The organism is Porphyrobacter sp. ULC335 (assembly GCF_025917005.1).
Taxonomy (GTDB): Bacteria; Pseudomonadota; Alphaproteobacteria; order Sphingomonadales; family Sphingomonadaceae; genus Erythrobacter.
The window spans coordinates 728,067-784,631 of sequence record NZ_CP078091.1 but is presented as its reverse complement, the minus strand read 5'-3'; the positions used below and the strand labels follow the sequence as shown (position 1 = coordinate 784,631).

Genomic DNA, 56,565 nt, shown 5'->3' with positions numbered 1-56,565 from the left:
AGCACGAAGCGAACCTCTTATTGACAATGATATGCCGTATCGGCGGGCCCGAACGGCCCCGGTCGCGCTGGCGCTTCTGGCACAGCATCCGGGGCAGGGGAAGGGGCACGGGCCAGCCTAGGCGGTAATGGGACAGGCAATTCGGGACGGGTCGCACCCGGCCAGAGGGCCGCAACAACTAGAGAGAGGAAATCACCGCATGCCCACCCAGCTGGACAATGCGCTCGAAGCGATCATCACCGGCCTAACCGCCGAGGGTATGCCCTTCGCCACCGTGCCCTTTACCCGTGACGGCGTGACAATGCCCGCCTTTGCCGGCGCGCCGCCGACGCTCGCGCATTATTTCGCCCATTTCGCCAACCAGAACAAGGACATCCCGTTCCTCGTCGATGGCGATATCCGGCTGACCTTCGGCGAGGCTTACGCCGCCGCCACCTGCGTTGCCGAGGGGCTGGTGCAGACCCACGGCATCCAGAAGGGCGACCGTATCGGTCTGGCCGCGCGCAATTCGGCCAACTGGATGATCGCCTATATGGGCATCCTGATGGCGGGCGGCTGCGCCACGCTGCTCAACGGATTCTCCTCCGGCGATGAATTGGCCTACGGGCTTGATCTTGCCGAAGCCAAGCTGCTGCTGGCCGATGATGGCCGCGCCGCGCGGCTGGATGGCCATGCCCACCCGGCCAAGATCGTGCTGTTCAGCCACGGCAATGCGCCGTCCGAAGGCCTCGCCAACACCTGGGCGCTGCCGCAGGGCACCAGCGCGGCGATGGCGATGCTGGGCCAGCTGGGCCCGGACGATATCGCCACCATCCTCTACACCTCGGGTTCGACCGGCAAATCGAAGGGCGCGTGGTCCGATCATCGCGGCGTCGTCAACGCCGTGATGAATTATGTCGCCCAAAGCGCGATGGCCAAGGTGCATATCGAAAGCCAGGAAGGCCCGATGACCACGCAGCCCTGCGCGCTGGTCGCCGTGCCGCTGTTCCACGTGACGGGCGAAGTGCCGCTGTTCCTGCAAAGCTTCGCCATCGCGCGCAAGCTGGTGTTGATGCCCAAGTGGGACGCGGGCCTCGCGATCCGGCTGATGGCGGAGGAGCAGGTCTCCTATTTCGTCGGCGTGCCGCTGATGAGCTACGAAATCGCCAACCACCCTGACCGCGAGAAGTACGACCTGTCGGCCTGCAAGAGCTTCGCCGCAGGCGGCGCGCCGCGTCCGGTGGAGCACGTCACCCGCATCAAGGAGGCCTTCCCCGGCAGCTTCCCGCTGTTGGGCTACGGCCTGACCGAGACCAACGCGGTCGGTTGCGGCAATTTCAACGAGAATTACCTCGCCAAGCCCGGCTCCACCGGCCGTGCGAGCAAGCCGATAGTCGATCTCGCCATTCTCGACGATCTCGGCAACGCGCTGCCGCAGGGTCAGGTGGGCGAGGTCTGCATCCGCAGCGTCGCCAATTTCCGTGGCTACTGGAAGAACGAGGAAGCGACCAAGGCCGCCTTCACCGACAATGGCTTCTTCCGCACCGGTGACCTCGGCTATCTGGACGCGGACGAGTATCTGTTCATCGTCGACCGCAAGAAGGACATCATCATCCGCGGCGGCGAGAACATCTCCTGCATCGAGGTCGAGGACGCGATCTATGCCCATGACGAAGTGGGCGAATGTTCGGTCTTCGGCCTGCCTGACGAGCGGTTTGGCGAAGTGCCGGCAGCGGTCTACCGCATGAAGGAAGGCCACGCCGTCATCACACCGGCCGAACTGCGTGCCTTTCTGCTGGAGCGGATCGCGCCCTTCAAGGTGCCGCTCGAACACCAGATCTGGCTGGTCGAGGACGCTCTGCCGCGGCTCGGTACGCAGAAGATCGACAAGCGCGCGGTCAAGGCACACTACCTCGCGGAAACTGTCGCCGCGTGAGCGGAACGTGAGCCCTCGCCGCGTCCCCGGGCAGCGCGCGATCATCGACCGGCGCGCGCTGGCCGAAGAAATCGCCGCGCTGCACGAGGCGGGCGGAGCCAAGGCCCGCCCTGCCATCGTCGCTGCGCTGCGCATGGCCTTCGACGAGGGGCGCAAGGAACTCGCCCGCCGTCTGGAAGAAACCCCCTCGGCCGGACACGAGGTCACCGCCGGCTTCAGCTTCCTGATGGACCAGCTGCTGCGGGTGATCCACGATCACGTCACCACGCATCTTTACCCCGCCGCCAATCGCACGCAGGCCGAACGGCTCGCGATCCTTGCCGTGGGCGGTTACGGACGCGCCGAGATGGCGCCCCATTCGGACGTCGACGTCGCCTTCATCACCCCGAACAAGCGCGCACCGTGGTGCGAGCAGGTGATCGAGACGATGCTCTACCTGCTGTGGGATCTGGGCCTCAAGGTCGGCCATTCCAGCCGCACCGTGTCCGACACGATCCGCATGGCGAAGGAAGACCTGACGATCCGCACCGCCTTGCTGGAAAGCCGGTTGGTGTGGGGCGAACAGGCGCTTTACGAAGAGCTGCGCGCACGCTTCTGGAGCGATGTCGTCAAGGGCAGCGAACGGCAGTTCCTCACCCTCAAGCTCGCCGAACGCGATGCGCGGCACAAGCGCATGGGCGACAGCCGCTACGTGGTCGAACCCAACATCAAGGAGGGCAAGGGCGGCCTGCGCGATCTCCAGACGCTGTACTGGATCGGCAAGTATGTCCACCGCGTCGATAGCGGCGCGCAGCTGGTCGATGTGGGGCTGCTGACCGCGTCGGAATATCGCAGCTTCCGCCGCGCCGAGGGCTTTCTGCTGGCGGCGCGCTGCCACATGCATCTCATCACCGACCGTGCCGAGGACCGGCTGACCTTCGATCTCCAGCGGCAGGTGGCCGAACGCATGATGTTCGCCGACCGCCCCGGCAAGAGCGCGGTCGAACGGTTCATGCAATACTACTTCCTGCAGGTGAAGCGGGTGGGCAGCCTGACCGGCGTGTTCCTTTCGCACCTTGACGAGGAAATGGCCAAGAAGCGCCCGCGCACCGGCTTCTTCGCCGGTTGGACCCAGCGTCCCCGGATGTTCAAGGGCTATTCGGTCGAGGCCGGACGGCTGCGCGCACCGGGAGACGACTGGTTCCGGCAAGACCCGGTTCGCCTGATCGAAGTGTTCCAGCTGGCCGAGGCCGAGGGGCTGGAAGTTCACCCCGAAACCATGCGGCAGGTGGGCCGTGATGCCAAACTGATCGATGGCAAGCTGCGCCGCGACAAGCGCGCCAATGCGATGTTCCTTGATCTGCTATCGGGACGCAAAGACCCCGAAACCGCGCTGCGCTGGATGAACGAGGCGGGCGTGTTCGGCCGCTTCGTGCCGGACTTTGGCCGGGTCAACGCGCAGATGCAGTTCGACATGTACCACCATTACACGGTGGACGAACACACCATCCGCGCCATCGGCCTGCTGAGCCAGATCGAGCGCGGGTTGCTGTCCGCCGATCACCCGCGCGCCACCCGTGAATTTCCCAAGCTGGCCTCGCGCCGCGCGCTCTATGTCGCGGTGCTGCTTCACGATATCGCCAAGGGGCGCGGCGGCGACCACTCCGAACTGGGCGCCGTTGTCGCGCACCAGCTATGCCCGCGCTTCGGGCTGGACGAGAAGGAGACCGATCTGGTCGCCTGGCTGGTGCTGCAACACCTGCTGATGAGCCGCACCGCGCAGAAGCGCGATCTGACCGATCCCAAGACAATCGAGGATTTCGTGGTCGAGGTGCAGAGCCTGGAACGCCTGCGCAACCTCGCGATCCTCACCGCAGTCGATATCCGCGCAGTCGGGCCGGGCACGTGGAACAGCTGGAAGGCGCAGCTGCTCGGCGAGCTGTTCGACGCCGCGCAGGAACGCCTGCGGCTGGGGCACAAGGGCAATGGACGCAAGGCGCGGGTCACGGCCAAGAAGGACGCGGTACAGCGGTTGCTGGGCGATCAGGATCACCTCGTCGACAGTATCGGCGCGCTGCTGGGCGATGCCTATTGGATTGCCGAGCCTGAAGACATCATCGCCGGAAACCTCGCCCAGTATGACGCCGCGCAAGCCGCTGGCGAGCCGCTCTCGATCGCCTGCGAAGTCGACGAGACGCGCGGCGCGACGCGGGTTAGCGTGATCGCCGCCGACCACCCCGGCCTGTTCTATCGCATGGCGGGCGGCATCCACCTTGCGGGTGCGAACATCATCGACGCGCGCATCCACACCGCGCGCAGCGGCTATGCGGTCGACAACTTCCTGGTGCAGGACCACAACGCCCAGCCGTTCCGCGAGGCGGCGCAGATGGCGCGCATCGAGAAAGGCATCCGCGACGCGCTGCTCGCGAAGGTCGAACTGGTGCCCAAGCTCGCCGCGCGCCCGCTGGCGCATTCGCGTGCCAAGGCCTTCGACGTCGCGCCCCGCGTCGGCTTCGACAATGACGCATCGAACCACTTCACCGTGATCGAAGTGACCGCGCGTGATCGGCCCGCGCTGCTCAACCGGCTGGCGCACGCGCTCTACAAGGCCAACCTGATCGTCCATTCGGCGCATATCACCGCCTATGGCGAGGCGGCTGCGGACACATTTTACGTGACCGATCTGACCTCCGCGAAGATCAAGACGCCCGAGCGTCTCGCCGAAATCGAGGCCGCGCTGCTGGCCGCCGCGAGCGACCAGCGCCAGCAGCAGCTCGAGAAGGCCTGACCGCAAATCCCTGAAGATAGGGGCTAACGAAGGTATCGCCGGGGCGTCCGAGATAGGTTGCAATCTTGAAACGTATTGGTAATGGAGCGGCCCTCAACTCAGGGAGAGTTACATCATGACATCCACCCATTCGCTGTCGGGCCGCGTGCGGCTCGGCAAGCTGGCGCTGCTCCTCTCGACCGCAGCGCTCACCCCGGTAGCCGCCCATGCGCAGGACGCCGAAGCCCCCGCGCAGGACGAAGAGACCAGCGCGCTCGACGGCATCAACGAGATCCTCGTCACCGGCACCAAGACCAAGGACGCCGAGAACGTGCAGGACGTGCCGCTGGCCGTGACCGCGTTCAACGCCGGCACGCTGGAAGCCTACAAGATCCGCGACATCTCGGGCCTGTCCTTCCAGGCACCGACCGTCAGCCTCGACCAGGTCGGCACCAGCCGCGGCACCGCCAACTTCACCGTGCGCGGCCTCGGCATCAACTCGTCGATCCCCTCGATCGATCCGACCGTGGGCGTGTTCGTCGACGGCGTGTACCTCGGCATCAATGGCGGCGTGGTGTTCGACCTGTTCGACCTCGACTCCGTCGAAATCCTGCGCGGCCCGCAGGGCGTGCTGTTCGGTCGTAACGTGACCGGCGGCGCGGTGGTGATCAACACCGGCAACCCCACCGAAGACTTCCGCGGCAAGTTCCGCGCGGCAGTCGACGGCCCGGTCGATGGCGGCCGCGGCGGCGCCAACTACACCGTCAGCGGTGTGCTGTCGGGTCCGATCGTCGAAGACGTGCTGCTGTTCAAGGTCGGCGCCTATTACAACAAGGACGAAGGCTATTTCCGCAACCTCGCCCCGACGCAGGTTCCAGCGCTGGCGAACCTGCCGCGCAATCAGGGCGCGGCGGAAACCAAGATCTTCCGCGGCGCGCTCGAAGCGCGTCTCGGCGGGCTGACCCTGCTCGGCAAGCTCGACTACTTCGAGAGCGATGGTGACGGTCCGGCGGCCCAGAACCGCGGCTTCTTCGACCGTGAAAGCTTCGACCTGTCGATCGACGAGCCGGGCTTCTACGCCAACGAAATCTGGACCGGGTCGCTTACTGCGACGCTCGACATTGGTGCCGGTACGCTGACCAACGTGTTCGGCTATCGCGATTATCAGGCCGCCACCCGCGGCGATATCGACGCGACCCCGCGCTTCCTGTTCCACTCGAACACCCTGACCGAACAGGACCAGATCTCGAACGAACTGCGTTACGCGATCTCGACCGGCGGTCTCGACCTCACCTTCGGCGGTTTCTACTTCAAGCAGAACCTTGCCTATGACGAGAGCCGCGAACTGCGCCGCGACCTGCCCGTCAACCTGCGCCCCCCCCGTGTTCTACGGCGGCGGTCGTCAGGAGCACGAAGTGATCGGCGTGTTCGCCAATGCCCAGTACGAAATCTTCGACGGCTTCTCGCTGATCGGCGGTATCCGCTGGAATCAGGAAACCAAGGACGCGGCAGTCACCTACATCGTCGGTCGTCCGGCCTGTTCGGTTGTTGCAGGCACCTGCCCGACCGGCACCCAGCCGTTCAATCCGGCCACCGAAACCAACGGCTTCACCGATGACGTGCGGTTCCGCAACGTTTCGCCCAAGGTCGGTGCACAGTATGAATGGGGCAACAGTCAGGTCTATGGCCACTGGAGCCGCGGCTTCCGTTCGGGCGGTTACAACTTCCGCATCACCAACATCCCGGTCTTCAACCGGGCGTTCAACGCCACGCGATCGCTGGGCTTTGATGAAGAGCAGGTCGACAATTACGAGATCGGCGGCAAGTTCCAGACCGTTGACCAGTCGCTCACGCTCAACGTCGCGGCTTATGTCACCAAGGTCGGCAACATGCAGCGCGAAGTGAACCTCGCCGATCCGGGCGCGGGCGTGGTGCAGAACATCCTCAACACCGCCGATGCCACGATCAAGGGCTTCGAAGCCGAAGCGCGCATGCGCGTGTCGGAATCGCTGGCCTTCACCGCCAACATCGGCATCACCGATGCCGGGTATGACCGGGTGCTGTTCGACATCTCGGGCGATGGCTTCATCACCGATGCCGACCTCGATCTGAGCCTGCCGCGCGTTCCCCCCGTCACCGTGGGCGTGGGCTTCATCCACGATTGGGATCTCGGCAACAGCGGCGCGATCCTGACCCGCGTGAACTACCAGTACCGCGACCGTGCAGCCTACACCGACGACAACTTCGGCTGGCTGAACGATCTCAGCAACATGGAAGCCAACATCACCTGGACCACCCCGGTCGATGGGCTGTCGCTGTCGCTCTATGGCCGCAACCTGTTCGATCAGGTGCAGGAAGGCGGCGACACGCAGGTTCCGTTCGGCGGCCCGCGTTCGGACGGGGTGCAGCAGCCCTTCCAGCAGCGTCCGGGTGCAGGCACCTTCTCGCCGCTGATGCGCGGCCGCAACATCGGCGTCGAAGCTCTGTTCGAGTTCTGATGCTTTTGATGGCGATCGCCCCTCCGGGCGATCGTCCTCGCTAGGCGCGCAGCAAAGCTGCGCCCGCTGCGGGCGGCCGGTCGGCCGGTCGGCCTTGCGGTCGCTTTGCGACCGGGACTCGCGAACAAAAAGAAGGGGCGCCCAAGCAATGGGCGCCCTTTTTTGTACTGGACTAGCCCCGAGCGCCGAACAGCGCAGAGCCGACCCGCACGTGGGTCGCGCCGAGCATCACTGCGGTTTCGTAATCGCTGCTCATCCCCATGCTGAGCCCCGTCAGCCCATGATCCGCGGCCAGCTTCGCCAGCATCGCGAAGAACGGCGCGGCTTCGGTGTCGGCGGGGGGGATGCACATCAGCCCGGCGAGCGGGATCGCAGCCGCGCGCACCTGTTCCAGAAACGCCGGAAGCTCGGCCAGCGGACAGCCGCCCTTCTGCGCCTCGTCGCCGATATTGACCTGCACGAAGCACGGCACCTGCCGCCCCGCCTTGTCCATCGCCTTGGCCAGCGCGGTCAGCAGGCTCAGCCGGTCGAGCGAGTGGATCACGTCAAACGCCGCCACCGCTTCCTCGGCCTTGTTCGATTGCAGTTGGCCGATGAGGTGGAGTTCGATATCGGGATAGGCCTCGCGCAAGGCGGGCCACTTGGCCTGCGCTTCCTGCACGCGGTTCTCGCCGAACACGCGCTGGCCGGCATCGATGAGCGGCTGGATCGCCTCGGCCGGATGGGTCTTGCTGACCGCTATCAGTGTAATGTCTTCGGGCGAACGCCGGGCTTGCTTGCAAGCGCGGGCGATGTTGGCGTTCACTTCGGCGAGGCGGGCTGCGGCTGTATTATCCATGGCCGCGCTCTATAGCGGGTGGGTGACGCGCGCAAAGACTCTCCCTGCCATCTGGCTGATCAGCGATGCCCGCAATGATGCGGGGCTGGAGCGCACGCTTGCCCGCCTGCCGCGCGGGTCCGGCTTCATCTACCGCCATTATCACCTGTCCGATGCGGAGCGCCATGCGCGGTTCCGCGCGCTGAGGCGGGTGGCGAAAGCGCGGGGCCATATGACGATCCTCGCCGATTCGGCGCTGACCGCACGCGAATGGGGCGCAGACGGCATCTATGGAGCGCCGCGCAGCCTCACCCCGCGCCGCGCGGGGCTGATCCACCTCGCCACAGCGCACAGCCTCGGCGAACTGGGGCTTGCCGCGCGGATCGGAGCGGATGCGGCGCTGCTCTCGCCGGTTTTCCCGACCCGCTCGCATCCGGGGGGAGGGACGCTGGGAGCGGTGCGGTTCCGGCTGCTGGCAGGGCGATCACCACTGCCGGTGATCGCGCTCGGCGGCATGAACCGCCACCGCGCCGGTGCCCTTCGCTGGCCCCGCTGGGCCGCCATCGACGGTTTGAGCCAATGAACGACCGCGACGATGACGAGCTCTACCGGCGCGCCTGCGAGTATATCGCGCGCGGCGGCCAACCACGCACCTCGCATCTGATGATCCGCTTCCAGGTCGGGTTCAATCAGGCCTCGCGCTGGATCGATCGGATGATGGCAAACGGCATCCTCACGCCGCCAAGGGACAGCTTCCATTAGCGGATCGGACCGGAAAAGGTTTGACCCGCCAGCCGGTAGGATTCATGATGTGTTCCGCTCAGGAGACACCCCCCATGGCCAGCCGCGCGGTCACACCCGTTAAACCCGGTCGCCAGACCCCCCATCGTCAGACTGATGCCGAATGGCGCGCAGGTCTGCGCCGCAGCATGCGCCGCATCGCCCAGATGACCGGTGCCGGACTGCTGCTGGGCGCATGCATTTTCCTCGCGCTGGCGCTCGCCAGCTACACCCAGACCGACCCCAGCCCCTCGACCGCTGCCGACCCCGGCGAAGTCGCTAACTGGATGGGCGCGAGCGGGGCATGGCTGGCCGACCGGGTGCTGCTGATCTTCGGCCTGCCCGGCGCGCTGCTGCTGCCGCTGCTCTATGTCTCGGCGCGCAAGCTGTGGCGCGATGTCGAGAATGGCGACGCGCCCGAAACCACCGCCTGGTGGATGCCGACCGCGCTGCTGCTGATCGCCATGACGCTGATCGCGACGGTGCTCAGCCTCGGCTTTGAAGGGCCGGGCGGCACGCTTCCCGCACAGGCCGGAGGGCTGACCGGCCTGCTCGGCGCGAGTGCGGTGCAGGCGGTCGCAGCGCGTTTCGGCGAGCAGGCGGAAGGCTGGGTGATCCTCGGCCTCGCGCTCACCAGCCTTGCGGTGGGCGTGGCATTGCTGACCCGCATTTTCGCGATCGACTGGCGGGCGCTGATGAGCCTGCCCGATTTCCTCGGCGGCGGCTCGCTCGCCGGGCTGATGCGCCGCCTGCCGCTGCCGGGCCGCAAGAACGCGCCCGCATTGGCCTTCGCGGGTGATGGCGAAGAGGGTGACGATGCTGCGCCCGCCCCCCGCCCGCGCCGCGCCGCCAAGGGCGCAAGCCTCGCCGAGCCCGATTTTGACGACCGCCCGCGCCGCTCGCCCGAGATCAGCGATCCTTCGGCCCCGCCCAAACGCGCCGCCACCACCAAGACCGCGCAGCGCGATATGTTCGCGCCCTACAATCTGCCCAGCCTCGACCTGCTGGCCGAACCGCCGCAGGATAAGGCGCCCAAGCTCGACAAGCTGGCGCTGGAACGCAACGCCCGCCTGCTCGAAAACGTGCTCGACGATTTCAATGTGAAGGGCGAAATCACCGCGGTGCGCACTGGCCCGGTGGTGACCATGTACGAACTGGAGCCCGCCCCCGGGATCAAGGCGAGCCGCGTGATCGGCCTGGCCGAAGACATCGCCCGCAACATGAGCGCGATCTCTGCGCGCGTATCGCCGATCCCTGGACGCACTGTTATGGGCATCGAACTGCCCAATCAGGATCGCCAAGTGGTGATGCTGAAGGAACTGGCCGCCTGCGCCGATTTTGCCGATGCCAAGGGCAGCCTGCCGATCATTCTGGGCAAGGATATCGCGGGCGAGCCGATCATCGCCGATCTCGCCGCGATGCCGCACTTGCTGGTCGCGGGGACGACCGGTTCGGGCAAGTCCGTGGGCCTCAACGTCATCCTGCTGAGCCTGCTGTACCGCTTCACGCCCGCCGAATTGCGCCTGATCCTGATCGATCCCAAGGTGCTCGAACTCAAGACCTATGACGATATCCCCCACCTGCTTTCGCCGGTAGTGACCGAGCCTGCCAAGTCAGTGCGCGCGCTCAAATGGGCGGTCGAGGAAATGGAGCGCCGCTACCGGATGATGAGCGCGATCAGCTCGCGCAACATCCACTCCTTCAACGAGAAGGTCAGCGCCGCCATCGCCAAGGGCAAGCCGCTCGGGCGGCGGGTGCAGACCGGGTTCGACCCTGAAACCGGCGAGCAATTGTTCGAGGAAGAACAGCTCGATTACCAGCCGCTGCCGCAGATCGTGCTGATCGTCGACGAACTCGCCGACCTGATGGTCACCATCGGCAAGGAAATCGAAGTCCTGATCCAGCGCCTGTCGCAGAAATCGCGCGCGGCGGGCATCCACCTGATCATGGCGACCCAGCGCCCTTCGGTCGATGTCATCACCGGCGTCATCAAGGCGAACCTGCCGACCCGCATCAGCTTCAAGGTGACCAGCCGGATCGACAGCCGCACCATCCTTGGCGAACAGGGCGCCGAACAACTGCTGGGCAAGGGCGACATGCTCTACAAGCCCAACACCGGCGCGATGGTGCGCGTCCACGGGCCGTTCGTCTCTGACGAGGAAGTCGAGGCAGTGGCGGATTTCTGGCGCTCGCAAGGCGCGCCGACCTATGTCGATGCGGTCACCGAGGAACCGGAAGACGGCGGCTTCGGCTTCGAGGACGAACTCACCGCTTCCGACAATCCGGAAGAGCGCAAGTACCGGCAGGCCTGCCAGATCGTGATCGAGAACCAGAAGGCGAGCGGCAGCTGGCTCCAGCGCCAGATGGGCGTGGGCTACAACACCGCCGCCAAGTGGATCGAGCGGATGGAGGAAGACGGCCTCGTCGGCCCGTCCAACCATGTCGGCCGCCGCGAGATCTACCGCGATCGCGACGGCAATCCGCTTTAGTTTTTGATCGCGCTGACGCGCGATGCAGACCACCCGCCCCACCTCCCCACCCGGCCACCAATGATACCATCAGGCTATGGTGGCCGGGTGGGGAGGTGGGGCGGGTGGTCTGCGCCACCGCAAGTGGCCCGGAACAAAGATGCATTTGGGCAACGTCCCGAAACTGTAAATCCGCTGTAACGCGCGCTTCACCAAGCCGTCGCTGCGGCGTCACCATCGCCTGTCACCGGCAAGGCCTCTCCACCAACAGGGAAGTCTTGCCATGCTCCGCACCCCATTCACGCGCGTCTCGCTAATTGCGCTGACCGCCACCCTCGCCGCCGCCCCGCATGCGGCCTTCGCGCAGAGCGCCGATGCTGCCGCCGAGGACGACGACGTCTCGGGCAACCAGATCATCGTCACCGCGCAGAAGATCGAACAGCGCGCCGTCGACGTGCCAATCACCATCACCGCCACCACCGGCGATCGCATCCGCGACCTTGGCGTGACCGATCTCGACGAGCTTTCAAGCTATGTCCCCGGCCTTCTCATTCAGGAGCAGAGCGCCAACAACCCCGGCGTCGTGATCCGCGGCATCACTTCGGATAGCGGCTCGGCGCAGCAGGGCCCGCGCGTCACGCTCTATTACAACGGCGTCGACATCTCGCGTTCGCGCGGCAGCTATCAGGCGATCTACGATCTGGAGCGCGTCGAAGTGATCAAGGGCCCGCAGGCCACCCTGTTCGGCACCGCTAGCGCCGTGGGCGCGATCAGCCTGGTTTCGGCCCGTCCGCGTGAGGGCTTCTCGGGCGAGGTGCGCGGCGGATACGGCAACTTCAACCAGACGCTGCTGGGCGGCTTCCTCAACATCGGTAGCGACACGCTCGCGTTCCGCCTTGCGGGCGAATGGCGCACGCGTGACGGCTATGTCGAGAACCTCAATCCGAACCAGGAAGAGGAGCTTTACGCACAGGACCAGCTGGGCCTGCGCGCCTCGCTGCGCTGGACCCCGACCACTGACCTCACTGTCGACCTGATCGGCACCTATGACCAGCAGCGCAACGGCGGCACGCCATTCATTTCCGGCACCTTCCCGGGCTTCACGGGTGCACCGGGCAGGGCGGCCAATGCCTTCCGCAACGCCAACCTCTCCGGCAATCCTGCCGGCGCAGTCGCGCTGGGCGACGACCAGCTCGGCCTCAACCGCGAGGTCTATGATCTCAACCTGACGCTCGATTACCAGTTCGCCGACGGGTGGAGCTTCACCACAGTCAACGGCTACCGCAAATTCGACAGCGCCGAGGTGTTCGATGCCGACGGTAGCGCTGCGCCCTTCCTCGAATTCGCCGAAATCGCGAAGGGCTGGCAGATCAGCCACGAAGGCCGCTTCACCTATGCGGGCGACAGCCTGCGGGCGAGTGCGGGGTGGAACCTGTTCATCGAAGACAGCAGCCAGCGGGTGCCCTTCGCTACCGAGGAAGGCGTGTTCCTCACCTGCCTTGGCGGCCTTTTCGCCAACCCGCGCAACCTCTGCGTGGCTCCGAACGGCAGTGTCCCCTCGCTGGGGGTCACCAACATTCCCTACACCTCGGTCTTCGAAAATCAGGGTCGCAACGAAGCCTATTCGGTCTTCGCTGACGCCACCTGGACGCCGTTTGCGGCGCTCGAGCTGACGGCGGGGGTGCGGTTCCTTGACGAATATCGCCAGTCCGGCTTCTTCGCCCGCGTGCCCAACAGCGTGCTGACCGGTGCGCCGCTGGTCCCCGGCCAGCTCGACACCAGAGGGCAGACCTTCACCGCCGATGACGATTTCACCGCGGTGTTGCCGCGCTTCAACGCGCTCTACCGGGTGACGGATGATGTGAACGTGTTCGCCACGGTCTCCAAGGGGCGCCGCTCGCCGGTGGTGCAGCTCGGCGCGCGGCGTGACGGGGCCAACGTTATTGCCAACCGGCTCGACGTGCCCGAGGAAACCGTCTGGAACTACGAAGGCGGCATCAAGCTGGCGAGCGGTTCGGTGTCGGCTGCGCTCGGCGTCTATTATCAGGTTTACAACGACTTCCAGGTGACAGTGCTCCTGCCGGACGGCACCAGCCGCACCGAAAGCGCAGGCAAGGCGTCGAACCTCGGGATCGAAGGCGAGCTGGCGGTGGACGTGACCGAATGGCTCAATGTGTTCGGCAATTTCGGCTATATCGACGGCGGGATCGACGAGAATAGCAGCTTTGCGCCGCAGTTTTCCGGCGCGCGCTTCCGCTTGCAGCCGGAATGGCAGGCATCGGGCGGGTTCACGATCGACAAGGACTTTGGCGGCGTCCGCTTCTTCGCCACGCCGAGCGTGACACATCGCAGCCGCATCTTCTTCGAGGTGCCGAACAATCCGCTGATTTCGCAGGACAAGGTGACGCTGTTCAACGCGCGTGCAGGCCTGAGCTTCGCCGACGAGCGTTATGAAATCGCGGGCTTCATCCGCAATGCCTTCAACGAGGATTACCTGCTGGACGCGGGCAACACCGGCGGAGCTTTCGGCGTTCCGACGTTCATTCCGGCCGAACCGCAGTTCTACGGGGTGGAAGTGACCGCGAAGTTCTGATCCGCGCGCCGATCCGGCAGACTGGTGGCGGGGGCCCTGTGCCTCCGCCACTTTGCGTTTTCAAAGGGTTGGCCCAAGGCGCCGCGACACCCAAGAATGTTTATAATCAGGGTTAGGAATATCTAAACGATGCACCCCGTAATCCGGCGTGGTTAATGGGGGCTAATCATGTTTTTGACTACATTCCGGCTGAATTCGGGGCCGTACGTAAGACTGGGGCGGGCAGCGATGCTGGCTTTGGGTCTTGTCCTTGGCGCGCCGCTCGCAGCCGCGCCGGACACCGGCTGGCGGCTTGAACCTGATGCCCGCATCGAAGTGCAGACTGTCAGCGCCCAAACCACCACCCGTGACGAGGACCTCGTCATCGACGGCGAGGCCGTTTCGGTGCGCGGGCAGATCGGCCTCGGGATCGAGAGCAAGCGCACCCGCGTGCGGCTTGAGGCGGACCGGATCGAGGTGTTCCGCCTTGGCGACGGGCGCCGCGATGTCTCGCGCGACCGGCTCACCGCGAGCGTCGAGCATGACGTCACCGACCGCTTCGAAATCCAGGCGCAGGTGCGGCGGTTCGACGACCTTGTCACGGTCGAATCCGCCGACACCGATGCGTGGGAGGGATCGACGCGGCTGACCTTCGAGCCCGATCGGGACAACCGCTTCCGCCTGGCCGGCACATGGCGTGACCGGCAGTACGACAACGGCGCAGACCCGGCGACCACCGGCGAAGGTCCGCGCGTCGATGCGCAGTACCGCCGCCGGTTTGGCCCTCTTCACTATCTCGCCTTCGATCTGCGCGCGGAGAGCATCCGTTCAGACGATCCCGATCGCGGCTATGAACGTGAATCCGCGGGCGCCGCCTATACGCGGCCAATCGCTCCCGATCTTCGGGTGCGCCCCGCGATCGAGGTGATCCGCACCCGTTTCGATGACCGTATCGCCGATAACGGCGCCCTGCGGCGCGACCGGCAGGTGGTGCCCGAACTCGAGCTGCTATGGTGGCCCGGCAAGTGGCGCGTCGAGGCCGAGGCCAAGTACGTCTTCTTCAAGAGCAACGAAAGCGTACGCGAGCGCGAAGGCTATCGGCTGACGCTGTCGGTTGGGTACGTGTTCTGACGTGATCGCACGTCTCCGCCAGACTTGGGAACGCGCGACCCCGCAGGTCAAGCGGCCGTTCTATGTCGGCATCACCGTTGGCTTCGTGCTGGCGGTGCTGGTCGGGCTTGGCATTGCCAATACCGACAGTTACTTCGTGCTTCCCTCGTCGCTCGAAGGGGTGGCGACGTCGCAGGCGATCTGGGGGCTGAAGCCGTCCAACCTGCTGATGGTGCTGCCGCTGGGCGCGTTTCTGGTGGTGCTGGCGCGCAGCTTTGTGGGGTTGAAGGCGTTCGGCCTGTTCACCCCGATGCTGATCGCGGTCGCCTTCCTTCAGATCGGTCCGGTGATGGGGCCCGTGGTGCTGTGTTCATCGGTGCTGGTCGGCATGATCGTGACACCGAGCCTGCTCAAGCTGCGGATGACCCGCGTGGGCTTTCTCGGCGTATTGATCTCGCTGATCGTGCTGGTGCTGGTCGCCATGCAGATGATTTTCGACATCAAGCTGCAGGTCGATGCCTTTCCCGTGATCGTCTGCGCGCTGTGCGTTGAGCGGTGGTGGAAACAGTGGGGCAAGGACGGCGGCAAGCCGGCAGCGAAGATGGCGTTCAACACCTTTATGCTGGCGGTGGTGATCGAATTCGTGATGGTTTCGGACTTTGCACTCGCGCTGATCGAATGGTCGCCGCTGCTGATGCCTGCGACCACCGCCATCGCGATTGCGGTTCTGGGGCGGTATCGCGGCCTGCGCCTGTCCGAAATCCATCGCTTCGCGCCTATCTGGCTCGAACGGCGACGCAAAGCGCGCAGTATCACCAATCCCGATCAGTTCGAACTCGATCTGGAACCGCCAATCATGGCTGCGGCAAAAGAACGCGCGCCACCGCTTCAGGGAATGTGGGTGATCGAATCTCCTGCTGATTTCGCTCGTGGGCGGCGCAGGCGCGTTCCGCAGCCGATCATGCCGAACAAGGAGGCTCAGTTCGAGCCTCGTTTCGACGCGTCTGGCCGACCGCTGAAGCACAATGCCTGGATCATCGAATCGGTGGACGATGTTTGAGATGTTCAATCTGTTTCGCAAGCAACCGCCCAAATACGACGCGCTCAGCAAGCTGCGCCCGCCGCCGCTTGATCACATCGACGAGATCCTCGGGATCAACTTGCGCAATGCCCTGATCCAGAAATACAATCCGCGCCACGCCATCGAGCGCGCGCGCGACAAGGTGGCCGCCAAGGTTGCGCTGGAAGCGGCGGGGATCGCCTGCACCGGCACAGTCGCGGTGATCGACGATCACCAGAAGCTCAGCAGTTTCAAGCCGACCCGCGACATGCCCGATGCCTGGGCGATCAAACCCGCGCGCGGATCGCAGGGTGACGGAATTCTCCTCGCCGTCCGGCGCGAGGGCAACACCTGGTACAAGGGATCGGGCGCGCCTTTGACCGAGGACGCGGTGATGCACCACATCCAGAAGGTGGTCGATGGCGGCTTTTCGGGCGATTCCGCCGCAGAGGACGCCGCGCTGATCGAGCCGCTGATCATCGCCGATCCGGCTCTGGCCAAGATCGTGCCCGAAGGCCTCCCCGATCTGCGCGTCATCAGTCTCCATTACACCCCGCTGATGGCGATGGTGCGGCTGCCGACGATCGAAAGCGACGGCAAGGCCAATCTGCATCAGCGCGCCATCGGGGCCGGGATCGACATGGTCACCGGCAAGATCACCCGCGCGGTGGTGAAAGGCACGCCGATCACGCACCACCCCGATACCGGCGTGCCGCTGATCGGGTTCGAGATTCCGGGCTGGGAGCGGGTGCTGGAACTGGCGGCGAAGTGCGGGCCTGCCGTGGGGCTGGGCTATTGCGGGGCGGACATCGTGCTCGATGTCAACGAAGGTCCGCTGGTGATCGAGGTCAATGCCCACCCGGGCATCGAAATCCAGAACATCAATCAGGCCGGGCTCAAGGTCCGGATTGCGGCGACGGGCGAGGATTTCCGCTAGGGAGAGGACATGATCGCGGGCGGGTCGAAACGCTGCTCGGTTTCGGCGTCTTGCGCATCACGCTCGGCAACTTCCTCGGGCGTCAGCGGGCGGAAGCGGATGCTGATCGGCGTGAAACTGCCGTCTTCGCGCTGGCGGATGGTGACGATCCCGCGCTGGTCACGATTGCGCAGCTCCTTCTCCAGCTTTGCGGCGCGGTCTTGCCCGATATAGAGCCGCCCGCGCGTCAGAGCGTCCCACCGATACACGTGCTCGCCCTCGGCGCGCAGGGGATTGGCGCAGACGGTGCCTGCCTCCACATCCGCCACCCGCGTGATCCGGGGTGCCTGGCCTTCGAGGCATAGCGCCGCGAAATCATTGTCTCTTTGTTCGTCGATCCCCGGCCAGTCATAGCTGAACTCGACATAGTGCCCGCGCAGGTAATCGCGCGGGTCGTAGCCCTCGATCGGAACCTCCCATTCGGTGCCGGTGTGGTAGGTGCGGTCACTCTGCGCCCACAGCGCGGCGAGACCGACAAGCGGGAGGACGGCAGCGGCGAGACGGGCGGCGCGGATCATGCTTCAGCCTCTCCCGAGGGAGCAAAGCGCTTCGACACGCGCACCGCCACCCATGCCACGCCGAGGATCATCACCCCCGACAGGATCAGTCCGAAACCGCTGGTGAGCAGGTCGGCGGCAAGTTCGAAGCTGAGGATGATGAGCCGCAGCGCGATCACGCCGACGGCAAGCTGGAACACCCCGCGCCACTGGGCGACCAGCGCGGCGGCGGCAATCCCCGCCCACAGCGCCATGAATAGCAAGGCGGCGGGGGCAGGCAGTTCGTTGACTGTGGCAGCGAGCGGCAGGACCACGCCCGAACCGACGATGATTGCGCCCGCCATCCGCCCTGACAGGCTGCGGCGCGCAAACAGCACACCAAAGCCTGCGACCAGTGCGACGGCGCTGCATGCGGCGATGCCCCACCAAGCCGACACCAAAACCTCTTTGACGAAGCCGCCGCCGCTCGCGAAAGCGCATGCGAAGGAGGCGCCTGCAACGGCATAGGCGAGCGCCAGCTGTTCGAGCCGCCGCCAGAAATCGGCGCGCGCGCTCCGCTCCCTGCACAGCGCCGCGAGGGGGGCAAACATTACCGGCAGAGCAGTGATGAAGCCCAGCCGCATCATCAGGCTGTCGAAATCAGGCTCGGGCGTCACGTTGTAACCGGTGACGGCATCGACATATTCCCACGCGCACCACACCGCCCCGCCCAGCACCGCCAGCGCGGTGGGCCAGCTGCGCCCCATCAGCAGCAACAGCGGCGCGAACAGCGCAAGCCACACGGCGAGCGGCTGCCACAGCGGCGAAGATGTCTGATAGACCTGCCCGAGATGCCCGAAGAACGTCAGGCCCAACGCTGCGGTGACGAACACCAGCGCCTCGACCGACCACGGCGAATCCTCTGCCAGCCGCGCTTCGCGCCACCACAGCACACCCAGCATCCCGGCGATCAGCGCCAGGTGCACGGCAAGCCGCAGCAGGCCGGGAATGTCCTCCCAGTTGGCGGCAATGACGGAAACCAGCCCCAGCCCGATCGCCAGCGCGCCAATGCCCGATATCGCCCACAGCACCAGCGGGCGCGCGTGAGCGGTTTCATAGGCAAGCAGACGATCACGCGTGGCGGCGTCGATCAGGCCGGCATCATGCCATTGGGCGATTTTGCGGGCGCTCATAACCGGAACCTATAGCGCCAATCGGTCAGCGGCAACCGTACTAGTACATGTGGTCCGATCCGCGCAGATACAAAAACGCAGGGTGGACAGCGATGCCATCCACCCTGCGCTCTGTAATCCGATCAATATGTTACTTGGCTTCGAGTTCCGCCTTGGTCAGCACCGGCTGGCTCTGCACCTTGGCGGCGTTGGCCGTCATCGATTCGGGCGTCATGGCGACCATGCCGATCTTGGCGAGCGGGCCGCCCTTGCCCCAGCTTTTCACCCATTCGTTCATGTAGGCATCGAGACCGGGGATCGCGCGCATGTGCGCCTTCTTGATGTAGACATACAGCGGCCGCGCACCGGGGTAGGAGAAGCCGGCGATGTTCTCGTAGGTCGGCTGGACGCCGTTCATCGGCAGGCCCTGCACCTTGTCGAGGTTCTCTTCGAGGTAGGAATAGCCGAAGATGCCCACCACGCGCGGGTTGCCTTCTATCTTCTGGACGACGAGGTTGTCCTGCTCGCTCTGGTCGACATAGGCGCCGTCATCGCGCACTTCGGTGCAGATCTGCTTGTACTTGTCCTCGTCGCTGTCCTTGAGCGCCTTCATCGCCGGATCGGCCTTGCACCCGGCTTCGAGGATCAGTTCCTTGAGCGCATCGCGCGTGCCCGAGGTGCTGGGCGGGCCGTAAACGAGGATCGGATCGGCGGGGAGCGCCGGATCGACATCCTTCCAGGTCTTGGCGGTCTGCGGCTTGCCATAGGGCTGCGCGGCCAGCGCCTTGTAAACCGTCTCGGGCGAGAGGTTCAGCATGATTCCGCCCTTGGCCGAGGCGAACACGATCCCGTCGAGCCCGACCTGGAGTTCGATCACCTCGTCGACCTTGTTCGACACGCAGGTATCGAATTCCGACGCCTTCATGCGGCGCGAGGCGTTGACCATGTCCGGAGTGTTGGGGCCGACGCCCGAACAGAACAGCTGGATGCCGTTGCCCGTGCCGGTGGATTCGATCAGCGGCGAGCGCATGTCCGGGTTCGAGCGGGCGAAGTTTTCCGCGACCAGCTTGGCGAAGGGATAGACCGTCGACGAGCCGACAGCGTGGACGGACTGCGCGTCCGATCCGCCGCTGCTGTCGCAGGCAGCAAGAGTCGAAGCGGCAAGCGCCAGAGCGGCGCCGGTCTTGAGAGAAGCAGTGAAGCGGTATGCCATGAAAAACCCCGATAAGCGCAAGGAAGCGCGCCCCTATGCATGCCCGCTAGCCCCCTTTCATGACAGCAATATGACTTAACTCCGACAGCCGCAGCACGAGTGCCGTCGAGACTGAACCGGCAAAATCGCATTAGAGGCAAGAGCCTGAAAGACCGTCATTTTATCTCCATAACGGATGCTTCCAGCTTAACAGCATCGTAAGAGCTTTCATGGTAGTCCCCCCGACATGGCATTTATGCGCCTCTTCTACCGGCTTGGCATGGTCGCTGTGCTGCTGGCGTTATGCGTTGCCCGCCCGGCAATGGCTGACGACCATACAGTGCCCACCTTCGCACCTGCGTGCCATTCGGCGACCGGGTTGACTCCCGGCGTGCGCGCGATGCAGCCGCGCGCGCAATGGACCTGCGACAACAATGAATGGCGCTCCGATGTGCCTGCGGTGTGGCTGCGGTTCGAGGCCGAAAGCTGGCAGGGCGAGAAGCTCCCGCAGCATTTCTTCAGCCGCATTGCGCGGTTCACATCGATCACCTTCCACGCCATCGATGCCGACGGCGAGACCCGCACGCGCCGCCTGACCCAGGCCGATGGCGAAGCGTTCCCCTCTGGCCCGGTCTTCCGGATGCCGCTGCCCGAAATCACCGACAAGACCACAGTCGTGCTCGCCCGGATCGAGGCACCGCATTCGGTGCCGCTGCTGACCGAAGCGCGGATCACCCATGATCCGGGCAAGGCCGAATGGTCGCAGGTCGACATGATGCTGCTCGCCTTTGTCGCGGGGATGCTGATCCTGCCGCTGCTGTTCGACATCAGCTTCTTCGTGGTGCTGCGCGAACGCTTCGTGGTGCTGCACGCGGCGATGGTCACCGCAATGATGACCTATGTGCTGACGGCGGGCGGACTGGCATCGGCCTTCCTCAACATGCCGATCGCGCTGATGGCGGTGCTCGCGCCGCTTTCCTGGGCGCTGGGCGCGGGGATTTCCGCGCTGTTCCTGAACGCGTTCCTGGAACGCGGGGCGCAGTCGCGGTTGATGCGGCGGGTTACCGTGGCAACCGGTTGGTTCACCATGATCGTGCCCGGGTTCTTCGCCTTGCAGCTCGATCTGACGCAGCCGATCGACGATGTCGGTTACTTCCTTACCTTCCTGCCGTGCATCGCCGTGATGAGCGCGGCGGTGCTTGAAGCAGTGTTGCGCGGCAGCCGTTCGGCGCGGTTCATCGCGGTCGCGTGGTTGCCGATCATCATCACTTCGATCGAACGCCTGCTGCGCGGACTCGGCTGGCATGTCGGCCCCTCCAGCCTCGACCAGATGATGTATGTCGCCATCGGTATCGAGGTGGTGGTGATCAGCCTTGCGATTGCCGACCGCTTCCTGGCGCTGCGGCACGAGCGCGATGCGGCGCTGACCGAAGCGAAGATGCTGGAACAGATTTCGACCCGCGATTCGCTGACCGGCCTGATGAACCGCCGCGCGATCGAGGCGCGGTTTGACGAGCTGCTGGTGCAGGGCTTCCACACCTTCGCGCTTGTCGATCTCGACCGGTTCAAGGCGATCAATGACCTCCACGGCCACCAGGTCGGCGACGCCGCGCTGATCGCCTGCGCCAGCGCGATCCGCGCCGCCGGGGACCGGGATTCGATCGCTGTCCGGCTGGGCGGCGAGGAATTTGTGGTGCTGCTGCGCGGCCCGCGCCCGCTCGAACGGGCCGAGGCGATGCGGCAGGCGATCCCGATGCGGATTGCCAAGGAAGTGCCGGGGCTCGATCTGCCTGTCACCGCCAGCATGGGCGTGGTGGTCGTGAACGAGGCCAACCGCCACAAGATGGCCTTCGCCGAGTTCTATGCCCGCGCCGATGCGCTGATGTACGAAGCCAAGGCAAGCGGCCGCAACCGGCTCGCCTATGAACGCCTCACCGTGTTCACCGCCGCCCCCGAAGGCCGGCGCGACGGCGAGGACCGCGCGGCTTAGTTTGCGTGCGGGCGCAGACCAGCCGGTCCGAACCCTTACAAAAACCCCTCGAGAACTTCCGGCCGGACCCGCGCCAGCCGACCGGTGGCGCGATCAATCATCGCCCAGGTGGTCGCCGCGCTGACGAGCCGCTTGCCCGCGGCGTCCGCGAACTCGACCCGGCGGAGCGACTTGGCTCCTTGCGCCGGCCCTTCAATCCATGTCGTCGCGGTAACGCTTTCGCCCAGAGCGATATTGCCGCGATAATCGATCTCGTGCCGCACCACGACCCAGAAGAACGCCGCGCGATCCTGCGGGCGAGCGGCGCTGTCCCAGTGGGCTGTCGCCATGTCCTGAATCCACTGCACCCACACCGTATTGTTGACGTGGCCAAGCTCGTCGATGTGCTCGGGGAGCGCGGTGTAGGTGCGGGTGAAGGTGTTGGTCATGGAAAAACTATTCCGGCACCAAGGCACCGAGCAGTTCAAGCAGCAGCAAGAGCAAGAACGGCAACGACAATATCGCCAGCGCGATAATGGCGAGGCCGCGCCCGTAACTGGGTGCCCTCACTCGCCCTCGCTCTTCGGCGCCATCCCCATCTGCCACAGGATGAAGGCGAATTCCTCCGCGGTTTCCTTGAGGCTGTTCCAGCGGCCCGATTGCCCGCCGTGGCCTGCGCCCATGTTGGTTTTCATCAGCAGCAGGTTGTCGTCGGTCTTGAGCTCGCGCAGGCGTGCGACCCACTTCGCCGGCTCCCAATAGGTCACGCGCGGATCGTTGAGGCCCGCTGTCACCAGCATCGGCGGGTAATCCTTCGCCTCGACCTGATCATAGGGCGAGTAGGACAGCATATAGGCAAACGATGCCTTCGAGGTGATCGGGTTGCCCCATTCCTGCCACTCGCCCGGGGTGAGCGGCAGCTTCTCGTTGAGCATGGTGTTCAGCACATCGACGAACGGCACGTGGGCGACAATCGCGCCGTATTGCCCCGGATCCTGATTGACGATCGCGCCCATCAGCTCGCCGCCGGCCGAACCGCCGCTGGCGGTGACCATGCCCTCGGCGGTGTAGCCCTTGGCGATCAACCCGCGCCCGGCATCCACGAAGTCGTTGAAGGTGTTGGTCCGTTCGAACATCTTGCCCTGCAGATACCAGCGCCGCCCGAGATCATCCCCGCCGCGAATATGCGCGATGGCGTAGGCAAAGCCGCGATCCACCAACGACAGCCGCGTGGTCGAAAAGCCCGGCGGGATCGCATAGCCATAGGCACCGTAGGCATAGAGATGCAGCGGCCCCGGCCCTTCGATCCCGGCCTTCTTCAGGATTGCCGCGCGGTCCTTGCGCATCACGATGCTGACCGGAACCATCGTCCCGTCACGCGCCTGCACGCTCACCCGCTCGGTGACATAGAGGCTGGCGTCATAGCCGCTCGGGATTTCCTGCGTCTTGAGGGTCGTCAACCCGCCGGTCTTGACGTCATAGTCATAGACCGTGCTCGGCGTGACCATGCTCTGGTAGGAGAGCCGCAGCGTGCTGACGTCATATTCAGGGTTGTTGGAAAGGCCCGCCGTGTAGCTCGGTTCGGGGAAGCTGATCGGCGTCACCTTTGACGGCGCGGCGTATTGGCGCAGCTGGATCTGGTCGAGCCCGTTCAGCCGCCCTTCGGTGACGAAGAAGTCCTTGTAGAGATCGAAGCCGGTCAGATAGAATTCGTCCGACCCCGCGATCACCGTCTGCCAGTCACCCGGCGTCTTCAGGTCAGCCTTGGCGAGGCGGAAGTTGATGTGTTCGTCATTGGTCCACACCCACAGCTCGCCGTCGCGCACGTCGACGCTGTATTCGACGCCCTTCTTGCGCGGCTTCACCAGAATCGGCGTTGCGGTGGGGTTGGCGGCGGGGACGAGGCGCACTTCGCTTGTCTCGTTGTCGCCCGCGGCGATCACCAACCAGTCTTCCTGCGCGGTCAGGCCCGTGCCGACGCTGAAGCTCTGGTCCGCCTCCTTGTAGAGGGTGACGTCGCTTTCCGCCGGGGTGCCGATCACGTGCAGCTTGGCTTCCAGCGTGCGCCATTCCTCGGTCGAGGGGCCATAGACCAGCGCCGTATCATTCGCGACCCAGATGAGATCGCTGCGCAGATTGGTGATGATATCGGGCAGCAGCTCGCCGGTCTGCAGATCCTTGATCCGCGCGGTGTAGCGTTCGGACCCGTCGGTGTCGGTCGAATAGGCAAGGAACCGCCCGTTCTGGCTGACCGATGCCGCGCCAAGGCTGAAATATTCCTTCCCTTCGGCGAGCGCGTTCTCGTCGATCAGCAATTCCGCTTCACCGCCCGCAACGGGTTTGCGGTAATGCTTGCGATACTGCGCGCCTTCCTCGAACTCGCTCCAGTAGAGGTAGTCGCCGTCCTTCTGCGGCACGGTGGAATCGTCTTCCTTGATGCGCGCGCGCATCTCGGTGAACAGCGCTTCGGTAAGCGGAGCCTGCGCGGCCATCTTGGCTTCGAAATAGGCGTTCTCGGCCTTGACGTGGTTCAGCACATCCTCGTCATCCACCGTGGGATAGGACTTGTCGTACAGCCAGTCATAGGGGTCTTCGATGGTGATCCCGTGGTGCGTGTAGGTGTGCGGGCGCTTTTCGGCGACCGGCGGCTTGATGTCAGTGTTGGCAGCAGTGGAAGCGGCGGATGACGTGGTCACGCGGGACTGTTCCTCTCGGGTGGTGGTGTTCGCGGCGGCAGGCGCAGAAGTGGTGGCCGCCAGCCCAAAGGCAAGTGACGTGGCAAGGGCCAGGTGGCTGATCGGTCGGGTCATGGTCGGTCGTCCCTTATGGCAGATGGCAGTCGCGCATCCGGGTGGAAAGGCGCTGCCTTTGGGCCTATGTTGGCGGTTCTAGTGATACATTCCTGCGCGGCAAGTGCTCCGCGCGATAAGCCGAGGATCGACGAAATGCTGATGCAGACCCACGAAGCCCGCCTCGCCGCGCTGCGCGAGGAGTTGAAGCGGCGCGGCGTGGATGGCTTCGTCATCCCGATCAGCGATGAACACATGAGCGAATATGTCGGCGACTATGCCCAGCGCCTCGCGTGGCTGACCGGCTTTGGCGGATCGGCGGGCTTTGCGGCGGTGACGCTCGACCACGCGGCGATCTTCGTGGACGGGCGCTACACCGTGCAGGTGCGCGAACAGGTCGACGGGAACCTGTTCGATTACAAGAGCGTCCCCACCGACACGCTGTCAGGCTGGCTTGCCGAAGTGTGCGAAAGCGGCGCGACAATCGCCTATGATCCCTGGCTCCACACCTGGGCCTGGGTGGAGGCGCTGGAAAAGACAGTCGCGCCCAAGGGCATTACACTGGTGCCTGCGGCCAGCAATCCGCTCGACGCGGTATGGGCCGATCAGCCCGCGCCCTCGCCAGCGGTGGCGATTGCCCATGACGAGGCGATGGCAGGCCGTTCCTCGGCGGACAAGCGCGCTGCGGTGGCCGATTGGCTGATCAGGGAAGGTCATGATGCGGTGGTGATCCCCGCGCTCGATTCGGTCGCATGGCTGCTCAACATCCGCGGCGCGGACGTGGCGCATACGCCGGTCGCCCTGTCCTATGTGATCGCGCACAAGGACGGCAGCGCCGAACTGTTCATCGCGCCCGAGAAGGTGACGCCGGAACTCACCCGCCACCTCGGCAATGCGGTGACGATCCGCGACCGTACGGCGTTTGAAGGCGCGCTTGCCGGCTTTGCGGGCAAGAGCGTGGCGATCGATCCCGATTTCGCCGTGGTCGGCATCGCGCAAGCCTTGCGCGCGGGCGGGGCGCAGTTCGCCTTCAAGCAGGATCCGACGATCCTTGCCAAGGCGATCAAGAACCCCGCCGAACAACAAGGCCACCGCGACGCGCAGGCGCGCGACGGCGCGGCGGTGTCGAAGTTCCTGCGCTGGCTGGAGATCGAAGCGCCCAAGGGCGGGGTGGATGAACTTTCCGCCGCGGCGAAGCTTCAGGCCTTCCGCGAGGAAGATCCCGGCCTCAGCGATCTCAGCTTCGACACCATCTCCGCCGCTGCCGGCCACGCCGCACTGCCGCATTACAAGGTGGACGAGGACAGCAATATCCCGATCCCGCCGTCCTCGATCTACCTCGTGGATTCGGGCGGGCAATATCCGGGCGGCACCACCGACATCACCCGCACCGTGTGGGTGGGGCCGGGTGAGCCTTCTGCCGAGATGCGGGATCGCAATACCCGCGTGTTGAAAGGCCATATCCAGCTTGCCCGCGCGGTGTTCCCGCAAGGCACGGCGGGCGGCCAGCTCGATGTGCTGGCGCGGCAATATCTCTGGGAAGCGGGGGTCGATTACGCCCACGGCACCGGCCACGGGGTGGGCAGCGTGCTCGCCGTGCACGAAGGCCCGCAGCGCATTGCCAAGCCTGCGGGCGGGCAGGCCGGGACGGGGCAGGAGCTGTTCGCGGGCATGATCCTCTCCAACGAGCCGGGCTATTACAAGCAAGGCGCCTTCGGCATCCGGATCGAGAACCTCGTGCTGGTGGAAGAGCGCACAATCGCCGGGATGGAAGGCCGCTATCTCGGCTTCGAGACGCTGACCTTCGTGCCGCTGGATCGCAAGCTGATCGAAAAGGCGCTGCTGACCGCCGAGGAAGTGGCGTGGGTGGATGGCTATCACGCGCAAGTGCGCGCGCTGCTTTCGCCGAGGCTTGCGGGCGAGGATCTGGCATGGGTGGAGCGGGAAACGCAGCCACTCTAGTATCGTCGCCCCGTGCTTGATCCGGGACCCAGCTTTCTTGTTTGCGTGCCCGCCTCCGCGGACACGTCCTCGGCGAGTTTCCGTCGCTTCGCGCCGGATCGCCTGCGGCTCGCGCGCGTGCGCTCGCGGCCCGTCCGGTGGCGGGCCGATGTCGTGCGCCCATGACAACTTGTTAGCGCCCAAATGTTCCTGTAATGTTCTCTCACATGATTCGCTTCAAACGGGAGAAACACGATGATCGGTTACGTCACTCTGGGCACCAATGATCTGCCGCGCGCTGCGGCCTTCTATGACGCGCTGGCCGCGCAGTTCGGCGTGGGGCGGATGATGGATACCGAAGCCTTCATCGCCTGGGGCGAATGGGGCGGCGCGCCGGGAATCGCGGCGACTTTACCTTTCGATGGGGCACCCGCCACGGTCGGCAACGGGGTGATGGTTGCGCTGGAGGTGAAGACCCCCGATGCGGTCCACGCGGTCTACGACACGGCAATCGCCCACGGCGGCACCTGCGAAGGCGCGCCCGGCCCGCGCGGAAATGACGGCTTCTACGCGGGCTATTTCCGCGATCCCGATGGCAACAAGCTCAACGCCTATTGCATGGTCGCGCCAGCCGAAGCTTGAGCCGGTCCAGTGCGGGGTTTGGCAAGGTCAGACCCCGGCTAGACCCCGGCTAGATCCCCTCTAGCCCCCCCTTAGACCCCGCTAGCCCGGATGTTTCATGTGAAACATTCGGGCCCGCAGATCAGCGCATCAGGCCGCCGATCAGGTTGCGGACAAAGGCCGTCGCTCCGGTCTTGATCGGATCGGCACCCGATTTCTTGCCGAGCACCATCGCCACCGCCATCGAGGCCAGTGACCCGCCCGCCGCGGTCAGGGCGCTCTTGCCGGCCTTCTCCCATGCCGAGGGCGTCTTGCGTTCGCGCTTGGCGACTTCCTCGACGCCCTTTTCGGCCACTTCCTGCGCGGTGGCCGCGGCATCGGCGGCCTTAGTGGCGAGAACTTCGGCGGCGCTCTCGCGGTCGGCGCGGGTATCGTACTTGCCTTCGAGCGGGCTAATCGACTGAATAATAGCGCGTTCCTTGGGCGTCACCGGCCCAAGGCGCGACCGCGGCGGCTTGATCAAGGTGCGCTCCACCACGGTCGGCGCGCCGTCTTCATCCAGCGTCGAGACCAGCGCTTCGCCGACCTTCAGCTCGGTGATCGCGCTCTCGACATCAAGCTTGGGATTGACCCGGAAAGTCTCCGCCGCCGCCTTGATCGCGCGCTGGTCCCGCGGGGTGAAGGCGCGCAGCGCGTGCTGCACCCGGTTGCCCAGCTGGCCCGCGACTTCTTCAGGAATATCAATCGGATTCTGGGTGACGAAGAACACGCCCACGCCCTTGGAACGGATCAGGCGCACCACATTCTCGATCGTGTCCTGCAGCGCCTTGGGCGCATCGTCGAACAGCAGGTGCGCCTCGTCAAAGAAGAACACCAGCTTCGGCTTTTCGGGATCGCCGACTTCGGGAAGCGATTCAAACAGTTCCGCCAGCAGCCACAGCAGGAAGGTGGCATAAAGCTTCGGACTGCGCATCAGCTTGTCGGCAGCCAGCACATTCACATAGCCGCGCCCCTGATCGTCCACTTTCAGGAAATCGCCAATCTCCAGCGCCGGCTCGCCGAAGAAATGGTCTGCCCCCTGCGCCTCGAACGAAAGCAATTGCCGCTGGATCGATCCGACCGAAGGCTTGGTGACATTGCCGTATTTCCCTGACAATTCAGCCGAATTCTCGTTCGCCCAAGCCAGCAGTGCCGACAGATCGGCGAAGTCGAGCAGCAGCAGGCCGTTCTCGTCGGCGTAGCGGAAGATGATCTGGAGGACGCCTTCCTGCGTCTCGTTCAGATCGAGCAGACGAGACAGCAGCAGCGGTCCCATCTCCGACACCGTGGTGCGGATCGGGTGGCCCTGTTCGCCGTAAAGATCCCAGAAAATCACCGGATTATCCGCATAGGTATAATCGGTGATGCCGAGTTCCTTGGCGCGGCTCTCCAGCTTGTCGGCGTGCTTGAAAGTGGGCGAACCCGGCATGGCGATGCCCGAAAGGTCGCCCTTCACATCGGCGACGAACACCGGCACCCCGGCAGCGGAGAAGCTCTCGGCGATGCCCTGGAGGGTCACGGTCTTGCCGGTGCCGGTCGCCCCGGCGATCAGCCCGTGGCGATTCGATCGGCTGAGCGCCAACGCCTGCCGCGATCCATCCGCGCCCAGCCCAAGATAGATATCGCCCGCTTGCTCGCCCATTCGTGATCCCCGATTTTACAATACTTGACCCTGATGTGCAGGGGCCGCCCGCAGCGGTCAAGTTCTCGACTTGCGCGGCATTTGCGGTATGGCTGCACCGCATGGGTCAGCCTACGCCATTTGTCCTGCTCGACGATGCCCGCGCCGGAGAAGGCGGGGCCGATGCGCTGCTTTACGAAGCACCGCGCGCGCTGTTCGTCGCGCACCGGCCCGACGAAGTGGACGCCGTCCTCGCCGCAGCGGAAGCTGCGCGGGTGGCCGATGGCGGGTCGCTGGCGGGCTATATCGCATATGAGGCAGGGCTGGCGCTGGAACCGAAGCTGGCAGCACTGGCGGCGGCGCGCAGCGGGGCGGCAGGGCCGCTGGTGTGGCTCGGGCTGTTCGATACTCCCCGCAGGATCGCGGCGGCCGATGTCCCCGCCTGGCTGGCCGACCGTTCGGATGGCCCCGGCACGCTCGGCCCGATGGAGCCGCAGCTCTCCCCCGGTGGCTATGCCGCAGCCTTCGCCACCTTGCGCGAGGCGATCCACGCGGGCGACATCTATCAGGCGAACCTCACCTATCCGCTGGCCGGATCATTCCGCGGCGATCCGGTGGGGCTCTATGCCGCGCTGCGCGATGCGGCGGCGGCGGGATATGGCGGGCTGATCTTCGACGGATCGCACTGGCTGCTGAGCTTTTCGCCCGAGCTGTTCGTGGCGCTCAATGGGGCCGAGGCCAAGGTCAAGCCGATGAAGGGCACCCGCCCCCGCAGCCCGGAACCTGCGGCTGACGCGGCGCTGGCTGAAGACCTCGCCACCTCGGTGAAAGATCGGGCCGAGAACCTGATGATCGTCGACCTGATGCGCAACGACCTGTCGCGCGTGGCCGAAGCGGGGAGCGTCCATGTCGATGCGCCTTTCGCGGTCGAGAGCTATCCGACGGTGCACCAGATGGTCTCGACCGTCCGCGCGCGCCTCAGCCCCGGCAAGGGCGCGATGGATCTGGTGCGGGCGCTGTTCCCCTGCGGATCGATCACCGGCGCGCCCAAGATCCGCGCGATGGAACTGCTGGTCGATGTCGAACGTGATGCGCGCGGGCCTTACTGCGGCGCCATCGGCCGGATCGATGCTGACGGCAACGCCGCCTTCAATGTCGCGATCCGCACGCTGCGCCTCACCCCCATCGAAAACGGGCAGGGCAGCGCGCTGCTCGGCATCGGATCGGCGATTGTCGCCGATAGCGAGCCGCTGGCCGAACGGCGCGAATGCGAGGTCAAGGCAGGCTTCCTGCGCCGCGCCGCCCCCGGTCTCACCGCGCCGGTCTGCGACCTGATCGAGACCATGCGGTTCGAACCCGAAAGCGGGATCGCGCTGCTGGAACTGCACCTCGCGCGGATGAAGGCGAGCGCCGCCGCACTGGGCTTCACTTTCGATCGCCATGCCCTGCGCAACCAGATCCAGGCGCTGTGCTTTGAACTCGATGCCCCCGCCCGGGTGCGGCTGCTGGTGGCACGCAGCGGGGCGAGTGCGCTGGAAACCGCGCCGCTGCCCGCGCTGTTGCCCGAGCCGGCGAAGGTTGCCGCCCTGCCCCATCCGCTCGACCCGTCGGACTGGCGGCTGGCGCACAAGACATCGGACCGGGGCTTTTACGAGGATGCGCTGGCCGCCGCCCGCAGCTTCGGCGCGGACGAGGCGGTGCTGGTGCGCGGGGTTGGCCTCGTGACCGAGGGCAGCTGGACGAGCATCTTTGCCGACGGGCCGGACGGCGTGCTGCTGACACCGCCCCTTGCGCTCGGCCTCCTACCCGGCGTGCTGCGCGAACATCTGATCGCCGAGGGCAAGGCGCGCGAGGCGGAGCTGACGCTGGAGACGCTCGCGGGCGGCTTCTGGATCGGCAATGCCCTGCGCGGGATGATGCGGGCGCAGTTGGTCTGAAGCCCCCTTCGACAATCGCGCAGCAAGCCGCTATCGGGCCCCATGGCTGACATCAAAATCCTCTACGAAGACGGCGAAGCGCTGGTGATCGACAAGCCGTCCGGGATGGCGGTCGACCGGCCGCGCAAGGGCGGCATCTGCCTCGAAGACCACCTGGAGCGGCTGAAGCTCGGCTTTCAGCGGCCGCCCGTGGCGGTGCACCGGCTCGATACCGATACCTCGGGCTGCCTGCTGCTCGCCCGCAATCCCAAGGCGCTGGCGCGCTTCAACAAGGCGTTCGAAGACCGGCTGGTGGGCAAGACCTATCTTGCGATCCTCGCCGGTCGTCCGCCGGGCGAATCGGGAACGATCGAACTCTCCCTCACCAAGATCAGCTCGGCCGAAAAGGGCTGGCGGATGATCCCGGCGAAGAAGGGAAAGCCCGCGGTCTCGCATTGGGAACTGGTCGAGGAACTGGGGCCGAACAGCCTGATCCGCTTCCGCCCCGAAACCGGCCGCACCCATCAGCTGCGCATCCATGCGCTGGCGGGCCTTGGCGCTCCGCTGCTGGGCGATCCCGTCTATGGCGCGGGCAACGCGCCGGGGGCCAAGCGCACGATGCTGCATGCCGAGAGCCTCTCGGTCACCCGCCCCGGCAAGTCGCCGATCGAAGCGCGCGCAGCCCTGCCTGCCGATTTCCTCGCTCTAGGGGCGAAGGATGGCGGGGCGAAAGATGGATGAGGATGCCCCTGAACCGTTAAGCGCCCGCGCGATCCGGCTGGCGAGCGAAAGCTTCCTCGCCGGTTCCGGCCCGGGCGGGCAGAACGCCAACAAGGTCGCCACCGAGGTGGAGTTGCGCGTCAACATCTACGCGCTGCGCCTGTCGCCGCCCGTATTCGCGCGGCTGCGGACGCTGGCGGGCGCGAAGCTGGCGGGCAACGGCGATCTCATCATCAATTCCAAGGCGCACCGCACCCAGGAAGCCAACCGTACCGACGCGCGGGCCAAGCTGGCCGCTCTGCTGGAAGAGGCCCAGACCGAACCCAAGCGCCGCGCCAAAACCCGCCTCAACCGCGTCGGCAAGACAGAACGGCTCAAGGTCAAGAAGGTGCGCGGCACGGTGAAGGCCAATCGCGGCAAGCCCAGCAGTTCGGACTGGTAGCCCGCCCCCAACCTCGCCTTGACTTTTCCCCGTGAATCGGCGAATGGCGCGCCCGTGTGGCGGTGTGCCGGACCTTCCGGGTGCGCCGCTATTTGCTTTTTTAGCCCTGCGTGAAGCACCCGCCGGGCCGACCCATTTGACAGGATACCGCCATGGCGAAGCCCACCACCGTCAAGATCCGCCTCGTCTCGAGCGAGGGCACCGGCTTCTTCTACGTGACCAAGAAGAACCCGCGCAACATCACCGAGAAGATGAGCTTCCGGAAATATGATCCCGTCGCGCGCAAGCATGTCGAGTTCAAGGAAGCCAAGATCAAGTAAGATCGGCTTCCAGCGCCTGTCCCTGCGGGACGGGCGCGATAATTCATCGACAGTTCAAGCCGGCCGCCTTAACCGCCTCGGCATGAAAACACCCATCTCTCCTGTTCGCACGCTGCTGCTCGGCCTTGGGGCCGGTGCGCTGGCGCTTGGCCTTGCGCCCGGCAACCCTTTGCCGTTGACCCCGCCCGCTGCGGCGCAATCGGCTGGCGATCTCGACAAGGTGGTCGGCGCGCTGCGCGCCATCTCGACCATGAAGGCCGACTTCACCCAGACCGACCGGCAGGGCAACACCCTGCGCGGCGTGATGACCCTGAAGCGCCCCGGCAAGATCCGCTTCGATTACGGCAAGGACGCCGATTTCCTCGTCATCTCCAACGGCAAGTCGCTGTTCGTGGTCGATTACGAGGTCAGCCAGGTCGAACGCTGGCCGATCGGCAATTCGCCACTGGGCGCGCTGTTCGATCCCGAAAAGGACGTGAAACGCTACGGCAAGATGGTGGCGACCGGGAACAAGGACGTGTTCAGCGTCGAAGTGCGCGATCCCAAGAAGCCCGAATTCGGGATGATCACCATGATCTTCGTCAAGAATGCCTCGGCGCCGGGCGGCTTGCAGCTCACCCACTGGGTCGCTCTCGACGCGCAGAACAACCGCACCCGCGTGCAATTGTCCAACCAGCGCTACGGCGTGAGCGTTCCGGACAGCACATTCACGTTCAAGGATCCGCGCCGCTCGACTCGTCGTCCGGGGTGAACGGACGTCCGACGAACGGTTGTATAGAAACGACAAGATTTCACGCGTGTTCATGTGAATGAAAGGCGGAATCGGCTAATCATTCTCAACAAGGCGGTTCGAAGGGAGGTTTCCCCCCTGTTGCCCACCCTTCACCAAGGGCCTGCCTTGTACAAGCGTGACGAACGCTCCATGGAACCCTCGACCCATCGCCCCCGGGTCGGGGGTTTTTGGTTTTTTGGGTTTTGTGTTTCACAGCCCCTTCGCGATGCGAGATCCTCGCTCATGCGACCTGAAGGTCGCGTCGCTGCGGGCGGCCGGTCGGCCTTGCGGTCGCTGCGCGACCGATCCTGCACGACCCCAGATGCGCCACGCGCCAATTCGGCACCAAAGTCAAAGGTAGAAACTTGGCGGATGACGCCGTAAGTCCGCCTCCATGCTGTCTGTTGCCACCTGGAACATCAACTCCGCGCGCCTGCGCGTGGGCCTCATCGAAAAGCTGCTCTCCGAAGCCGCGCCTGACATCCTGTGCCTGCAGGAAATCAAGTGCGAGAGCCACCTGTTCCCGGCCGAGGCGCTGGCGAATCTCGGTTACACCTATCAGGCGGTGAGCGGGCAGAAGGGCTACCACGGCGTCGCCACCATCAGCCGCGTGCCGATCCGCGAGGTGACCCGCCACGACTGGCAGGACAATGGCGAAGCGCGGCACATCGGGGTCGAGGTGCTGGGCAAGGATCTTCTGGTCGAGAATGTCTATGTCCCCGCAGGCGGCGATGTGCCCGACCGCGAGGTGAACACAAAGTTCGGACAGAAGCTCGACTTTCTCGGGCGGATGACCAAGTGGGCGGACACGCTCGACCGGCCCACGCTGATCGTCGGCGATTTCAACATTGCCCCGCTGGAAAGCGACGTGTGGAGCCACAAGCAGCTGTTGAAGGTCGTCAGCCACACGCCGATCGAGGTCGAGACGCTGGGCAAGTTCCGCGACGCGCATGGCTGGGTCGATATCGGCCGCGAACACGTGCCGCATCCGGGCCGCTATTACAGCTGGTGGAGCTATCGCAATCCGGCTTGGCAGGAGAACGACAAGGGCCGCCGGCTTGACCACATGTGGGCCTCGCCCGAATTGGCCAAGCAGGCGACCGCGCACCGCGTGCTCGAAGATGCGCGCGCCTGGACGCAGCCCTCCGACCACGTACCACTGATCACGGAGTTCGACCTCTGAGCGAAACGCCTTCTCCGTCCCGCCGGGCCGCGCAGGCGGTGGATGCGCTGCGGCATGGCTGGCCGCTGGCATTCGAAGGGGGGCCGACCCTGCTGCCGGTCGAAACCGCCATCGCGCAAGGGGCAAGCGCGCCCCGGATGCTGATCTCCGCCGCGCGCGCCGCCACGCTGAAACTCGCCAACCAGCGCGAAGCTGCCGTTCCCCACGCCCCCGTGCTGATTGCGGGCGGGGAGGCCTTCACCCTGCGCGATGCCCTGCCGGTCGCCGACCCGGCGCTCGATCTGGGCAATCCGCTCAAGGGCCCGTTCAAGGCGGTGAGCCTCGACTGGGCCGAAACCGCCGCCGCCGCGCTCGAACTGGCCCGGATTGCCGGAATCCTCCCCGCCTTCCTCGTCGATCCGGACGATGCGGGCGAAGCGCAGCCGGTCGCCGTGTCCGACCTTGCCGCCTATGCCGATGCCGGTGCCTTGCGCATCGTCACCCGGGCGCGTCTGCCCGTCTCGGCTTGCGAGGATGCCGAGATTGTCGCCTTCCGCTCCGCCGCCGACCTGCGCGAGCATGTCGCGCTGATCATCGGCAAGCAGACGGGTGACCGCCAGCCGCTCGTCCGGCTCCATTCCGAGTGCCTCACCGGCGACATCCTCGGCAGCCTCAAATGCGACTGCGGCCCGCAACTGGATGCCGCGCTCCACGCGATGGCGCATGAAGCGCGCGATTCCGGCGGCTGGGGCGTACTGCTCTATATGCGGCAGGAGGGACGCGGGATCGGGCTCGTCAACAAGCTGCGCGCCTATCGTTTGCAGGATCAGGGCTTCGACACCGTGGAGGCCAACCAGCGGCTCGGCCTGCCTGACGAAGCGCGCGACTTCCCGGTGGCGGCGCGGATGCTGGAGCTGCTCGGCGCGCGGACGATCCGGCTGCTGACCAACAATCCGGCCAAGGTCGAGGCGCTATCCGCAGCCGGAATCACGGTCAGCGAACGCGTGCCGCACCAGCTCCCCGAAAACCCCCACAACGCCCGCTATCTGGCGACCAAGCGCGACCGGTCGGGGCATTTGCTGCTTTAGCGCTGCTCGTACGGCTTGATGCCGGCCGCAATCGTGTTGCCCTTCATCACGATCCGCGAGCCGGACCAGTCGGCAAGGAACACGCTGCTGCGCGACAGGCCGGGGACGAAGCGGGCTTCGTTGTTTTCGACCTGCAGCCCGTCCGAGGGGTGGAGCAGGTCTTCCGCGCCCAAGGCGATGAAGGCCGAATAGTTCTCCTTGTCGCGGCCCTGCACGAACCAGTTGTCCGCGATCCGGCCGACGCTGCCGGCGGGCAGGTCTATCATGTAATTTGTGCCCTTGCCGTTCGCATCGTCGAAGCTGTTGTTCTCGATGGTCACATTGGCCGCGCGCCCCTTGACGTAGTGACCGCCCATCCCGCGCTCGAACCGGCTTTCGCGCACGGTCAGCGAGCCATAGTTGCCGATGTAAATCGAATGCGCGCACCCGGCAGAGTTCTCGCAAGTGCCAAGCCCGGTGAAGGTCGAACGGGTGATGTAGATACGGCTGCCGGGATCATCGGCGGTCAGGATGCCCTGCTGACTGTTCTCGAAACGCGCATAAGCGACGTTGAGCGCGCCTTTCTCGAGCCGGATGCCCGCGCCGTTGCCGTCCGCGACGCGCAGGTTGCTGAAGGTGAGGCCGCGGATCTCCGCGCCCGTGCCGCGCAGCACCAGCGCCGCCTTGCCTTCGCAGGATCGGCCCGCAAGGGTGACCGTACCCGGCTCGGCAGCTTCATAGACAATCACGCCCTGTTCCTGCACCGCGCACTGGCGATAGGTGCCGGGCGCGATGCGGATCGTGGCGCGGGCGTTGCCGACGGCATTCACCGCCTGCTGCAAGTCGCCATAGCTGCGTCCCGTCTCGACCACGGTGAAGGCGCCGGGCACCGGCTGTGCGCTGGCGATCGTGACCGGGACGACGGCGGCGGCAATCAGCGCAATCATGCGGACGGGCGGGAGCGAGATGGTGTTGATCATGCGCGTGACAATATCACGCGCCGCCTGCGCCAACATCGCTTGTGCAGCGGGTGTGCCCATTTGGCACTTGGCGGCGGGGCCAAGCCTTCGCTACACCCTGCTGCGAACCGGGCGGCGCCGCGCGCCGTTTCCGGAGCCACTCGAGAGGAGAGACCCCCTACCATGCGCAAGCTGACCACCCTTGCCGCCCTGTCCGCCGCCTCGCTGGCGCTGGCCGCTTGCGGCAGCGCCGATGACGCCTCGACCGAAGCGAGCGCCGACACGGTCGAAATGCCCGCTGACAGCGCGCTTGCCCCGGTGACCGAAGCGCCAGTCGCCGATCCGTCCGCCACCGCCACCGATGCGCCCGAGGCCGCTGTGCCCGAGGCGTCCGCCACGGCAGCGGGCGATGCCGCGGCCGGTGTCGCGGCGGAAGCGGCTGCCGCCGCCGAAGAACCCGCCGAGTAAGCCGGCGCCTGCGATGCCGCGCCTGCCGCTCGCCGCCGCTTTGGCCTTGCCCCTCGCCCTCGCCGCCTGCGGGGATGAAGGGGCAAGCGCGCCCGGCGGGGTCAGTCCCGGCGAGGCCAAGGCGCTGGAGGACGCGGCTTCAATGCTCGACGAGCGTCAGCTGCCCCCCGAGGCTCTGCCGACTGACGCGGCCACCGCACCCGCACCGCAAGGCTCCGGTGCGCCCGCCGAAATGACAGGCGACGCAGCGCCCCGGCGCAATTAACCGGCCCTCGCCAAACTTCTTTCCCGTTCAAGGACGAAGCCGATCATGAATGCCCCCACCAGCCTCGCCGCCCCGCTCAATGCCGGCATGGACGAGGACACCTTCGAGCAGTTTGCCGAGCAGCTCACCCGCTATGTCCGCGAGCGTCTGATCCCGGCCGAACCGCAGGTGATCGCCGAAGACCGCATCCCCGAGGACATCCTCAAGGAAATGCGCGAGATGGGGTTGTTCGGCCTGTCCGTGCCGGAGGAATACGGCGGCGCAGGGCTCAACATGACGCAATATGCCCGCGTCGTGAACATCATGGCCTATGCCGCGCCCGCTTATCGGTCGATCTTCTCGATCAATGTCGGCATGTTCGCGAGCGCGCTGAAGAACGGCGCGACCGAAGCCCAGAAGGCCGAATGGTACCCGAGAATCGCGGAAGGGCGGATCGCCTGCTTCGGCTTGACCGAACCCGGCTCGGGGAGCGACAGCGCCGGTCTGCAGACCACCGCCGTCCCTGATCCGGACGGCAATGGCTGGATCCTCAACGGGACCAAGCGTTACATCACCAACGCCCCCCATGCCGATGTCGCGCTGATCATGGCGCGCACCAGCAAGGAGGCGCTGCCCAAGAACGCGCACGTTTCCGCCTTCATCGTGCCGATGAACAGCGCGGGCGTCTCGCGCGGTTCGCCCGACAAGAAGATGGGCCAGAGCGGCTCGCACATCTCGGACATCATGCTTGATGACGTGCGCGTGCCCGGTGACGCGCTGTTGGGCGGGGAGACCGGCAAGGGCTTCGTCTTCGCGATGAAGAGCCTCGACAACGGGCGCATCTCCGTAGGCGCAGCGGCGACCGGCTATGCCCGCCGCGCGCTCGATTCGGCGCTGCGCTACGCCAACGAACGCAAGGCCTTCGGAGAGCCGATCGCCAATTTCCAGCTGATCCAGGCGATGCTCGCCGACAGCGAGATCGAAATCTACGCCGCCGAAGCGATGATGGCCGATGTCACCGCCCGCGCCGACCGGGGGGAGAACATCCTGGTCAAGGCCGCCGCCTTCAAGGTCTTCGCGTCCGAGATGTGCGGCCGGGTGGTCGACCGCGTGGTGCAGATCTATGGCGGCGCGGGCTATCTCGCCGAATATGACGCCGAACGCTTCTTCCGCGATGCGCGCATCTACCGCATCTACGAAGGCACGACGCAGATCCTCCAGCTTCAGATCGCCAAGCACATGCTGCGCGAATGGGCGGCCAATGCATAACGTCTGTCATTCCCGCGAAAGCGGGAACCCAGAGCGGCAATATCCCGCGGGAGGCCATGGGTCCCCGCTTTCGCGGGGATGACATTTGTATAATCTATTGCACGACCTGAGCATCGTCGAAGTCTCCAGCTTCGTCGCTTCGCCCACTGCGGGGCTTTACTGCGCGCAGCTGGGCGCGGAGGTGATCCGCGTCGATCACAAGGCGGGCGGGCTCGATTACAACCGCTACATGCTAACCCGCGAGGGGCGCTCGCTGTCTTGGGAGAACCTCAACCGCGCCAAGAAATCGGTAGCGCTTGATCTGCAATCACCGGCGGGGCGCGAGCTGCTGGTCGAATTGGCGGCGAGCGTGGGCCAATGCATCACCAACCTGCCGGAGCAGAGCTTCCTCAGCCACGCGGCAATGGCGGCCAAGCGTGCCGACATGATCTCGCTTCGGGTGATGGGCTGGCACGATGGGCGCCAAGCGATGGACTTCACCGTCAACGCCGCCGCCGGATACCCGCTGATGACCGGACCAGAGGATTGGGATGCCGCCAGCGCGCCGCCGGTCAATCAGGTGCTGCCCGCGTGGGACTTCATCACCGGGGCCTATGGCGCCTTCGCGATGCTCGCCGCGCTGCGCCACCGTGACCGCACGGGCGAGGGCAATGAAGTGCGCCTGCCGCTCGGCGATGTCGCGATCGGGACGATGGCGAATGCCGGGCTGATGGCCGAGGTGCTGTACCGCGGCGGCGACCGCGAGCGGCTCGGCAATGCGATCTGGGGCGCATTCGGGCGCGACTTCCGCAGCAAGGACGGCGTGCGCTTCATGGTTGCTGCGCTCACGCCCAAGCAATGGGGCGGGCTGGTGAAAGCCTTCGGACTGGAGGCGGGGATCGCCGCGCTTGAGTCCGAAGCGAGCGTGCGCTTCGCCGATGGGGACACACCCCGCTTCCAGCACCGCGCCGCGCTGTTCGCGCTGTTCCAGAGCGCGGCGGACGGCATGGATTATGCCACCCTCGAATCGCGCATGGCGGCTGAGGCCTGCACCTTCGAACGCTACCGCACCGCTTACGAGGCGGCGAATGATCCGGTGCTGGTGGCGCAGAACCCGCTGTTCGGCCCTGCGCCAGCCAACCCCTCGGGCTTCGATTACCCCGCGACCCGCAGTTTCGCGAACCTGCCGGGCCGAGAAGCGGGCGATCCTGCGCCAGCACCCTACCTCGGGCAACATTCCGAGGAGGTGCTTGCCGATAAGCTCGGCCTCACCTCCGGTGCGATCGGCAAGCTGGTCGATGCGGGGACGGTGGCGCTTTCAGACAAGGACAGAATATGACCAGACGCGCCGCCATCTGCACGCCCCTGCGCACTCCGGTGGGCAAGTTCCTCGGCGGGCTTTCGAGCATGAACGCGGGCCAGTTGGGCGCGGTGATCCTCAAAGCCCTGATGGAGCGCTCCGGCATTGATCCCGCGCGCGTGGACGACGTGGTGTTCTCCCAAGGCTACGGCAATGGCGAGGCACCCGCGATCGGTCACTGGGCGTGGCTTGCGGCGGGCCTGCCCATCGAGGTGCCCGGCTTCCAGCTCGACCGGCGCTGCGGATCGGGCGCGCAGGCGGTGGCGACGGCGGCGATGATGGTCGAAACCGGGATGGCCGATGTGGTCGTGGCGGGCGGGGTGGAATCGATGTCGAATGTCGAGCACTACACCCTCGCTGCACGCGGGGGTGTGCGAATGGGCGACATGGTGCTGCACGATCGCCTCAGCCGCGGCCGCGTGATGAGCCAGCCGGTCGAGCGCTTCGGCGTCATCACCGGCATGATCGAGACCGCCGAGAACCTCGCCAAGGATTACGGCATTTCTCGCGAGGAAGCCGATGCTTTCGCCGTCCGCTCGCACCAGAATGCGGCGCGGGCATGGGCGGAGGGCAAGTTCGCCGAGCAGCTCGTCCCCGTCGCGATTCCGCAGCGGAAGGGCGACCCGGTGATCTTCGACCATGACGAGGGCTACCGCACGGACGCTTCGATGGAGACGCTCGGCAAGCTTGCCCCCATCGACGGGAAGCGTGACCCGCAAGCCATCGTCACCGCAGGTAATGCCAGCCAGCAGAACGACGCGGCCGCCGCCTGCCTGGTGGTGGCTGAGGACAAGCTCGAGGAACTCGGCCTTACCCCGATGCTGTGGTTCGGCGGCTGGGCGGCGGCGGGCTGCGATCCTTCGCGGATGGGCATCGGCCCGGTGCCCGCCGTGGAGCGGCTGTTCGAGCGGCGCGGGTATAGCTGGGACGATATCGGCCTTGTCGAGCTCAACGAGGCTTTCGCGCCGCAGGTGCTCGCCGTGCTCAAGGGCTGGGGATGGAGCGACGATGACAGCCGCCGCGATATCCTCAACGTCAATGGATCGGGCATCAGCCTCGGCCATCCCATCGGCGCCACCGGCGGGCGTATTCTGGCCGACATGGCGCATGAAATGCACCGGCGCGGGGCGCGCTACGGGCTTGAGACCATGTGCATCGGCGGCGGTCAGGGCATTGCAGCCGTGTTCGAGCGCGCGGTATGAATTTCGAGGCGTGGATCGGGCGCGAGACGCGGGCGAAGGACCGGCTCGATGAAGGGCTGGCCGACCGCTGGCTCGCCACCTTCGATCTCGCCCGCCCACACCCGGCGATCATGCCGCAGGGGATCCACTTCGCGCTGTGCGCGCCCGAGGCGCCCACCGCGAAGCTGGGCGAGGATGGTCACCCGGCGCGCGACGACAGCCCGGACAGCTTCCTCCCGCCCTTCCCCATGCCGCGCCGGATGTGGGCCTCCAGCAAGATCGCCTTTCACGCCCCCATCGCCATCGGCGCGGTGATCGAGCGGGTCAGCAAGGTTGCCTCGGTGAGCGAGAAGGCGGGCGGCTCGGGCCGCCTCGCCTTCGTCGATATCGAGCATGTGACGAAGGCCAACGGCACGCTGGCGGTGATCGAGAGCCAGACACTGGTCTATCGCGACGCCGCAAGCGCCGATGCGCCGCTGTCTCCGCCGCCCTTGGCCGAGGGCCGCTTCGACCCCGCCGGCTGGGACGCCCACCGCGCCCTCACCCCCGACGCGCGGCTGCTGTTCCGTTACTCGGCGCTGACCTTCAACACTCACCGCATCCACTATGACACGCCCTATGCCAGCGAGGTCGAGCGCTATCGCGGACTGGTGGTGCACGGCCCGCTGACCGCGAGCCTGCTGCTGCAACTGGCCGCCACTGAGCTTGGCGAGAACCGGCTGCGGTCATTCCAGTTTCGTGGGCTCTCTCCCGCCATCGCGGGCGAGCCGCTGCATCTGGTGATGCGCAAGAGCGAGGGCGGGTACGAGCTGGCGGCCTTTGCCGATGATGGCCGACAGGTGACGGCGGCGAGCGCAGCGGTCTAGCCGATCGGAAAATCCGCAATCGGCTTCAGCACGCCGTAGCTCTCCGCCACCGGCTCCCGCCCGAGATCGGGGAAGGTGATCGCTTCCGGCTCCTCATGCGTATCGGGAATACGCGACAGCAGATCGCGGACCAGCGTCAGCCGCCCGCGCCTTTGATCATTGAAATCGACGATGGTCCAAGGCGCGTGGTTTGTGTGGGTTGCCTCCAGCATCGTCTCGCGCGCCTTGGTGTAGTCGTCGTATTTCTCCCGCGCGGCGAGATCGATGGGCGAGAGCTTCCAGCGTTTCAGCGGGTCTTCCAGCCGTTCGCGCAGCCGCCCCTCCTGCTCGGACTGATCGGCGGCGAGCCAGTATTTGAACAATAGGATGCCGTCGTCGGTCAGCAGCTTTTCGAAAGCGGGGGCCGTTTCCAGAAACGCCGCGACCTGGGCCTCGGAAGCGTAGCCCATCACCTTCTCGACGCCCGCGCGGTTGTACCATGACCGGTCGAACAGCACGATCTCGCCCGCGGTGGGCAGGTGGGGGACATAGCGCTGGAAATACCACTGACCCATCTCGGCCTCGGTCGGCTTCGACAGCGCCACGGTGCGGCACTGGCGCGGGTTGAGCGCCTCGCGCACCGCGCCGATCGCGCCGCCCTTCCCCGCGGTGTCGCGCCCTTCAAACAGCACCACGATCCGCGCACCGCTCGCCTTGACCCAGCGCGCCATGCTGACCAGTTCGAGCGTCAGCGGCGCGAGCGCCTCATCATATTCCTTGCGCTTCATGCCCATGCCGCTCTCCTGCGTTTGTCCTCGCGCCACGAAGGTAGTATCATCTGCAACGATATGGCCACGCTTGCAGATTCTCCGCCCGATTTCGCCACCCTGCCAGACATGGCAGCCGATGTCTTTACCGCGCCGCTCGCCCGGCCTGCGCATGTCGGCGCGGACTGGCTGGAGCCGAAGCAGACCGATTACACGGCGGAAGATCACGGCGTGTGGGACGATCTGTTCGCCCGCCAGATGGAGGTCCTGCCGGGCCGGGCGTGCTCGGCATTCCTGCACGGTCTGGACAAGCTCGACCTGTCACGCGGCGGCATTCCGGAATTCGGCACGCTTTCCGAGGAACTGGGCGCGCTCACCGGATGGAGCGTCGTGCCGGTGCCGATGCTGATCCCCGATCACGTATTCTTCTGGCACCTCGCCAACCGCCGCTTCCCTGCGGGCAATTTCATCCGCACGCGCGAGACCTTCGACTACATCGAGGAGCCGGACGTCTTCCACGACGTGTTCGGCCACGTGCCGATGCTGACCGACCCCACCTATGCCGATTACATGCAGGAATATGGCCGCGCCGGGTGGAAGGCGATGCGGTATAACCGGCTCAAGGCGCTGGGTGCGCTCTATTGGTACACGGTCGAATTCGGGCTGATCGAGGAAGCGGGCGAGGTGCGCGCTTACGGCGCGGGCATCCTGTCAGGCCCGACCGAGGCGCGTTTTGCGGTCGAGGCGGAGAGCCCCAACCGCATCATGCTCAATGTCGACCGCGTGATGCGCACCGATTACGTGATCAGCGATCTGCAGCCGACCTATTTCGTGATCGAGAGTTTCGCCGATCTCTACCGTCAGACGGTGGAGCGCGATTTCGATCGGCTCTACCGCAGCCTGCCGGCCGGCTTCACCTATGCCAATTCGGCAGTGATCGATGTCGACAATGTGCTGCACCGGGGAACGCAGGAATATCACCTGCGCGGCGGACGGGGGAGCGGAGCGGTGCCTGTTTAGGAATCGATGCCGGAGGCATCGCAAGGCCGACTGGCCGCCGCGGCTTATGCCGCGAAAGCCAAGGCGGACGGATGTCCGCCGCCCGGCGCGTGAGGGCTAAACAAATTACGCTTTGACTCTGCGCCTCACGACGGCGTGATACAGCACCATCGCGACGGCCGTCGCAGCCAGCGCAATGCCGAGGCTGAGGAAGGACAGGCTGCCGATCATGGTGCCGTCATTGGCGATTTCGCCCGCGACCACCGATACCGCCACGCCGAGCATGACCTGACGCAGAATGTCGCCCGGCGCCTCGGTCCGCGCGAGGATCGAGGCCAGCCAGCCCAGAGTCGCCCCCAACACGATCAGCACCAGCAACGCCATTTTGTCCGTAGTCTCCGATAAGCAGCGGGCCTATCCGCCCGACTCCCAAACCAGCAGGGGCGCGGCTGGTTCCAGCACAGCTCCACTTATCGCAGCGAGAGCCACGCCAGACCGGCCAGACCAATCACGATCCGGTACCATGCAAAGGGGCCGAAACCGATTTTCGTCACCACCGCGACGAACAGTTTCACCACCACCAGCGCGACCAGAAAACCCGCGAGCGAGCCGATCCCGATCAGCTCGATATCGCGGGAGGTGAGGTCCGATCCATATTTCGCCAACTGGTAAACCGTCGCGCCGCTCAGGGTCGGCACGGCGAGGAAGAAGCTGAATTCCGCCGCTGTCTTGCGGTCGACCCCGAAGGCCATCGCGCCGAGGATCGTCGCGCCCGATCGGCTGACGCCGGGGATCATCGCAAGGCACTGCACCAGCCCGATCAGCACCGCGGTGCGCAGCGGCACGCCGGAAACGCCCGCCCCTTCGGCAGGCGGCTTGGCCCAGCGTTCGATGGCAAGGATCGCGACGCCGCCGATGATCAGCGTCCAGCATACCAGCACGGCATTGCCCAGCATGGTCTCGATCACGTCGCCAAAGGCCAGGCCGAGGATCACCGCCGGGAAGAACGCGACCAGCAGATTGCGCACAAAGTTCAGCGCGCCCTTCTCGAGCCCGAACAATCCCTTCGCCACATCCCAGAAGGTGCGCCAGTACAGCACGACAATCGCAAGGATCGCCGCAGGCTGGATGGCGATGTTGAACACCTCCCACTCACGCTGGTCGAAACCCAGCAGTTCGGTGGCGAGGATCAGGTGTCCGGTCGAGGACACGGGCAGGAACTCGGTCAGCCCTTCCAGGATGCCGAGGAGGATGGCGGCAAGCGTATCGGTCATGAGCGGAACGCTTCGACGAGCGGGCGCGGGGTGTCAAACCAAAAGGCCCGCCCGGGTGGGGGGCAGGCCAATGGGGCGCACGCAACTCGGCCCGCCATGGGGCGGGCCGCGAGCGCACGCGCGCGAGCCGCAGGCGCCCGGAGCGTAGCGGAGGAACAGCGCCGAGGACGTGCCCGCGGAGGCGGGCACGCAAACAAGAAAGCGGGGTCCCGGGTCAAGCCCGGGACGGGGGATCAGGATCTACCAGATCCGCACGCGCTCTTCCGGCGGCAGGTACATCGCGTCGCCGGGCTTGACGCCGAAGGCCTCGTACCATTCGTCCAGATTGCGGACGACGCCGTTGACCCGGTATTCCTCGGGGCTGTGGCTGTCGGTGCGCAGGCGGTTGCGGTAGTTCTCTTCGCGCTGGGTCGAACGCCACACCTGCGCCCAGGCGAGGAAGAAGCGCTGGTCGCCGGTCAGCCCGTCGATCACCGGCACGTCCTTGCCCTTGGTGGCGAGCTTGTAGGCGCGGTAGGCCATCGAAAGCCCGCCGACATCGCCGATGTTCTCGCCCAGCGTCAGGCGGCCATTGACGCAGGTCGCGCCGGCATCGAGCGGGCAGAAGGCGTTGTACTGCGCCACCAGCCGGTTGCCGAGCGTATCAAAGGCGGCGCGGTCGGAATCGGTCCACCAGTTGCGCAGCGCGCCGCTGGCGTCGGACTTGGAGCCCTGATCGTCGAAGCCGTGGCCGATTTCATGGCCGATCACCCCGCCGATGGCGCCATAATTGACCGCAATGTCATTGCTCAGCGCGAAGAACGGCTGCTGGAGAATGCCCGCGGGGAAGACGATCTCGTTCTTCACCGAGTTGTAATAGGCATTCACCGTTTGCGGCAGCATGCCCCATTCGGTGCGGTCGATGGGCTGGCCGAGCTTGGCGATATTGTCGGCCTGCTGCCACTTGGCCGCAGCCATGCGGTTGGCGATGGCATCGCCCGGCGTGATTGCGAGGCCGTCATAGGTCTCGAGATTGGGGCGGTAGCCGATCTTGGGATCGAAGCTGGCCAGCTTGGCGCGGGCCTGCGTCTTGGTCTCTTCACCCATCCAGGTGATCTCGTTGATCGATTCCCCCAGCGCGGTGCGCAGGTTGGCGACCAGCTCGTCCATCGCCACCTTGTTTTCGGGCGGGAAGTAGCGCGCGACATATTCCTTGCCGATCAGCTCGCCGATCAGGCCTTCCGCCTCGCCGATGGCACGCTTCCAGCGGGGGCGCTGTTCGGGCGTGCCGCGCAGGGTCTTGCCGTAGAATTCGAAGCTGGCGGCATCGAAGCGCGCGGGCAGGACGGCGGCATTGCCCGAGAGCATTTCCTTGACCATCCACGCCTTCAGCGTCTCGACCGAAGTCTCCGAAACCAGCGCGAACATGCCCGGCAGGCCGGTGCCGATCTTGGCAAGGGTCGCGTCATCAAGCTTGTACTGCGCGATTTCCTCGGGCGTGGGCGGCATCAGGCTGACGACGAAGCCGGGGCTGGCTGAAATCCCGATCTTGTCGATCATCGCCGAGACTGGCACTTCGCCGCCGATCGCGGACAGCTCGTCTGCGGTCAGCAGGTTATAGGTGAGGTCACGGTTGCGGCGCACCGCGCGGTCCCACTGGACCTTGCGCGCATTGGCGTCTTCGAAGGCATAGACCGCCTCGGCCATGGCTGCCGGGTCGGCATAACCTGCCTCGCCCAGCAGGAAGGCGAGATAGGCCTTGTACTTGGCCTGGATCGCCACGCCCTTTTCGGTTGTGTCGAGATAGTAATCGCGGTCGGGCAGGCCCAGCCCGCCAAAGCCGACTGTGGCGATGTGGCGGTCGGGCTGCTTGGCGTCGATGCTGACCCCGCCGCCGATCGGGCTGGCAAAGCCGGGCTCGGCCCACAGCATGGCGAGATCGGTCAGCGACTGCGCGCTCTTGATGCGGTCAAGGTATGGCTGCGCCGGGGCGAGGCCCGCCTGTTCGATCGCGTCGGTATCGAGGAAGCTGCGATAGGCATCGAGAATACGGCGTTCGTCACCCGAAAGGGAGGCCGCGTCCTTCGCCGCCAGATCATCCATCAGGGCCTTGACGTCATAGGTGCTCTTTTCGCCGAGCAGCACGAAGGCGCCGATCCTGCTGAATTCGGGCGGCAGCGGGTTGGCGTCGATCCAGCGCTTGTTGGCATAGGCGTTGAAGTCATCGCCCGGCTTCACATCGGCGGCGAGGTATTCCGGATCGAAGCCCCACTTGCCAAAGCTGATGGTCGGCAGGGCCGGCGCAGGAGCGGCAGTATCGGTGGCTTCGAGCAACAGCTCCACGCCATCCTCATGGTCATGGGCGGAGTCTTGGGCGAAGGCCGGCGCGGCGAGCGCGAGGAGGCTCGCGCCGAGCAGGGCTACGGATTTGTGGATCATGTGCGGTGTTGTCCCTGAGAAGCTGGGGCAGAGTTCTGCCGACTGTCACAGTAACGATGCACACGGCAAAGGGTTGCGCTTCGTCAGGCGCGTCCGGCGTTTCGTCGAAAAGCGGAAATCGGAGTTCAGGCCGCCGCGTCGGCGAATTGCAGCCGCGCGAGGCGTGCGTAGAGCCCGCCCGCCTTGCTCAGCGCATCATGCGTGCCCTGTTCGACGATCCGGCCTTCATCCAGCACCACGATCCGGTCCGCCGCGCGCACGGTGGCGAGGCGGTGGGCGATCACCAGCGTGGTGCGGTTCTGCATCAGCGCTTCCAGCGCCTGCTGGACCAGCTGTTCGCTTTCGGCATCCAGCGCGCTGGTGGCTTCATCCAGCAGCAGGATCGGCGTATCGCGCAGCAAGGCGCGGGCAATGGCGACGCGCTGTTGCTGCCCGCCCGAAAGCTGCGTTCCGCCCTCGCCGAGATAGGTGTCGAGACCCAGCGGCAGGGCGCGCAGGAAGCTTTCGGCATTGGCGGCGCGGGCCGCCTGCCAGATATCCTCGTCGGTGGCGTCCCACTTGCCATAGCGCAGGTTATCGCGGGCATTGGCGCTGAACAGCACGCCGTCCTGCGGGACGAGCGCGATGCGCGCGCGGATTTCGGCAGGGTCGGCACTGGTCAGCGGCACGCCATCCAGACGGATGGTGCCGACCTGCGGATCATAGAACCGCTCGACCAGCTGGAAGATCGTGGACTTGCCCGCCCCCGATGGGCCGACAATGGCGACAGTCTCGCCCGGCTCGATCTCCAGCGTGAAATCGTGGAGCGCCGCGGTTTCGGGCCGCGCCGGATAGCGGAAGGTGACATTGCGGAACGACAGGCTGCCGCGGGCAGGCTCGGGCAGGCGTTCGGGCCGCGCCGGTGCCGCGATTTCGGGCCGGGCTTCGAGAAGCTCGGCCAAACGGCTCGCCGCGCCCGCGCCGCGCAGCAGATCGCCATAGACTTCGGTCAAAGCGCCCAGCGCGCCCGCCACCAGCCCGCCGGTCAGGACGAAAGCGGCGATCGTGCCGCCGCTGATCTCGCCCGCCGCCACTGCCAGCGCGCCGCGCCACATCACCAGCACCACCCCGCCGAACACCAGCAGGATCACCACCGTTGTCATCGCCGCGCGCAGCATAATGCGCCGCCGCGCGGTGGCGAACGTGCCTTCGACGACGCTCGCAAACCGCTCGCTCTCGCGGCTTTCCTGACCGAAGCTCTGCACGATCTTCATCGCCGAGAGCACTTCGGTCACATAGGCGCCGACATCGGCGATCCGGTCCTGACTGGTGCGCGAAACCGCGCGGATCTTCCGCCCGAAATAGACAATCGGGATGATGACCAAGGGGATGCCGATCAGCAGGCCCATGGTCAGCTGCGGCGCGAGGAAGACCAGGAACCCGATCCCGCCAATCCCCGTCAAAGTGTTGCGCAGCGCCACCGAAACGGTCGTCCCCACCACGTTCTCGATGATCGCGGTATCGCTGGTCATCCGGCTGGAGATTTCCTTGGGGCTGTTGACCTCGTAGAAGCCGGGCGAGAGGCGCAGCAGGTTGGCCTGCACCTTCAGGCGGATATCGGCGACCACACGCTCCCCGATCCAGCTCACGAAATAGAAGCGCATTGCCGTGCCGAGGCCCAGCACCACAACAATCATCAGCAGGTACTGGAAGGCGTGGCCGATATCGTCGGTGTTGGCGGTGCCGGTGAAGGCCTCGTCGATAATCACCTTGAAGCGCCACGGAATCGCCAGCGTCGCGGCCGAGGTAATGACCAGCGCGACCAGCGCGAATGCGATCTCGCGCGGATATTGCAGGGCCGTGCCGAACACCATGCGCAAGGGCCCCAGCGAGCGCGATTTCGGCGCAGGTTCGGCCGTCTCGGGAAGCGCGGCGACGATGGCTTGGGCCATCCCCGGCGTTTCGTCCGTGGTTTCGTTATGGTCGCGCGTGTGGGGTTCGCCGTGCATGGTCGCTGCGCTCTAGCCGCACACGCAGCGAAATTCACGTGCAAAAAACAGTGCGGTCTCGCCCCGGCAAGTTTGCCACCTATGCAATTGTGCATTGCACAATAACCGGCAAAGGCGCATCTGACACGACAAGGTGCCGCAAAACAAGGCGCCAGACCGTTCGACGCCTGAGGTAAACCGATGCTTTATCATGCCTATGAACTCCAGCGCAGCTGGATGAACAGTGCCAGCGCGCTTGCTTCGATCAGCGCCGGAATGCTGTCGAACCCCGTCAATCCGTTTGGCTACATGGGCATGGGGCCGATGGTCGCCAACGCGCTGGACGTGTTCGCCCACGCCACCGCGCATTATGGCAAGCCCGCATTCGGCATCACCGAGGTCGAAATCGGCGGCAAGCCCCGCGCCGTGACCGAGACCATCGCGCTGAAGCGTCCCTTTGGCGATTTGCTCCACTTCACCGTCGACGGCACGCCTTCCGACCGCCCCCGCCTGCTGATCGTCGCGCCGATGAGCGGCCATTACGCCACACTGCTGCGCGGCACGGTGGAGCGGATGCTGGAAAGCGCCGATGTGTTCATCACCGATTGGGCCGATGCCAAGATGGTGCCGGCCAGCGCGGGGAACTTCGATCTCGATGAATATATCGACTACCTGATCGAATTCGCCGAGCATGTGCACGCCGATGCCAAGGGCCAGCGCATCCACATGATGGCGGTCTGCCAGCCCTCGGTCCCGGCCTTTGCCGCGACCGCGCTGATGAACCTGCACAAATCGCCCGCGACGCCTGCCACCCTCACCATGATGGGCGGCCCGATCGACACGCGCGAATGCCCCACCGTGGTCAACAACATGGCGATGCAGCGCCCGATCGAGTGGTTCCGCCAGAGCGTGATTGCCACCGTGCCGCACAAGTATCCGGGCGCGGGCCGCCGCGTCTATCCCGGCTTCATGCAGCTTTCGGCGTTCATGAGCATGAACCTTTCGAGCCACATGATGAGCCACTACGAGATGTTCAAACACCTCACCGTGGGCGATGATGCGAGCGCCAACGCGACCAAGGATTTCTACGACGAATATCGCTCGGTCTGCGACATGACGGCGGAATTCTATCTCCAGACCGTCGAAGAGGTGTTCCAGAAGCACTCGATCCCCAAGGGCGAGTTCCGCCACAAGGGCGAGCTGGTCGACATCACGCAGATCACCGACACAGCCCTCCTCGCCATCGAAGGCGAGCGCGACGATATTTCAGGGCTGGGCCAGACCAAGGCCGCGCTGAAGCTGACGCCAAACCTGCCCGAGGCGAAGAAGCGCTACTACATGGCCGAAGGCGCGGGGCATTACGGCATCTTCAACGGCAGCCGCTGGCGCACCAAGGTCGCGCCGGTGGTGGAAGAATGGATCGCCGCTCACGCAGGGTGAGCGGTCAGAAAGCGGCGGGCGTGTACTGACGCAATCGACGCAGGAGACTGCCCGCTTGCGACCGCATTGCGAAAAGGTGCGGTCAGGTGTCTTACCGGCGACGGCTGAAAATCTACTTCGACGGCGGCTGCCGACCCAATCCCGGCGTCATGGAGGCGGCCGTGGTCGCGCGCGGTGCCACCTACTTCTTCGACGATTTGGGATGCGGCACAAGCAGCGACGCCGAATGGCTCGCCCTCCGGCTTGCCCTCCAACTCGCGCAATCCCTCGGCGAGCCTGATTTTGATCTGGTCGGCGACTCGCTGGAAGTCATCCGGCAGGCGAGTGGGTCAGTCCGTTGTGGTTCGATTGCAGCCGCGGATCACCTCGCCAAATACGAGCAATGCGCGGCATCCGGACGACCGAGACGTCTGATATGGACGCCCCGGCGGCAAAACCTGGCAGGCATAGCACTCGCCGGACGCATCATCTGGCGGTGAGCCATCCAGGTCGGCTGCGGTGACTGCCCCCTATGGTCGTCAGCCAGCCCTGTCCTGATCGGGCCATCAAACGGCAGCTATTTGCGGTTTCATTCCCAAAACCTGAATTGCAGGAAGCGACCCCGGAGTGGACGCCACTCAGTCAAACGCTGGTAAGTCGAAAGCCTCACCCGCAGCATCTTTTGGCGGAGCGCCGATGGTGGTTATGAAACCATATTGCCAGCCCGTCTGCCCAAGCACGACCTCGTGCGCCTCAAACCCTTCCGGATAATCTCGGAACCCGGGTTTGCCCTTCAGAGCTTCGATTGCAGCGTCAGCATCAGGACGACTGGCGTAGATTCCGATATGAAGCTCTGTATCCTCGCGGTCTTCGTATTCGCGAGTGAACCAAAGGTCGTAAACGATTGTCATAGCCGATCTTTATCACGCTCTGTCGGAGGGCGGCAACGGCAACTCTCCACCCAATTGCTGTCATTCGCCGCCCCCGGCGGAATCCCGAAACCCGCCTTTACCCCTGCCCTCGCCCGCGCTCCTGCACGGCGGCGCGGCGGGCTTCTACTTCCTCAGGAGCGACGGCTGAATTGGCGGCGGTGCTGCGCTCCGCTTCGAGGGCCAGCCCCTCGCCGAAGCTTAGCCCATAGCCGTCGTCGATCAGGCGCTTGTAGTTCGCGAGGAACGCCGGATCGATCCCGGCCATGTCGCTCGCCAGTTTGCGGGCGAGGGGGAGCAGCGCGTCAGGCTCCACGACATGATTGACCAGCCCCCATGCGCGGGCCGTTTCCGCATCGAGGAAGTTGCCGGTAAAGGCGAGTTCCTTGGCGCGGCTGATGCCGATCATGCGGGACAGCTTCTGCGACAGGCCCCAGCCGGGCACGATCCCGACCCGCGCGTGGGTGTCAGCGAACCGCGCGTTGGTGCTCGCCACCAGCACGTCGCAGGCGAGCGCGACTTCGAAGCCCCCGGTGATCGCCACCCCGTTGATCGCGCCGATCACGGGCTTGCGGCACAGCTCGATGGCCTTCACCGGATTGTCGGCAGGATCGGTGGCATTGGCGCTCCCCAGCGCACCCGCCTCGCTCCCGAGTTCCTTCAAGTCGAGCCCGGCGGTAAAGGCCCGCTCGCCCGCGCCGGTCAGGATTACCGCGCGCACGTCATCATCCGCGTCGACCTGCCGCATCACCTCGGCCAGCCGCGCCCGCAGCGCGCGGTTCAGCGCGTTCATGGCCTGCGGACGGTTGAGAGTGACGGTGGCAACGCCATCGGCCACATCGCACAAGATCACGTCGTCCATCATATCCTCCAATCGATCGCCCCGCGCCCGGCACTTTCCAGAAAGGCGTTGGTCTGGCTGAACGGGCGCGAGCCGAAGAAGCCGTTATGGGCCGAAAGCGGGCTGGGATGCGCCGAGGTCAGCACGAGGTGCTGTGATGCGCGGCCCAGTGCAGGCACCCGGCTCGCCTTCTTCCTCGCATGGCTGCCCCACAGGATGAACACGGTCGGTTCCTCGCGCGCCGCCACCGCCGCCACGCAAGCATCGGTCACCGCGTCCCACCCGCGCCCCGCATGGCTGCCCGCCTGCCCGGCCTCGACCGTCAGCGTGTTGTTGAGCAGCAGCACGCCCTGCCGCGCCCACGGCGACAGATCGCCGGTCGCGGCGCGCGGCAGGCCAAGGTCGGCCTCCAGCTCCTTGTAGATATTCACCAGCGAAGGCGGCACCCGCACCCCGTCCTGCACCGAGAAGGCGAGGCCATGCGCCTGATCGGGGCCGTGATAGGGGTCCTGCCCCAGAATCACGCAGCGCACCGTTTCCAGCGGCGTCAGTGCCAGCGCGGCAAGGCGCTTGCCGCGCGGCGGATAGACCACCCTGCCCGCCGCTTCCTCGGCCTTCAGCCATCCGCCGAGCTTACGCGCCTCGGGTGTCGCCAGCACCGGCTCAAGCGCCGGGCGCCAGCTTTCGGGGATCGTCTCGCTTGCCATCGCGTTGCAACCTACACGCACCGCTTGCTGCCGCGCCACTGGCCCCTTCCCCTCTTTCCCCAATGCGCGTAGGGCGAGCGGCATGGCAGTCCATTTTCACGAAGAAGACCTTCCCGCCGGCGTGCTGACCGGCACCAGCGCCATCGCGATCGATACCGAGACCATGGGTCTCGTCACCGCGCGTGACCGGCTGTGCGTGGTGCAGCTTTCGGACGGCTCGGGTCACGAGCATCTGGTGCGCTTCAATCCCGGCAGTTCGTACGATGCGCCGAACCTGAAGGCGGTGCTGGGCGATCCCTCGCGCCAGAAGATCTACCACTTTGCCCGCTTCGATCTGGCGGCGATCCATTACTACCTCGGCGTGATGGCCGGGCCGGTGTTCTGCACCAAGATCGCGAGCAAGCTGACGCGCACCTATACCGACCGCCATGGCCTCAAGAACCTGGTCGAGGAACTGCTGGGCGAGAACATCTCCAAGCAGCAGCAAAGCTCCGACTGGGGCGGGCCGGTGCTGTCCGATCCGCAGCGCGATTACGCGGCCTCCGATGTGCGCTACCTCCACCGCCTGCGCGACGAGCTGACCGTTCGGCTGGAGCGCGAAGGGCGCACCGCAATTGCGCAGGCGTGTTTCGATTTCCTCCCCACCCGCGCGCTGCTCGACATCGCCGGCTGGGCCGAGAACGACATCTTCAGCCACATGTAAGGTTGCAGGCGGCAAGAGCGCGATACCATGGCCCCCGAGCAAAGCATCGAAACCAGTGAAGCGCGTGCGCTGCGCAGCCGGCGGCAGCATTTCGCTGCGCCGGGCGGTTCGCATGACAAGCTGGTGCGGTTCCTCGCCCGGGCGCTGCCGATGGGCGTGGGAGTGATCGCGGCGCTGATGGTCATCACACCTCTGTCCCCGCGCGGCGAGGTCAGCTTCCTGCTCGATCGCAACAAGGTGACGCAGATCGACGAGCGCCTGAGCGTCGACAATGCGATGTATCGCGGGCGCGACAATCTTGGCCGCCCGTTCTCGCTGATGGCGGGCGAGGCGGTGCAGCGCTCCAGCGTCGAAGGGCTCGTGCGGATGCGCGATCTGGTTGCGCAGCTGCTGCTGACCGAGGGGCCAGCGCGCCTGAGCGCCGATGGCGGGACGTATGATATTGATGCCGAGACCGTGGCGGTGAGCGGCCCGGTGCGGCTTACCGCTTCGGATGGCTATGCCATGACCGCGAGCGGGGTTTCGGTCGATCTCAGAGCGCGCACCATGCAGGGCACAGCCGGGGTGGAAGGCGAGATTCCGGCGGGCACCTTCTCGGCCAACTCCATGCGCGCCGATCTTTCCGCGCGCACGATCACGCTTGAAGGCGATGCCCGCTTTACCATGATCCCTGGCCAGTTGAGGATGCCGTGATGTCTGACACAATTGCCACCCCCCGTTCTGGCCGCACCCCGCTCGTCCGCCTTGCGCTGGTGTGGGGGATCGGCGGCTTCGCGCTGACGGCAGCGCTTGCAGGCGGCATGAACCTCGCCGCGCAGGGCATCGCCCGCCACGATTCGCGCGCGCCGGTAACCTATGACGCAGGCAAGGCCGTGATTGACGACCGCGCCAATCAGGTGATTGCCAGCGGCGGCGTGATTGTCACCCAGGGCGACCTGCGCATCCAGTCCGACCGGATGCTGGTCAATTTCACCGATACCGGCCAGCTCGAAATCCAGCGCATCACCGCGACCGGCGGCGTTGCCGTCACCCGCGGTGACGAACGCGCCAGCGGCGACAATGCGATCTATGATTTCAATCGCCGCATCATCACCATGGCGGGCAATGTCCGCCTGCGCCGCGGCACCGACACATTGAACGGCGGGCGGTTGGTGATCGATCTGGCGAGCGGGATCTCGACTGTCGATGGCACCGCCAGCGGCAGCGCGGCGACGCCCGGCACACCTTCGGGCCAGGGCCGGGTGACAGGCACCTTCGCCGTCCCGCAGCGCGACAAGAACTAGGCTGGCATCTCGCCGGTCAGATCAGGCACCCGGCTGCGCCGGATACGCCCGAAGACCCGGCCTAGTAGGCGTTCTCGTGGGTCAGAACCCGCACGGTGCGCAGCACGATTTCGATGTCGCGCCGCAGTGACCAGCCTGCGATATATTCCAGATCGGACTGCAAGCGGTCGGTCAGGTCCTTTTCGTGCTCGGTCGCGCCGCGGTGGCCGCGCACCTGCGCAAGGCCGGTCAGCCCCGGCTTGAGGCAATGGCGCTGCCAGTACTGCCGGTCGATATCCCAGAAATACTTGTTGTTGGCGCGGCTGCCCAACGCGTGCGGGCGCGGGCCGACGATCGACATGTCGCCCTTCAGCACGTTGATGATCTGCGGCAGTTCATCAATGCTGGTGCGGCGGATGAAGGCACCGACGCGGGTCACGCGGTCATCCTCGCGTCCGGCGGAACGCTCGCCGGTGTGATCCAGCTTGTCCTCGCGCATCGAGCGGAATTTGAACATGTCGAAGAACTGGTTGCCGCGTCCCAGACGGCGCTGGATGAACAGCACCGGCCCACGGTCTTCCAGCTTGATCAGCACCGCCACCACGATCAGCAGCGGGGCCAGCACCAGCAGTGCCGATCCTGCCACCACGACATCGAAGGCGCGCTTCAGGATGCGGGCGCGCAGGCCGAGCGGCCCGGTCGAAACGACCAGCGTGGTGCGGTCAAGCTCGTCATAACGGTGCACGCCGACCGCGCCGAGGCTGTGTGCCGGCTCGCTCACGATCTCGCCATAGACACCGGCGCATTTGAGCAGGAAGGCCCAGTCCTCGCGCCGTTCACGCGGGCAGCTCACCACCACCTGATCCTGATTGCGCAGCAGCTTGCCAAGCCGGTCGAGCATGAAGGGATCATGGCTGGCCGGATCGAGGTTGTAATCGGCGGCCAGGATCCGGTCGGCCCCGTCGAAGGGGAAGCTCGACCCGCCATCGTCGATCACCAGCCGGTTGGTCACGCGGCCATCCCACTGCCTGGCAATCACCATCGCCTGCACCCGGCGCAGCGCCACAAGCAGGATCGCCGTGAACAGCAGACCGAGCGTGACCGAAGCGCGCGAGAAATCCTCGTTGGTCTTGGTGTAGAAGCCGACGAAATTGATCAGCGCCGCCGAAACCAGCAGTGCACCGACCGCCTGCCGCGATGCGAACAGCCAGTCACCCAGCGCGCGCACGCCATAGGTGCGGTTGTAGAGCGCGATGGTGAAATAGGCTGGCAGCATCGCCTGCGCCGCCAGCATCGCGCGCGGTTCCCACCAGCGGCCTTCCCACAGCATCGCGGCCAGCGCGAAGCAAAGGTGGAACATCGCGCCGTCCGCCAGCAGCATCACCGCATAGGCACGCAGGCGCCGCCGTTCGAGCGAAGGCACGACCTTGCTCTCTACAGACTGGTGCCTGACCGATTCCAGCAGTTTAGGCGTAACGCGATTCATTCAGACCTTCCCCCAAAAGGCGCGACCCTTTTGCAGTCCCTAGGTGTTATTACAGTTAATTTTGCATTTTGTGCGACTGCGAAAAGCGGTTTGTCACAATTTGCTACCGTTTCGCAGCAAAACGGCCAATTTCTGCCAATTCCTGCGCCAGCAGTAACTCGGCTGCCTGGCTGTTGGCAAGCAAGCTGCGGTGCAGCGCGATCAATCGCGGGATCAGCCGGTCGAGCCGGGTTTCGCGGGTGCCGCGCGCGGCGGGCATGGTCCAGCGCTTGAACTGGTTGCCGATATCGCGCTTTTCCTTGAAGAAAATGCCCAGCCGCATCTCCG

At 65.6% G+C, this 56,565-nt stretch carries 51 protein-coding genes and 1 pseudogene (2 of these 52 running past the window's edge); 33 read left to right on the top strand and 19 right to left on the bottom strand.

Features of this window, described 5'->3' with window-relative positions:
- Positions 1-5 carry the start of a prolipoprotein diacylglyceryl transferase gene (gene lgt / locus KVF90_RS03835; protein WP_264393532.1) on the bottom strand. Its footprint begins 892 nt before the window's first position, so only the first 5 of its 897 coding nucleotides appear in the window; it begins with the start codon at positions 3-5; its stop codon lies beyond the left edge, outside the window.
- 194 nt (positions 6-199) lie between these two features.
- On the opposite strand from lgt, the gene KVF90_RS03830 reads away from it, so the two are divergent.
- The 4 genes and pseudogenes from KVF90_RS03830 to KVF90_RS03815 all read left to right on the top strand — a co-directional run bounded on the left by KVF90_RS03830 (position 200) and on the right by KVF90_RS03815 (position 7,159).
- Complete coding sequence (locus KVF90_RS03830; RefSeq protein WP_264393531.1) at positions 200-1,915, top strand: class I adenylate-forming enzyme family protein; 1,716 nt, start codon at positions 200-202, stop codon at positions 1,913-1,915.
- A 7-nt stretch (positions 1,916-1,922) separates the two neighbouring features.
- Entirely contained in the window at positions 1,923-4,682 is a 2,760-nt protein-coding gene (locus KVF90_RS03825; protein ID WP_264393530.1) for a [protein-PII] uridylyltransferase, read from the top strand.
- A gap of 115 nt (positions 4,683-4,797) precedes the next feature.
- Positions 4,798-5,262 (top strand): annotated as a pseudogene (locus KVF90_RS03820) (TonB-dependent receptor plug domain-containing protein); the annotation flags it as partial.
- Positions 5,263-6,085: 823 nt separating this feature from the next.
- On the top strand, positions 6,086-7,159 hold the full coding sequence (locus tag KVF90_RS03815) for a TonB-dependent receptor (RefSeq protein WP_264393529.1): 1,074 nt from the start codon (positions 6,086-6,088) through the stop codon (positions 7,157-7,159).
- A gap of 172 nt (positions 7,160-7,331) precedes the next feature.
- Here KVF90_RS03815 and KVF90_RS03810 read toward each other — a convergent pair whose 3' ends face one another.
- Complete coding sequence (locus KVF90_RS03810; protein ID WP_264393528.1) at positions 7,332-7,997, bottom strand: YggS family pyridoxal phosphate-dependent enzyme; 666 nt, start codon at positions 7,995-7,997, stop codon at positions 7,332-7,334.
- Here KVF90_RS03810 and KVF90_RS03805 point away from each other — a divergent pair.
- From KVF90_RS03805 to KVF90_RS03775, 7 genes are all read left to right on the top strand, one after another.
- Positions 7,996-8,559, top strand: a complete 564-nt coding sequence (locus KVF90_RS03805; protein WP_264393527.1) for a thiamine phosphate synthase — start codon at positions 7,996-7,998, stop codon at positions 8,557-8,559. The two genes, KVF90_RS03810 and KVF90_RS03805, sit on opposite strands and share 2 nt — an antisense overlap.
- Positions 8,556-8,738 (top strand): DNA translocase FtsK, encoded by a 183-nt coding sequence (locus KVF90_RS03800; RefSeq protein WP_264393526.1) that lies wholly within the window; start codon positions 8,556-8,558, stop codon positions 8,736-8,738. Before KVF90_RS03805 ends, KVF90_RS03800 begins: the two co-directional genes overlap by 4 nt.
- A gap of 74 nt (positions 8,739-8,812) precedes the next feature.
- Entirely contained in the window at positions 8,813-11,245 is a 2,433-nt protein-coding gene (locus KVF90_RS03795) for an FtsK/SpoIIIE family DNA translocase (RefSeq protein ID WP_264393525.1), read from the top strand.
- 262 nt (positions 11,246-11,507) lie between these two features.
- Positions 11,508-13,817, top strand: a complete 2,310-nt coding sequence (locus KVF90_RS03790) for a TonB-dependent receptor (RefSeq protein WP_264393524.1) — start codon at positions 11,508-11,510, stop codon at positions 13,815-13,817.
- A 228-nt stretch (positions 13,818-14,045) separates the two neighbouring features.
- Positions 14,046-14,927: a hypothetical protein gene (locus KVF90_RS03785; protein ID WP_264393523.1), complete on the top strand. Its 882-nt coding sequence runs from the start codon at positions 14,046-14,048 to the stop codon at positions 14,925-14,927.
- Between the two features lies 1 nt (position 14,928).
- Positions 14,929-15,966, top strand: coding sequence for a 7TM domain-containing protein (locus tag KVF90_RS03780; RefSeq protein WP_264393522.1), 1,038 nt, complete (start codon positions 14,929-14,931; stop codon positions 15,964-15,966).
- Position 15,967: 1 nt separating this feature from the next.
- Entirely contained in the window at positions 15,968-16,903 is a 936-nt protein-coding gene (locus tag KVF90_RS03775) for a sugar-transfer associated ATP-grasp domain-containing protein (RefSeq protein ID WP_264393521.1), read from the top strand.
- On the opposite strand, the gene KVF90_RS03770 is transcribed toward KVF90_RS03775, so the two are convergent.
- The 3 genes from KVF90_RS03770 to KVF90_RS03760 all read right to left on the bottom strand — a co-directional run bounded on the left by KVF90_RS03770 (position 16,900) and on the right by KVF90_RS03760 (position 19,803).
- Entirely contained in the window at positions 16,900-17,460 is a 561-nt protein-coding gene (locus tag KVF90_RS03770) for a GDYXXLXY domain-containing protein (RefSeq protein ID WP_264393520.1), read from the bottom strand. The genes KVF90_RS03775 and KVF90_RS03770 overlap by 4 nt on opposite strands.
- A complete protein-coding gene (locus tag KVF90_RS03765; protein WP_264393519.1) occupies positions 17,457-18,611 on the bottom strand; it encodes a DUF2157 domain-containing protein in 1,155 nt (384 codons plus the stop codon). The genes KVF90_RS03770 and KVF90_RS03765 overlap by 4 nt, the downstream gene beginning before the upstream one ends.
- Before the next feature lie 130 nt (positions 18,612-18,741).
- Positions 18,742-19,803 (bottom strand): substrate-binding domain-containing protein, encoded by a 1,062-nt coding sequence (locus tag KVF90_RS03760; RefSeq protein ID WP_264393518.1) that lies wholly within the window; start codon positions 19,801-19,803, stop codon positions 18,742-18,744.
- A 226-nt stretch (positions 19,804-20,029) separates the two neighbouring features.
- Here KVF90_RS03760 and KVF90_RS03755 point away from each other — a divergent pair, with 226 nt between their 5' ends.
- Positions 20,030-21,772, top strand: a complete 1,743-nt coding sequence (locus KVF90_RS03755) for a diguanylate cyclase (protein WP_264393517.1) — start codon at positions 20,030-20,032, stop codon at positions 21,770-21,772.
- Positions 21,773-21,807: 35 nt separating this feature from the next.
- Here KVF90_RS03755 and KVF90_RS03750 read toward each other — a convergent pair whose 3' ends face one another.
- Together KVF90_RS03750 and KVF90_RS03745 are read right to left on the bottom strand one after the other, a co-directional pair.
- Positions 21,808-22,200: an acyl-CoA thioesterase gene (locus tag KVF90_RS03750; RefSeq protein WP_264393516.1), complete on the bottom strand. Its 393-nt coding sequence runs from the start codon at positions 22,198-22,200 to the stop codon at positions 21,808-21,810.
- Between the two features lie 117 nt (positions 22,201-22,317).
- Positions 22,318-24,561, bottom strand: coding sequence for a S9 family peptidase (locus tag KVF90_RS03745; RefSeq protein WP_264393515.1), 2,244 nt, complete (start codon positions 24,559-24,561; stop codon positions 22,318-22,320).
- 135 nt (positions 24,562-24,696) lie between these two features.
- On the opposite strand from KVF90_RS03745, the gene KVF90_RS03740 reads away from it, so the two are divergent.
- Positions 24,697-26,502 (top strand): aminopeptidase P family protein, encoded by a 1,806-nt coding sequence (locus tag KVF90_RS03740; RefSeq protein WP_264393514.1) that lies wholly within the window; start codon positions 24,697-24,699, stop codon positions 26,500-26,502.
- A gap of 234 nt (positions 26,503-26,736) precedes the next feature.
- On the top strand, positions 26,737-27,123 hold the full coding sequence (locus KVF90_RS03735) for a VOC family protein (RefSeq protein ID WP_264393513.1): 387 nt from the start codon (positions 26,737-26,739) through the stop codon (positions 27,121-27,123).
- Positions 27,124-27,244: 121 nt separating this feature from the next.
- Here KVF90_RS03735 and KVF90_RS03730 read toward each other — a convergent pair whose 3' ends face one another.
- Entirely contained in the window at positions 27,245-28,783 is a 1,539-nt protein-coding gene (locus KVF90_RS03730) for a DUF853 domain-containing protein (RefSeq protein WP_264393512.1), read from the bottom strand.
- A 101-nt stretch (positions 28,784-28,884) separates the two neighbouring features.
- On the opposite strand from KVF90_RS03730, the gene pabB reads away from it, so the two are divergent.
- The 7 genes from pabB (at position 28,885) to ribA (ending at position 35,182) form a co-directional block, all read left to right on the top strand.
- Positions 28,885-30,699 (top strand): aminodeoxychorismate synthase component I, encoded by a 1,815-nt coding sequence (gene pabB, locus KVF90_RS03725; protein WP_264393511.1) that lies wholly within the window; start codon positions 28,885-28,887, stop codon positions 30,697-30,699.
- A 42-nt stretch (positions 30,700-30,741) separates the two neighbouring features.
- Entirely contained in the window at positions 30,742-31,419 is a 678-nt protein-coding gene (locus KVF90_RS03720; protein WP_264393510.1) for an RluA family pseudouridine synthase, read from the top strand.
- A complete protein-coding gene (arfB, locus tag KVF90_RS03715; RefSeq protein WP_264393509.1) occupies positions 31,412-31,840 on the top strand; it encodes an alternative ribosome rescue aminoacyl-tRNA hydrolase ArfB in 429 nt (142 codons plus the stop codon). Before KVF90_RS03720 ends, arfB begins: the two co-directional genes overlap by 8 nt.
- Positions 31,841-31,992: 152 nt before the next feature.
- Positions 31,993-32,160: a 50S ribosomal protein L33 gene (gene rpmG / locus KVF90_RS03710; RefSeq protein ID WP_017664380.1), complete on the top strand. Its 168-nt coding sequence runs from the start codon at positions 31,993-31,995 to the stop codon at positions 32,158-32,160.
- Positions 32,161-32,242: 82 nt separating this feature from the next.
- Positions 32,243-32,911 (top strand): LolA family protein, encoded by a 669-nt coding sequence (locus KVF90_RS03705; protein WP_264393508.1) that lies wholly within the window; start codon positions 32,243-32,245, stop codon positions 32,909-32,911.
- A 415-nt stretch (positions 32,912-33,326) separates the two neighbouring features.
- On the top strand, positions 33,327-34,115 hold the full coding sequence (locus tag KVF90_RS03700) for an exodeoxyribonuclease III (protein ID WP_264393507.1): 789 nt from the start codon (positions 33,327-33,329) through the stop codon (positions 34,113-34,115).
- A 38-nt stretch (positions 34,116-34,153) separates the two neighbouring features.
- The gene (gene ribA, locus KVF90_RS03695) at positions 34,154-35,182 is read left to right on the top strand and encodes a GTP cyclohydrolase II (protein WP_264393506.1); all 1,029 of its coding nucleotides are present in this window, start codon (positions 34,154-34,156) and stop codon (positions 35,180-35,182) included.
- Here the strand turns inward: ribA and KVF90_RS03690 are convergent.
- Positions 35,179-36,108, bottom strand: coding sequence for a right-handed parallel beta-helix repeat-containing protein (locus KVF90_RS03690; protein WP_413677040.1), 930 nt, complete (start codon positions 36,106-36,108; stop codon positions 35,179-35,181). The genes ribA and KVF90_RS03690 overlap by 4 nt on opposite strands.
- Before the next feature lie 195 nt (positions 36,109-36,303).
- Between KVF90_RS03690 and KVF90_RS03685 the strand changes: the two genes are divergently transcribed.
- The 6 genes from KVF90_RS03685 to KVF90_RS03660 all read left to right on the top strand — a co-directional run bounded on the left by KVF90_RS03685 (position 36,304) and on the right by KVF90_RS03660 (position 41,487).
- A complete protein-coding gene (locus KVF90_RS03685) occupies positions 36,304-36,588 on the top strand; it encodes a hypothetical protein (protein WP_264393504.1) in 285 nt (94 codons plus the stop codon).
- Positions 36,589-36,601: 13 nt separating this feature from the next.
- Positions 36,602-36,853, top strand: a complete 252-nt coding sequence (locus KVF90_RS03680) for a hypothetical protein (RefSeq protein ID WP_264393503.1) — start codon at positions 36,602-36,604, stop codon at positions 36,851-36,853.
- 45 nt (positions 36,854-36,898) lie between these two features.
- On the top strand, positions 36,899-38,101 hold the full coding sequence (locus tag KVF90_RS03675) for an acyl-CoA dehydrogenase family protein (protein WP_264393502.1): 1,203 nt from the start codon (positions 36,899-36,901) through the stop codon (positions 38,099-38,101).
- An 85-nt stretch (positions 38,102-38,186) separates the two neighbouring features.
- Positions 38,187-39,419 carry a CoA transferase gene (locus tag KVF90_RS03670; RefSeq protein ID WP_264393501.1) on the top strand — a complete coding sequence of 411 codons (1,233 nt, stop codon included), beginning with the start codon at positions 38,187-38,189 and terminating at the stop codon, positions 39,417-39,419.
- Entirely contained in the window at positions 39,416-40,642 is a 1,227-nt protein-coding gene (locus tag KVF90_RS03665; protein WP_264393500.1) for an acetyl-CoA C-acetyltransferase, read from the top strand. Before KVF90_RS03670 ends, KVF90_RS03665 begins: the two co-directional genes overlap by 4 nt.
- A complete protein-coding gene (locus KVF90_RS03660; protein WP_264393499.1) occupies positions 40,639-41,487 on the top strand; it encodes a MaoC family dehydratase N-terminal domain-containing protein in 849 nt (282 codons plus the stop codon). Before KVF90_RS03665 ends, KVF90_RS03660 begins: the two co-directional genes overlap by 4 nt.
- Here the strand turns inward: KVF90_RS03660 and ppk2 are convergent.
- A complete protein-coding gene (gene ppk2 / locus KVF90_RS03655) occupies positions 41,484-42,260 on the bottom strand; it encodes a polyphosphate kinase 2 (RefSeq protein WP_264393498.1) in 777 nt (258 codons plus the stop codon). The two genes, KVF90_RS03660 and ppk2, sit on opposite strands and share 4 nt — an antisense overlap.
- A gap of 54 nt (positions 42,261-42,314) precedes the next feature.
- Between ppk2 and phhA the strand changes: the two genes are divergently transcribed.
- The gene (gene phhA / locus KVF90_RS03650; RefSeq protein ID WP_264393497.1) at positions 42,315-43,253 is read left to right on the top strand and encodes a phenylalanine 4-monooxygenase; all 939 of its coding nucleotides are present in this window, start codon (positions 42,315-42,317) and stop codon (positions 43,251-43,253) included.
- A gap of 105 nt (positions 43,254-43,358) precedes the next feature.
- Here the strand turns inward: phhA and KVF90_RS03645 are convergent, their stop codons facing one another.
- The 4 genes from KVF90_RS03645 to KVF90_RS03630 form a co-directional block, all read right to left on the bottom strand.
- Positions 43,359-43,616, bottom strand: a complete 258-nt coding sequence (locus KVF90_RS03645) for a GlsB/YeaQ/YmgE family stress response membrane protein (protein ID WP_264393496.1) — start codon at positions 43,614-43,616, stop codon at positions 43,359-43,361.
- 86 nt (positions 43,617-43,702) lie between these two features.
- On the bottom strand, positions 43,703-44,506 hold the full coding sequence (locus tag KVF90_RS03640; RefSeq protein WP_264393495.1) for an undecaprenyl-diphosphate phosphatase: 804 nt from the start codon (positions 44,504-44,506) through the stop codon (positions 43,703-43,705).
- Positions 44,507-44,746: 240 nt separating this feature from the next.
- Complete coding sequence (locus KVF90_RS03635) at positions 44,747-46,924, bottom strand: M13 family metallopeptidase (RefSeq protein WP_264393494.1); 2,178 nt, start codon at positions 46,922-46,924, stop codon at positions 44,747-44,749.
- Positions 46,925-47,049: 125 nt separating this feature from the next.
- Entirely contained in the window at positions 47,050-48,912 is a 1,863-nt protein-coding gene (locus KVF90_RS03630) for an ABC transporter transmembrane domain-containing protein (RefSeq protein ID WP_413677003.1), read from the bottom strand.
- A 180-nt stretch (positions 48,913-49,092) separates the two neighbouring features.
- On the opposite strand from KVF90_RS03630, the gene KVF90_RS03625 reads away from it, so the two are divergent.
- Positions 49,093-50,331, top strand: a complete 1,239-nt coding sequence (locus KVF90_RS03625) for a polyhydroxyalkanoate depolymerase (RefSeq protein ID WP_264393493.1) — start codon at positions 49,093-49,095, stop codon at positions 50,329-50,331.
- A gap of 86 nt (positions 50,332-50,417) precedes the next feature.
- Positions 50,418-50,810, top strand: coding sequence for a reverse transcriptase-like protein (locus KVF90_RS03620; protein ID WP_264393492.1), 393 nt, complete (start codon positions 50,418-50,420; stop codon positions 50,808-50,810).
- A 138-nt stretch (positions 50,811-50,948) separates the two neighbouring features.
- Here the strand turns inward: KVF90_RS03620 and KVF90_RS03615 are convergent, their stop codons facing one another.
- The 3 genes from KVF90_RS03615 to ung all read right to left on the bottom strand — a co-directional run bounded on the left by KVF90_RS03615 (position 50,949) and on the right by ung (position 52,787).
- Entirely contained in the window at positions 50,949-51,221 is a 273-nt protein-coding gene (locus KVF90_RS03615; RefSeq protein ID WP_264393491.1) for a hypothetical protein, read from the bottom strand.
- A gap of 97 nt (positions 51,222-51,318) precedes the next feature.
- Positions 51,319-52,104, bottom strand: coding sequence for an enoyl-CoA hydratase (locus KVF90_RS03610; protein ID WP_264393490.1), 786 nt, complete (start codon positions 52,102-52,104; stop codon positions 51,319-51,321).
- Positions 52,101-52,787, bottom strand: a complete 687-nt coding sequence (gene ung, locus KVF90_RS03605; protein ID WP_264394652.1) for a uracil-DNA glycosylase — start codon at positions 52,785-52,787, stop codon at positions 52,101-52,103. Before ung ends, KVF90_RS03610 begins: the two co-directional genes overlap by 4 nt.
- An 82-nt stretch (positions 52,788-52,869) precedes the next feature.
- Between ung and KVF90_RS03600 the strand changes: the two genes are divergently transcribed.
- The 3 genes from KVF90_RS03600 to KVF90_RS03590 are packed head-to-tail and all read left to right on the top strand — an operon-like array spanning position 52,870 to position 54,773.
- Positions 52,870-53,490, top strand: a complete 621-nt coding sequence (locus KVF90_RS03600; RefSeq protein WP_264393489.1) for a ribonuclease D — start codon at positions 52,870-52,872, stop codon at positions 53,488-53,490.
- Positions 53,491-53,517: 27 nt separating this feature from the next.
- On the top strand, positions 53,518-54,183 hold the full coding sequence (gene lptC / locus KVF90_RS03595; protein ID WP_264393488.1) for an LPS export ABC transporter periplasmic protein LptC: 666 nt from the start codon (positions 53,518-53,520) through the stop codon (positions 54,181-54,183).
- A complete protein-coding gene (locus KVF90_RS03590) occupies positions 54,183-54,773 on the top strand; it encodes an LptA/OstA family protein (protein WP_264393487.1) in 591 nt (196 codons plus the stop codon). The genes lptC and KVF90_RS03590 overlap by 1 nt, the downstream gene beginning before the upstream one ends.
- A 61-nt stretch (positions 54,774-54,834) precedes the next feature.
- Here KVF90_RS03590 and KVF90_RS03585 read toward each other — a convergent pair whose 3' ends face one another.
- Positions 54,835-56,238 (bottom strand): sugar transferase, encoded by a 1,404-nt coding sequence (locus KVF90_RS03585; RefSeq protein ID WP_264393486.1) that lies wholly within the window; start codon positions 56,236-56,238, stop codon positions 54,835-54,837.
- A gap of 103 nt (positions 56,239-56,341) precedes the next feature.
- Positions 56,342-56,565, bottom strand: partial view of a DNA polymerase III subunit delta gene (holA, locus tag KVF90_RS03580; RefSeq protein WP_264393485.1) — the final stretch only. Its footprint extends 841 nt past the window's final position; 224 of the gene's 1,065 nt are visible here — the last part of the coding sequence; its start codon lies off the right edge, out of view; the stop codon is at positions 56,342-56,344.

What these genes read in the sequence shown, in the direction of transcription:
- KVF90_RS03625 (WP_264393493.1), top strand. Translation starts at nt 49,093, where the DNA reads ATGCTTTATCATGCCTATGAACTCCAGCGCAGCTGGATGAACAGTGCC.
- KVF90_RS03770 (WP_264393520.1), bottom strand. Translation starts at nt 17,460, where the DNA reads ATGATCCGCGCCGCCCGTCTCGCCGCTGCCGTCCTCCCGCTTGTCGGT.
- KVF90_RS03730 (WP_264393512.1), bottom strand. Translation starts at nt 28,783, where the DNA reads ATGGGCGAGCAAGCGGGCGATATCTATCTTGGGCTGGGCGCGGATGGA.
- KVF90_RS03740 (WP_264393514.1), top strand. Translation starts at nt 24,697, where the DNA reads ATGCTGATGCAGACCCACGAAGCCCGCCTCGCCGCGCTGCGCGAGGAG.
- lptC (WP_264393488.1), top strand. Translation starts at nt 53,518, where the DNA reads ATGGCCCCCGAGCAAAGCATCGAAACCAGTGAAGCGCGTGCGCTGCGC.
- KVF90_RS03645 (WP_264393496.1), bottom strand. Translation starts at nt 43,616, where the DNA reads ATGGCGTTGCTGGTGCTGATCGTGTTGGGGGCGACTCTGGGCTGGCTG.
- rpmG (WP_017664380.1), top strand. Translation starts at nt 31,993, where the DNA reads ATGGCGAAGCCCACCACCGTCAAGATCCGCCTCGTCTCGAGCGAGGGC.
- KVF90_RS03705 (WP_264393508.1), top strand. Translation starts at nt 32,243, where the DNA reads ATGAAAACACCCATCTCTCCTGTTCGCACGCTGCTGCTCGGCCTTGGG.
- KVF90_RS03665 (WP_264393500.1), top strand. Translation starts at nt 39,416, where the DNA reads ATGACCAGACGCGCCGCCATCTGCACGCCCCTGCGCACTCCGGTGGGC.
- KVF90_RS03790 (WP_264393524.1), top strand. Translation starts at nt 11,508, where the DNA reads ATGCTCCGCACCCCATTCACGCGCGTCTCGCTAATTGCGCTGACCGCC.
- ppk2 (WP_264393498.1), bottom strand. Translation starts at nt 42,260, where the DNA reads ATGGGCATGAAGCGCAAGGAATATGATGAGGCGCTCGCGCCGCTGACG.
- KVF90_RS03585 (WP_264393486.1), bottom strand. Translation starts at nt 56,238, where the DNA reads ATGAATCGCGTTACGCCTAAACTGCTGGAATCGGTCAGGCACCAGTCT.
- KVF90_RS03675 (WP_264393502.1), top strand. Translation starts at nt 36,899, where the DNA reads ATGAATGCCCCCACCAGCCTCGCCGCCCCGCTCAATGCCGGCATGGAC.
- arfB (WP_264393509.1), top strand. Translation starts at nt 31,412, where the DNA reads ATGGATGAGGATGCCCCTGAACCGTTAAGCGCCCGCGCGATCCGGCTG.
- phhA (WP_264393497.1), top strand. Translation starts at nt 42,315, where the DNA reads ATGGCCACGCTTGCAGATTCTCCGCCCGATTTCGCCACCCTGCCAGAC.
- KVF90_RS03685 (WP_264393504.1), top strand. Translation starts at nt 36,304, where the DNA reads ATGCGCAAGCTGACCACCCTTGCCGCCCTGTCCGCCGCCTCGCTGGCG.
- KVF90_RS03610 (WP_264393490.1), bottom strand. Translation starts at nt 52,104, where the DNA reads ATGATGGACGACGTGATCTTGTGCGATGTGGCCGATGGCGTTGCCACC.
- pabB (WP_264393511.1), top strand. Translation starts at nt 28,885, where the DNA reads ATGGGTCAGCCTACGCCATTTGTCCTGCTCGACGATGCCCGCGCCGGA.
- KVF90_RS03735 (WP_264393513.1), top strand. Translation starts at nt 26,737, where the DNA reads ATGATCGGTTACGTCACTCTGGGCACCAATGATCTGCCGCGCGCTGCG.
- KVF90_RS03795 (WP_264393525.1), top strand. Translation starts at nt 8,813, where the DNA reads ATGGCCAGCCGCGCGGTCACACCCGTTAAACCCGGTCGCCAGACCCCC.
- KVF90_RS03805 (WP_264393527.1), top strand. Translation starts at nt 7,996, where the DNA reads ATGGCCGCGCTCTATAGCGGGTGGGTGACGCGCGCAAAGACTCTCCCT.
- KVF90_RS03810 (WP_264393528.1), bottom strand. Translation starts at nt 7,997, where the DNA reads ATGGATAATACAGCCGCAGCCCGCCTCGCCGAAGTGAACGCCAACATC.
- KVF90_RS03720 (WP_264393510.1), top strand. Translation starts at nt 30,742, where the DNA reads ATGGCTGACATCAAAATCCTCTACGAAGACGGCGAAGCGCTGGTGATC.
- KVF90_RS03775 (WP_264393521.1), top strand. Translation starts at nt 15,968, where the DNA reads ATGTTCAATCTGTTTCGCAAGCAACCGCCCAAATACGACGCGCTCAGC.
- KVF90_RS03750 (WP_264393516.1), bottom strand. Translation starts at nt 22,200, where the DNA reads ATGACCAACACCTTCACCCGCACCTACACCGCGCTCCCCGAGCACATC.
- KVF90_RS03590 (WP_264393487.1), top strand. Translation starts at nt 54,183, where the DNA reads ATGTCTGACACAATTGCCACCCCCCGTTCTGGCCGCACCCCGCTCGTC.
- KVF90_RS03615 (WP_264393491.1), bottom strand. Translation starts at nt 51,221, where the DNA reads ATGACAATCGTTTACGACCTTTGGTTCACTCGCGAATACGAAGACCGC.
- ung (WP_264394652.1), bottom strand. Translation starts at nt 52,787, where the DNA reads ATGGCAAGCGAGACGATCCCCGAAAGCTGGCGCCCGGCGCTTGAGCCG.
- KVF90_RS03755 (WP_264393517.1), top strand. Translation starts at nt 20,030, where the DNA reads ATGGCATTTATGCGCCTCTTCTACCGGCTTGGCATGGTCGCTGTGCTG.
- KVF90_RS03800 (WP_264393526.1), top strand. Translation starts at nt 8,556, where the DNA reads ATGAACGACCGCGACGATGACGAGCTCTACCGGCGCGCCTGCGAGTAT.
- KVF90_RS03765 (WP_264393519.1), bottom strand. Translation starts at nt 18,611, where the DNA reads ATGAGCGCCCGCAAAATCGCCCAATGGCATGATGCCGGCCTGATCGAC.
- KVF90_RS03785 (WP_264393523.1), top strand. Translation starts at nt 14,046, where the DNA reads ATGCTGGCTTTGGGTCTTGTCCTTGGCGCGCCGCTCGCAGCCGCGCCG.
- KVF90_RS03635 (WP_264393494.1), bottom strand. Translation starts at nt 46,924, where the DNA reads ATGATCCACAAATCCGTAGCCCTGCTCGGCGCGAGCCTCCTCGCGCTC.
- KVF90_RS03745 (WP_264393515.1), bottom strand. Translation starts at nt 24,561, where the DNA reads ATGACCCGACCGATCAGCCACCTGGCCCTTGCCACGTCACTTGCCTTT.
- KVF90_RS03830 (WP_264393531.1), top strand. Translation starts at nt 200, where the DNA reads ATGCCCACCCAGCTGGACAATGCGCTCGAAGCGATCATCACCGGCCTA.
- KVF90_RS03600 (WP_264393489.1), top strand. Translation starts at nt 52,870, where the DNA reads ATGGCAGTCCATTTTCACGAAGAAGACCTTCCCGCCGGCGTGCTGACC.
- KVF90_RS03640 (WP_264393495.1), bottom strand. Translation starts at nt 44,506, where the DNA reads ATGACCGATACGCTTGCCGCCATCCTCCTCGGCATCCTGGAAGGGCTG.
- KVF90_RS03760 (WP_264393518.1), bottom strand. Translation starts at nt 19,803, where the DNA reads ATGGCATACCGCTTCACTGCTTCTCTCAAGACCGGCGCCGCTCTGGCG.
- KVF90_RS03700 (WP_264393507.1), top strand. Translation starts at nt 33,327, where the DNA reads ATGCTGTCTGTTGCCACCTGGAACATCAACTCCGCGCGCCTGCGCGTG.
- KVF90_RS03690 (WP_413677040.1), bottom strand. Translation starts at nt 36,108, where the DNA reads ATGATTGCGCTGATTGCCGCCGCCGTCGTCCCGGTCACGATCGCCAGC.
- KVF90_RS03660 (WP_264393499.1), top strand. Translation starts at nt 40,639, where the DNA reads ATGAATTTCGAGGCGTGGATCGGGCGCGAGACGCGGGCGAAGGACCGG.
- KVF90_RS03630 (WP_413677003.1), bottom strand. Translation starts at nt 48,912, where the DNA reads ATGCACGGCGAACCCCACACGCGCGACCATAACGAAACCACGGACGAA.
- KVF90_RS03680 (WP_264393503.1), top strand. Translation starts at nt 36,602, where the DNA reads ATGCCGCGCCTGCCGCTCGCCGCCGCTTTGGCCTTGCCCCTCGCCCTC.